We start from the raw sequence: 57671 nt of genomic DNA, 5'->3' as shown, positions 1-57671 counted from the left end.
ATCGATTCTATTTTTACTGGGTTTTGGATTGGCCCAACTTATAAATGGGGTGCCATATCTAACCGAAGTGCTTACCTATATAGGAGGGGGTTTCTTGTTATACCTGGCATACAAAGTTGCCATGCAAAACCCAATGAGCGTTGATGATAGTGGACTAGAAACCAGTGCTCCATCGTTTATACAAGGAATGCTGTGCCAATGGCTTAATCCGAAAGCATGGATTGTGTCTTTAGCAGGCATATCCGTATTCTTTAGTAGTCGCGATGCAGAGATGACTGCACTACTACTTTTTTGTGGGATTTTTTTTATTGTCTGTTATGCATCAATTTCAGTATGGGCTGTTTTGGGAATAACGATTAGAACAGTTTTGGATACACCTAAACATTATAAGCTCTTCAATCTCACTATGGGGCTATTGTTAGCAATTACGGTCGTATATACTTTTTTTATGTCAGGTTAAAATAGTACATACACCGATGACCAAGCAACAATTCTACCGTTCGGGCGCAGTACCCATTGAGCTGCGCTCTTCTAAAAACTCGAAAGCCTGTTACGGGAAACACACTCACACAGAGTTTTCCATTGGCGCTGTAGAGAGTGGTTATAGTGATTACTTCAATAGTAATATTGAACGTAGAATCCAAAAGGGTTCTCTTGTCATAGTTAACCCTCTAGAGGTTCATTCATGCAATCCAGTACCAGATACAAACTGGAGCTATAAAATGTTGTATGTGTGCCCTAAATGGTTAGGCTATGTGCAATCGATGGTTATCGGTGGAAGAATAACGAATTTTATCCCGTTCTCAATTAATCATACCGATGCCCCGGAACTTTATGTCCAGTTCCAAGAATTAGCCAATACAATCATCTTTGATAAAGATAAAATAAAAACGGAAGAAGAGAGCATCTCTTTTTTTTCCCGCCTATTTTCACTGTCCAACTCCATTCCTTTAGAGAAAGCTGTGCCAAAGAGTAATGTATCTAAGGCGTATGAATATATTTGTGAAAATTTTCGAAGCAATATATCGGTAAAGGATATCGCTGTTCACTCTCAATTGAGTGAATATCATATTATCCATGCATTTAGAAAGACCTATGGTATTACTCCACATGCTATGCAAATCGCCATGCGCATTAATGAAGCCAAAGTACTTTTGAAACAAGGAATGAAGATAGTGTCTGTAGCAACTGAGTTAGGTTTTAATGACCAAAGCCACTTTCATAGAAACTTCAAAAAATTGGTTGCGGCGACGCCTGCGGAGTATAAAAAATATCTGTAGTGTGTTAAAAATCGCGGACATCAAATTAGGTCGTTTTAAAATTTCTTTGTTCACGATTAGATTAAATAATCAGTTAATAGTTAACAAAAGCCCTTAATCCCCAGACACGCTATCTGGGCATTTTTTATTTGTGCTTGATTGATAGTGTGACTGACCCCGTATTATTGCGCTTTTTATTCCTTTCCATCGGTATGTTTAGTTGGCAGTGACTATTCTTTTATTCATAGCCTATCTCACCGAGGAAAATTTCATGCTGAAAACCTTACTGACTTCTGACGTTATCCAATGGGTTTCCAGTGCAAAAGACTGGCGCGAAGCCATCGCGATAGCATGTCAGCCACTCATTGATAACGGTTCGATTGAATCGGATTATGTTGATGCAATTTACCGTTCCCATGAAGAAATCGGCCCTTATTACATTATTGGGCCTGGTATTGCGATCCCACATGCAAGACCGGAACAAGGCGTCAATCGCCTTGCTTTGAGTTTAACGGTATTCCACCAAGGCGTCGTATTTGGTTCCGAATATAATGATCCGGTTAAATTACTGATCGTATTCGCAACAACAGACAGCAATAGCCACATTGAAGTGCTTGCCGAACTCGCTTCACTTTTTGATGACCAAAAAGAAATAGATCAATTAATACACTCCAGTAGCCAAGACGAGATTTTTTCTATCATTCAAGGTTATTGACCAATATTTCATTACATAACGGAAAACATCATGAGAATTACAGTCGTTTGCGGTAATGGTTTAGGCACAAGCCTGATAATGGAAATAAGCGTCAAAAATATTTTGAAAGAGTTAGGGGTAGAAGCTAACGTTGAGCATATTGATTTGGGATCTGCCAAAGGCACTGTCAGCGATATTTTTATTGGTACAAAAGACATTGCTGAACAACTCATTATACAAAATGTGGATGGAAAAATTATTGCGCTGGAAAATATATTAGATAAATCAGCGATGAAAGCACGATTATCTGCGACGTTGATTGAAATGGGTAAATTGTAACTGGGGGTGAACATGGATTTTTTGCGCTTCCTGATGAACGATGTTCTGGCAGAGCCTGCTATCTTAGTCGGTTTGATCGCTTTACTTGGATTAATCCTCCAGAAAAAACCTGTGACTGAATGCATCACCGGAACAGTAAAAACTGTTCTGGGGTTTATTATTCTGGGGGCAGGAGCAGGGTTAATCATCAATTCGTTGGGGGGATTTTCTGCTATTTTCCAACACGCTTTTGGAATTCAGGGCGTTGTTCCAAACAATGAAGCGATTGTCTCCATCGCACAGAAAAGTTTTGGCAAAGAAATGGCGCTGATCATGTTCTTTGCGATGATTATTAATATCCTGATTGCCCGTTTTACGCCGTGGAAATTCATTTTCCTGACAGGACACCATACCTTATTCATGTCGATGCTGGTGGCAGTGATTCTGTCAGTGGCAGGTGTTGGTGGCATTATGCTGATCGCGATTGGTTCACTGGTTGTTGGTATCTCAATGGTATTCTTTCCTGCCATAGCCCATCCCTACATGAAAAAAGTAACAGGTTCAGATGATGTGGCGCTCGGACATTTTTCAACACTGTCTTACGTCTTGTCGGGATTTATCGGCAGTAAATTGGGTAATAAAGCTCATTCCACAGAAGAGATGAACGTACCGAAAAGTTTATTGTTTCTGCGTGATACGCCGGTTGCCATCTCTTTTACTATGGCGATTATTTTTATTATTACTTGCCTGTTTGCGGGGGATGATTTTGTCCGGCAAGTCAGCGGTGGGAAAAGTAGTTTTATATTTGCCGTGATGCAATCCATCACCTTTGCGGCGGGTGTTTACATCATTTTGCAAGGAGTCAGAATGGTGATTGCTGAGATCGTTCCTGCATTTAAAGGCATTTCCGATAAATTAGTCCCGAATGCCAAACCTGCACTGGATTGTCCGGTGGTTTTCCCTTATGCACCTAACGCTGTTTTGATTGGTTTTCTGAGTAGCTTTGCTGCTGGTGTTATCGGCATGTTCCTTCTTTATATACTCAACCTGACCGTCATTATTCCCGGTGTAGTGCCGCATTTCTTTGTCGGCGCAACTGCGGGGGTTTTTGGCAATGCAATGGGAGGAAGAAGAGGGGCAATATTGGGTGCGTTTGCACAGGGCGTGCTGATTACCTTTCTGCCTGCATTTCTGCTGCCTGTTCTGGGCGATATTGGTATTGCCAATACCACATTCAGTGATGCTGATTTTGGCGTAGTAGGAATTCTATTGGGGATTGTGGTTCGTGACTGATTTAAGGAACGAAGCTGTTTTGATGCTTACACGCAGAGATTCTCTGGCGTGTGATAGAGCTGACCCAACCGTTACTGCAACGCTTGCAGGCGCAGTCCGTTAAGGGGATTCCTGCCACCGGCATTATGCAGATTGAGAGTGGAAAAGACGCGGATTTTGCGTTTTCACTGCCGTTCGGAACAAAAATTCAGACGCCCGTCGATCAGACTTTTATTACCTCCCGACCCTGTGACGTTCAGCCATTCATGTTAGTCGGACGGGAAATAGCCCATCAGGATCAGGAAACCCAAATCACCCTGATCTTTGAATATACCGGCAAGGATAACCATTGGGATGTCCGGCCGATAGAGTTCTTTCTCAGTCGTGATGAGGCGGTCGCAGATAGCTTGTTGCTGGGGCTGTGCCGTGACTGTTATCGTGGTGAACTGCACCATAACGGGCAAACCTATGTGATGGAGACCCTGCGATTTGTTCCACGTTCGGGGACGGACAGGTTGGTCTTGTCACCGCCTGTTGCGGCGGGAAACTGGGCACCACAAATGTTGATGGAATCGTTCTACTTGCCCCATGTCCATCATTTCCTGACGCTGGATATGCCGTATCCCGTTAAATCCCGGCGCCTGCCGATGACGGATAACCGGACATTAACACTGACCCTGAAGCTGGACACATTGTTGTCACTGTCTGATGAGCAGATAGCCGATGCGTTTCTGCTGCATTGTGTGCCGGTGGTCAATCTTCAGCTAGAACGACTTACTCAGCCGTTCAAACCAGATACGGCCCGTTATCCGTTGCCCCTGTCACCGGAGCAGGGGCTGTTGCACGTCGTGGCTCTGACCCTGAAAGGCGAACCCCATGAAGAGGGGCGGAAGCGTGGAGAAACCGGTCAGTTTTATCCGGTCAGTCAGTTGACTGGTCTGTCCCGCCATCAGTCGGAATATGATGACGCGTGGTTTTATGCGCTGGAGGTGACCCACGATGCGTTGGGACGATTGGCATATGCGCTGGTTTTTTATGACAGTCAGGCAAAATTGATGGAACAGCCGCCCAGACGCCAGTTTACCTGCCATTTTGTGTCATTTAACCCGCAGCCGATAACGCTGCCTGTCGGCACAGAATGCCTCACTGAAAGCCTGCCGGATCGCTTTCAGATAAGCACGGTGACGCCGGTTTCAACCAGTTATCCGCCGGTGATTGACAGCCAGCGGCACTGGCGGTTGTTGTCACATTATTCCACCAGCGGTTATGTACTGCTGTCAGCCGACGCGTTCAGACAATTGTTGCGGGATTACGATTTTTATCCCGACAGTGATCGCCCGGTCAGCCGTCAGCTTCAGCGGATGATTGCGGGTATTCAGTCCATCAATTCTGAGGCGAAAGACCGGCTGGTCAGGGGGCAGCCGCACCGCTGCCTGTATATCGAACTGATACTGGATGAAAGCGCTTATGCCAGCCGGGGAGAGTTGTTCCGCTTTGCCGATGCGCTCTACCAGTTCCTGCCGTTTTTCCTCAGCAACGACATGCTGATGCTGATGGACGTCACTTGTCAGCCTTCCGGCGAAAAATGGCGCCTGTCGCCGCTGCCCCTCCGGGGATATCGCCCCCTTATGTAAAGAGCAATAATGTAAGGATAAACAATGGATGGATTAGTCTTTACCTGTCAAATCGGCAAACTGCCCAAAACCACCTTTCAGGTGGTGGATTTCAGTTTGCGGGAAGCCCTGTCAGAGCTGTATCACCTAAGTCTGACCGTGGTCAGTTCCCTTGATAATATCGCTCTCGGTGAACAGCTGGGTATGGCGGCTTCCCTGACCGTGATGCGTGATGGCGTCGTGGAGCGCACTGTTAATGGCATCGTCGCCGGCGCAGAGCAGGGCAACAGTGACGGCCGACGCACCTATTACACTTTTGCCATCCGGCCGGCAATGTGGCGCATGACCCTCAATCAGGACAGCCGCATTTTTCATCGTCAGTCCGTACCGGAAATCCTCAGACAATTGCTGAAAGAGCACCAGATCAAATCAGACAACAAATTTTATGAAGAGGAAGGCCATCACCCCGTGCGGGAATACACCACCCAAAAACGTGAATCGGCTTATGATTTTTGGTGCCGGTTGGCGGCGGAAGAGGGGATCATTTTCTGGTTTGAGGAAGACAGGCTGTTTTACAGCAACTCCCACCTCGGTATGCTGGCGGGATTATCCCTGACCTATAACGCGCAGGCGGAAACGGATAACACGGACACGACCGTTTCCCAATGGCGTTACGGCGAATTTCTCTGCCCTGATGAATTTACCCACAAAGACAATAACTTCCTGCGCCCTTCTTATCCCTTGCAGCACCAGGCGATGCTGGAACAGGGGCGGGGTCATGGCATGTTTGAAAGTTACGGACGTTTTCAGTTGGATGCGGAGGGCAAGCCACTCTCCTTGTTGCGTCTGAACCAGCTCAACAGCGGAAGCAAAATGGGTTCTGCCACCACTAACTGCATTCAGCTTCGGCCGGGCAAAATCTTTACCCTCAACAGTCATCCGATTGCCGCCATGAACGATCGCTGGCAGGTGGTGAGCATTACGCATCATGGTGTTCAGCCACAAGCCGACGGTAATGCGGGAGAAGGCACAACATTAACCAACAACCTCACCTTTATTCCGGGCTGGGATGACTGGCGTCCGCCGTATTGCTACAAACCGATGGCGGATGGCGATGAAGTGGCAACAGTGGTCGGGCCGGAAGGCGAGGAAATTTTCGTCAACGAACACGGCGCGATTAAAGTGCATTTTCACTGGAACCGTTATGACGAACCCGGTGACGGCTCTTCCTGTTGGATACGGGTGGCACAGGGCTGGAATGGTCATGGCTTCGGATTTATGGCCATCCCCCGCATTGGTCAGGAAGTCATCATTTCTTATCTCAATGGTGATATCGACCGGCCGATAGTGACCGGCTGCACCTACAACGGGCGTAATCGCCCGCCACTGGACTTGCCTGCCGAGAAAACCCGCACCACCTTCAAAACCCATACCCACAAGGGAGAGGGGTTCAACGAACTGCGCTTTGAGGATGCGAAAGGCAGCGAAGAAGTCTATATCCACGGTCAGCGAGACTTCACGGCTCATATCGAAAATGATGTGCTCTGGCATATCAGGCACGACCAGAAACAGCGTATCGACAATAACCATTACATCGATATTCAGGCGGATGAACATTCGCAGGTGAAGGGCAGCCGTAAATACAGCACTGAGGGCGATGTTTCCCACCGCATCACCGGCTCACAACACATTCAGGCCGGTGATGCACTGGTCAGTGAAAGTGCACAGGAAACCCACGTCAAGAGCGGCGGTAAAATTGTGCTGGAAGCCGCGACGGAAATCAGCCTGAAAGTGGGCGGCGCATTTATCAAAGTCACACCGGGCAGCATTCAGTCTTCCATGATTGATGTGGGCGCAGGCTCCGGCAGCAGCGGCCGGGGTGTCTCACTGCAATTACCGGAAGGCGTTCCGCCATTGCCTGAGGTCAAATTTCCGGTCAAAAAATACTGTGCATTACAGGCACAGGAAAGTGCCGCGTGGGTGATCAAATCACCGGGAGGGAAATCATGACGATGGCTGTCAGTAAGCATACCCGTTGGACAACGTGGTTCAGTACGCCGGATAAGGCACCGGTTTTCCTTATCATCAATCAGCTTGCCGCTCCCAATCCGGTCGATATTTTTTATGCCAACGACTGGGTGGCTCAGGCCTTCCCGCTTTATAGCGGCACACCGTTGGCTCACCTGATGGATCAGGGGCCGTGGTTAATCCAGCCCAAAGCGGACAGTCTGGCTTCCCTTGGGCGCTTATTGGATCGCCGGGCGCTCAGCGACGAAAGCTGGGGCTGGGCGTACCGCAGCGAGACAACATGGCAGAGGCAGTTACCGCATTGGCAGCGGCATCAATTTGCGACCCTGCGCGATGAACAGGTGGTATTCCGCCTGATGGATACCCGCATTGTCCGGGTATTGATGCCCGCCATGCAGTCAACGGACTGGACATCCCTGCTGAATCCGGTCACTGAACTGATGATCGACATGCCCGCGCCGACGGTTTTCAGCCGCCCGGCAGGCTGCCCGCCGAGTCAGATTGAACGCCCCTTTGTGCTGGAGCCGCACCTTATTGCCGTGTGGGAACAGTCTGATTTGGCGCTGGAAGGTTACGCCCAGACACTGACCTATGAATTATGGGAAGAGCAAGGCGAACTGGCGATGAAGCTGGATACACCGAGTGGCGCTTTGTCCCAGCGCTTGGCGTCTTGGCTGAAACATCGGCGTCAGCAGGGTTCCCGCCTTCAGGCGCTGACGCTTCATGACTTTCTGGCAGAAAGCGGCATGAACGCTCTGCGCCTTAACTAAAAAAGGATTTCATTGATGAGTGATACAGGAAGATTAGACTGCGTATCCTGCCATCAGGTATTCAAGCATTGGTTGGAATTTCAACTGACCGACAATCAGGGCAAGCCGTTGGGCGGCATTCCTTATACCCTGAAAAGCTGGGATGGCATTGTGAATGCCAGTGGCGTTACCGATGGTCAGGGGGTATTGCGGGAAGAGGATTTACCGCCAAAGCCGATGATCCTGCATGTGGACGCGCAAAAATTGGCGGAACAGCTGATTGAAAAATCTCCGGCTGAGGCCACGGAAACGGCCAAAGGAGCAGGAGCTTATCATCAACTGATGCCGGGGGAAATCAGTAACACAACACCGGAAGTGGAAGGCTGGACACAAGAAGCGTTGTTAGATTCACGATACTACCCTGACCCCAGTTACCCGGGATTTATTGCGAGGCCAAGCCATAACCGCCGACATGTATTGGAAATCGCCCGCATCGCCAAACCGGTTTTTGCTAAATCCTGTTTGCAAACTGCGGGTTGTACCGATGCGGGAATGGAAATTGAACCACATACCAACTTCGGGCAGATGCAAATCTACCACACCGTACCAAAGCCGAACGGGATGGGAACGGCGAACCAGAGCATGAAGAATGACTCTGAACCGTTAATTTTACAGGCGATTGCCTGGGTGGGAAATCAGATATTTCCTCGCGCAGAAGCGAATCCAATCCTTATCGAAGCTTACCTGCAAGCGGTTCAACAGACACAGGCTGCTGTAACGGGGGCGGCTGTTGCAAACCATGGTAATGATGGGAATAAAAAGGAGTCAGGTCCTTTGTTATCCCGAAACGAGATACAGAAACTGGAGGGCATTCAGTTTAGTCTGTCCCGTGATTACCATCTCATGAGCATGTCTACAACCGTTGTGGGGATGATGTTACGGAAGTGGTGGGATGGCAGTGATAATGACTTATTGAGCCTTGAAAACTTAAAGAAAATTGCTGACAAAAAAGGTACGGCGGAAACACGGGTTCGCTACCGTTTTGTGGAGAATGCAGAAACAGGGCAGCTGACCGCCGTGGGATACCATACCAGTGAAGAGAGTAAGCTGGAGCCGGTAAAAGTCCGCCATGTGCAGTATAATAAATCCTTAAATCGGTATGAATTTTGGGAAGATGGTGCTTCATCGCCGACATTGGTCTGGTATCATAATGCGGCATCCGGTGGATTATCCCAGCAGGATATTGGTAAATCGGTTTCACAAGATTCTACCGTCAATGTCAAAGTAGCTGTGCTGGATCCCCAAGCTACAGGCCAGACACCGGGATTGCCGATCCCCGAGGAAAAGGACTGGCGGGATGGTGCTTACGTCAACCCGCAGCAAGATCCGAATGAAATTCGCGGAAATAGCACGTCTACGCCGATACCGGATGCGAGGGAGAATGGGCCTACGATATTGGGCACTCCAATACCGGAGGAAAAGGATTTTCGCGATTATATTTTGATTTTTCCTATTTCAGATGTTCCGGCGATTTATGTTTATTTGAGTGCATCACTCAAAGGTAAAGGAGCTACAGAAGCGGCTAAGGAGCTGGGGTATGATCAACGAATTCCTGCGCAAAAAGCCCCTTTTAACTCTCATGGACAGCCTGTATTTTTTAATAGAAAATCAAAAACGTATATTACACCAGATGTAGATGGACATAATATTTCTAATGGCTGGAAAATGATGGATAAAAAAGGAAAAAGAATGGGTACTTATGATAGTGATCTCAATAGGCTTAAGGATTAATTTATGTTTGATATTGTGACAAGAGATTTAGCTGTTAAACATTTTGGTGAGATAGCTCTCCCATCATCAATAATCATTGATGATTTTAAAGAGGAGTTTTTTTTGCCAATAACTTATTGGAATACAGATAACTATAAAAGAAGCTGGTATGATTCTCTTAAAGAAGGATTAAATAAGAAAAATCATGCTGCATTAGCTGTTTCTATGTATGAACCAAGTAGTGTTAATTTCATTTTTATATGGATAGTTTATTTTGAAGGTGAGAAGGTTTTTTTACAAAATCAAACTTTATTTGTAGAAGATCACCCTGAATTTTCTCCATATAAGCTTAATGATTTTATTGAGCCTCGTTATGTAGAAAATGAAAATGGAGATAAAATATCCGAATGGAGTACAGATTTAAATAGCATATTGGAATTTTATAATAAATTAGAAGAGTCAATTTAATTTTGAAAAATCATCTGTATTTATAGTGTTCTTATATAGGTGATTTTTTGATAAAAATACGCGAGTTTATAAATAAGGTTTCATAATAGTAGTGCACTTAGCTTATGAGGATTCCTTACTTCTCGCAACGCGAGAAGTAAGGAAGTGGACTAACATTTCGAATGCTTATTTAGTATTTGGATGAGTTCATAATTGAATTATCGCAGAATGATATAATAAGTATATTAAAGCACTGAATCCAAATGGTGTAATTATCTCTGATAAATTTAAATGTTTAAAATAATAGTAACTCCCCTTGGATTCACATATTAAGCGCAACACCGTTATGAGCCAATATAATCAACATATTATTCTGTATTCTTTCCATTAAAAGAGGTTATTTGGGTTGATGTTGTCAATAAACAAAGTGTACAATAAATGCGCTGAAAAATAAAAAGTCCGACTCAAATATTTGGAAGTTTAATTCAGAGATAACAAAATATCTCACTACAGATTGAATCTAACATAGGAGAAAGTAAAATGGCAAAAGGAAATTTCTTGACGGTTGGCGATAAAACAACGTGTGGTGGTGCTATTCTAACAGGAACCAGCAACATCAAATTTTACGGGAAACAGGCTGCAATTGAGGGTTCTACTGTGACTTGTGGCAGATATTCGGGTAATTATGCCATTGTGGGCGGAGTTGGCTCTTTCGTTGATAAAGGAACTAAATTAGCAGGGACGTTGGATAGTAAAACAACCTGTCCTTGTAGTGCTGGACTTATTCATTCAATCCCTGATTCTTATCAGAAATAAGTTGAAATTAAAGATAATTTAATTGTAAATTTTATTTTTAATCATTGAATTAATATGATGGATTCAAAATACAACTGTCCATGTTGCAATAATGCTTCTTTTTCGTTTTTTGGAGAATACGATATTTGTCCTATTTGTGGATGGGAAGATGATCCTATTCAATTTCAAGATCCTGATTATTCTGGAGGCGCTAATTCAATGAGCCTAAATGAGGCCAAAAATGCCTTTAAACCAAGTGGAAAGGTTAAGTGGTTTTATGTATTGTTAAATCAACTTTTTTAAAAAATCAAAGGTACATAGTATGGATAGCTATAAAAAGTACACTATGGATAAAGCTGATTTAATATTGCTTCCTATCATTGGTGGGGAGCTTATTTTACTTAATTACATTGGTTTTGCACAAGAAGGCAGGTTTGAATTTTTAAGTAAGATAAAAGATTGGAATCGAATGGATGATGTTGAAATATTAAAACTCATCAATTTCAAAAAATATCTTTCCGGTAAGGTTTTTATCATTAATGAAGATTCCTATACCAAAGATAACGTCTATTCGATGGATGCGAGCAATATTGATACTTTTGTTGAGGACTATTTTAAGTCGAATTCTAATTGTTTTTTTGATGGTGATACTTTTTTTATCTCTCCTTTAAATGAAACTTTGATTGAATTTCAACATGATGGCTATATATTTGTGCATAAGTTACCGATTTTATTGAATGAGCATAGTATACCCGATGGATTTCGAGTCACAGCGCGGCGGCAAGGGAACGAATCCCCGGGAGTATAGTGAACACCCGATAATTAATGTGCTCGAAGAGATTTACGATGAAACTTATCGTTTTATGTAGTTCGCCAACGCTATAAATCGCAAATTTGATTGATATTTTAAGTGTTGGCTTTTCTTAATCCGTTACAATTTCACAAAGAAGCTTTAATCACAACCACTTCTTCATAAATTCTTCCAATGGTACAGGGCGATCAAAGTAGTACCCCTGTAAATAGTCAACAGAATAGTTCTTCAATTGGTTGACTTGTTTTTGAGTTTCAATTCCTTCTGCCACAATTTCCAGATGTAATCGCAGAGCAAGGTCAATGATATTCTCTACAATATGTTTTGAAATCTTATCGGTATTCATTTTGCTGACAAAGTTATGTCCAATTTTCACTAAGTTAACATTAAATTTTTGTAAATAGTTGTGGTTCGAATAACCTGTACCAAAATCATCCAGTGCAATTAATACGCCTAATTCACCCAACTTATTGAATACACTAATTGTATGTTCATCTGGCTCCAATAATTCTCGTTCAGTAATTTCCAAAATCAACCTGATGGAATCTTCCGGAAATGCCTTAAGAAAATTCTGACAATCATCTACTAAACGTGAATCTTTATAATGTTTTGCACTTATATTGAAATTAAAGTGAAAATGTTTAGGTAATTGATGAGCAAGCGGTACGAAGTCATCTCGTACTTGACTGATTAAATGATGAGTTAAAGGAATTATGAGGTCGGATTTTTCAATTTGAGCGATAAACTTATTCGGTGCCAGTAAGCCGTGAACCGGGTGTTGCCAGCGGACAAGGATTTCACATCCAATGATCTCATTGTTTTTACTACTAATAATTGGCTGTATGTAGGGAATGAATTGTTTATTTTTGATCGCTTTTTTCAGACGATATTCCGGAATAGTAATGGTTTTCGTGTAGTTATAGAAAAACACAGCAGATAAGAGTGTGAATATAAACAGAAAAATAAATACACTCTCTAATTCCACATCTGGATGGATATTATCTTGATAATTGGAAAATAATCTCCAGAATATAAATCCTGTACTGGCAGTGATGGCGATGAATAGCATCACAAATATTCGATACAGAGATCGGGATGATTTTAGATTCAGCCCCATCATTTCTCCTTTCTGATAAAGCTTATTACTCAATGGTAGACTGTTACTCAAATTCGTAAACTTCTATTAACTTATTGATTACAAGAAAAACAGTGTTTTTGATAAAGCAATGTCGGCTATGTTACAGGAAGATATTAGAGACGGGAAATAGCTATATAAGTATATGACAAGATCGGGATAAAAAATTTTTAGGGGGAAGGGAGGCAAAATAAACCAAATATTGCGGCCATCCTTGGCAAAGATGATAACTTATTATTTTGATTTATATAAATATATTGTTAAATCGTTCGTAATAAATAGTGTTGCACCAAATACATTTTGTCTACTTTAGGGCGAGTTATTATGGCTTAGTTATTGAGGTACTGTTATTACGGCGTAGTTATTACAATGGCAACCCGGCGATTTTCAGCACGGCCTTTTGAGCTTCGGTTATCAGCGATTGGTTGGCTTGGTCCCAATCCCCGGGTTGTCAGGTTATTACGTTGCATTCCTCCCCGGGTCAGGGCGTCCGCAACTGTGTTTGCTCGTTTAAGGGATAATTGGTCGTTGTAACTCACTTCTCCGTAGTTGTCTGTATGACCATCAAGACGAGCGTGTTGGATACCAACTTTGGATAAAACATTTGCTAAAGCTTGTAATTTTTCCTCACCTTCTGAGCGCAAATGAAATTGGTTATTACCGAACAGCACTTTTTCTGATATGCCAAATAACCAGCCTTCATCGGTTTGTTGAAATCCTTGCTGTTTTAGAGCAGCGATCTGTGCGGTACTCAGACTACCATTCTGGCAGGCGCTGAGGAAAAAGGTACTGATGAATGCGCAGAGAATAAATACAAAAGAACGATTTTTGTTCATGGTGAATTCCTTGATAGGTAGTTTAGTTTTGTTGTATTAGCGGAATACCAGCCACCACCTCGTTGTTTAATGTGGTACATGGCTGCGTCGGCTTCAGACAGCAGTTGTTCTGCTGTTAAATCACCGTTGGATAGGGCGATGCCAATACTGAGTGTGATGCGCAGGTGCTGACCGTTGGGAAGGAGAATGGGAGTGTCCATGGCATGAATAATATTTTTAGCGACCCGTTCTGCATCTTCCAGATTGGCGGAGGGCAATAAGATGGCGAATTCATCTCCCCCGAGCCGGGCTACCGTATCTGTTTTTCTTACCCTTCTTTTTAAGGTCGCGGCGATAGTGACAAGAACGTGATCGCCTGCCGCATGTCCATAGACGTCGTTGACATATTTTAGTCTGTTACCATCAATAAACAGTATCGCTGCACTTTCCCGCATGAACTTATCGCTCATGACAGTTGAAAGAACACGCTCAAATGTTGCCCGGTTGGGTAATCCAGTCAGTGAATCGTGTTGTGCCTGCCAGGTTAAAACCGCTTTTTCGGTTTGTAAGTGATGTTGCCACTCTTCCAGTTCTTCAAGCAGATGGTTGAAAACCTGACTTAATTCGTGCAGTTCTGCAATATGGGCAGAGGGAACGCGTCGTGAAAATGCACGGCGTTGTCGGACGTCATGAGCAACAACGGTTATATTCTGTAATGCCCTGACGATACCATCGTGCATGCGCAGGGAGAGATAAAGTGAAATCACGGCACTGAACAGCAGGCAGACAAACAAGACCAGCAAAGCCTGATAAATAAATTTGATGATGTGGTCACTGTTGCCAATTAACCAAACTGATCCGACTTTTTGTTGGTGGTGATAAATTGGCAGGATTAAAGGTTCGGGAAAAAGCCAGTGCTCGACCAATTTTTTAAAATTGCCGGTGCGGGGTTCTTGATTGGCTTGCCAGCTTGCCAAGACTTGCTGTTTAGCATCAAAAATTTTGGCTTCTGTAAAACCATCATGGACGGCGATCATTTCCAATACTTCTGTGGCGGCAGTTTTATCCTGAAAGACCACGGCAGCTTGTGCTGTATGGGCTATGGTCGTGGAGATCAGTTTCAGGTTATTTTCAGCGTATTGTTGCATGGCAAGTAATGCCAGCAGAGACAGAAACAATCCCACTACAGATAATATGATAAATGTAATAATCAGGTGGATACGATGAAAAGCCTGACGTAGTGTCGGGCGTGATGGCATCAGTGAATAACGCTTTTTCATACGATTATTCCACCTTGCGCGCCAATTGCAGTACATTCGGATGCACACGTATCCCGCTGCGTGTCAGGATATCGAGGTTTAAACTAAATGTTGCCTGAGTGTTGTCAATGTTGAGACAAAAGGCACTGCCTATTTCACAAAGCGGGTTACTTTCAGCAATGGTAAGCAGTGGCTTGTCATTTTTTTGGCTAATCACAAGCTGCTGGAGTTGTGGATCAACTTGACCATAGTAGATAACATCACACCTTTCTATTAATTGTTCGACGTTGAAATTCAGTGTTTCTATTTGCAATTCTGTGTGATCAGAAACCATATTAATGTGGGTTAAAACGCTAATGTAGTTGGATGGTGGAACCAGACATAAACGCAGGGCAGTACGTGTGGCAGGCCAGTGTGTATAGCTGATGATCCCCGAAACTACCCGTGTAACGTTTTCATCGATTTTTAGTTTTTCGTTGGTATCAGGCATTGCCATTACTGTTGAGTTACCTATCACGATGATTAAGCATAAGTTCGTCAGTACCCGTAAAAGTAATCTGGAAATACAACGTCTAAAAACATTACGTCTAAAAACAATACGTCTAAAAACATTACGTTTACAAACATGATGAGTCCGTTCAATCAATTGCATAACGAGTCCCGGTATTTGCCTTTCATATAGTGTAGATAATCGTGTTGAAGTTATTGATAAAGTATGTTCTCAGTTAGAACCTATCTCATCATGGTGTTAATGATACAGGTTGAGATAGGTTGTATAATTCATTACTAACATTCATTACTAACAAAATGGTATTATTTTAAATTAAATAGTAACTTTGAAATATAGTTCTATCAGTAATAAATAGATTATTATCTCGGTGTTGATGAATTTTCATTGATATCTATTATATGTCCATGATTGTCATAAGTGATACTGGAAACTTTGTTTTGCCTTAAAGCATCTAATAATTTTTGTTTCAGAATAAAACTTTTTGCCACTTCCTCATGCGTTAAGGCAGGATGATGACGACGGCGTTCTATCCGGAATCTGTATTGATTATATTTTGCCCAGCCAATCAATAAGAGTGCATTAAGTACGGCAATTGCAATATAAAGTGTGATTGAACCCAGTTCTGAGGTGAATACTGAAGCAAAAAGTCTGGGACCCTGATGGGGCGAATTTAATAATCCCAGCGCGAATAAATAGATAAAACCGGCCCAAATCAGAATGGTCAGTAAGATATCAATCAGATGAGGCAAAGGTCTTTGCTCAGTAAAAATCAATGGATCTTTCATTATTCTATTCTCTCTATTCCCCGGTCAGGACTTTCCCAGCGAGCACGTTTTCTGTGTACTTTAAGCATCACTTTGGGGAAAGATACCAGTGTCGTAAACAGATTCAGCATCCAATAAATCATCGGATACCAAATCACCCAAAAAAGCGATGAAGCAACATGTTTTTCATAGCGACGTTCAATCACCAAACTAACGGTAAACTGAATCAGGCAGGTAGCTGCCAGCACCAGGCCCGTATATCCGGGCGGAAATAATGTATAGATACGAATGCTTTCCGGTAATGTGACGAATATACCGAGAAAAAACAAAATGATGGAAAGGGCAAATGTAAATGACCAGATAACTGAACAGCAGAACTCGGCAAATAATACCCACATGCGGCGATATTCCCATGACCATAGTTTACGCAGATTTTTCAGAAAAACTTCTGCTCCTCCCTGTGCCCAGCGTAACCGTTGTTTCCAGAGTCCCCGTAAGGTTTCAGGCATCAGTATCCAGCAAACTGCACGAGGCTCGAAGAAGATAGTCCAATGGTGTAATTGGAGTTTCCAGCTCACATCAATATCTTCTGTGATCATGTCGTTGCTCCAATAGCCGACATCCGCCAGTGCCCTGCGATTAAAGGCTGCAACAACGCCAGAAACGGTAAACACCTGACCGTAAACCCGTTGGGTACGTTTGATAAGGCCGATGATGGAGGAAAATTCTCCGACTTGAATGCGCCCAACTAAAGTAGAGCGTGTACGGATACGTGGATTGCCAGTAACCGCACCCACCCGGGGATGTTCAAGCATAGGTTTGACCAGCCAGACAGCCGCATCTTGATCAAGTAAGGCATCACCATCAATGCAGACCAGATAGTCACTGTTGGCGGCAGCAGCACCTGCCTGAAGGGCCATGGCTTTGCCCTGATTTTGTTTCAGGTGGATAACCCTCAGGGCCTGATGCTGTTTTGCCATTGCATTAAGTTCATCTGCTGTACTGTCTGTCGAACCATCATTGATGGCGATCACTTCAATGTGGGTATAGCGCTGGTTCAATGCTGCCAGTAATGTCTCGCGGACATTCGGTCCTTCGTTATAGCAAGGAATTAAAATGGAAATCAGCGGATTACCGTCCAGATGCCGGGATTCAGCATCATCAACTTTCCAGTGTCTTTCCCGATAAAACCAGAAATAAATGCCCCCTGAGATCCAAATCGCAGACATGAACAGAGGCCAGAAAAAGACAAAGTTCAGCATGACTTCACCGGTAAAAGCTACGGCGATACCCAAAGGGATGCTCAGTACAAGACTGAGCACGATAAAAGCAAGAATACGATCAATCATTAAGTGGATACCATTCTGGAGAAAGAACAGGGCGTACCTCATTCATTTCTGGTTGGTTATTGAGAAAATCATCAGGATAGTAACCAAAACTTTGAGCGCCATTGAGTTGCAATTGACGCATCCATTCGGTTATCTGATGTCCGGGTATCGCTCTTTTATGCATCGGATTACGCCAATCTACGGCCTGAAGTTCAAAGACCGTTTTATCCAGAGCTTGTGGACGTTGTGCAACGATTTTCACTAAACGAGATAGCCATTGATTGCTTTTTGATAAAGGCACATTTTCCATTAACGGCATTGCCATTGGCGCGACCCAATCGTAATGAGCGAGGAAATCATCCAGATTTTGGGCAAACCACTCTTCGCTGTCCGGTTCTAAAATCGGCATGGCAAAAATATTGCGCGCAGTTTTGATTTGATAACCGCGAATTGATTTGAGTTCTTGGGTCAGTTCATGGGTGAAGTCAATCAGGTGCTGACTTTTGAAACGTGTCCAGCGGGCGAATTGTTCAGGATCCTGACGAATGACTGCAATGGAAGAAGGTAAGCCAGCAGCTTGATAAGCTTTTATGGCATCAGGGCCGGCATCTTCAAAATCTGACATGACTGCGTCATCATGATACAAAATGCCCTGAAAAATGGCATAAGAGGCTAAATCCTGATAAATCTCTTTGATTCTGCGGCGATTTTCCAGATTGTAGGGAGACAGACGACGATATTGCGTTGGGTTCACAAACAGTTTGTCGCTATTTTTATCAAGGCTTGCATCATCTTTTTCATCATTTTTTTCATCATAGCTCAGCACACGCGGGAGTGAGGGTTCCAGCTCAAAAGCCAGAACGGGCATCCATGCATAAACATCAATATTTAATCGACTGTGTAATTGCCAAGAGACGCGGTTGAACAAATCAGCCCGCATCGGTAACCAGCGATTAGGGAAGTAAAGTTCACCGATATTCCCGTCTCCTTTCGGATCGGCAAAGGCCTGCAAAAAAACGGTATTGACGCGAAGGTCAGCAATGCGCTGTACGAGTTTGTCGAGATTGCTGGCCTGTTGCACGGGATTAGGATCATAAACATAGTCCAGATCAATGTGGGCAATCCGTAAGATGTGTTTATTCTGTACCTGAATGACCTGCTCGGCGAACTCTTTCAGTGAAGGGTTATTAGTAAGCAATATGCGTGGAACATTATTGAGGTTGCTGACATTAGCCAGTCCGTCATCCAGCGTCAGAGCCATCTTGTAGCCGTAACGTTTGGCTATCTCCAGTGTCACGCCGTTGTCTATTCCATAAGGCCAGACCCAGACGCGTGGCTGCTTGCCTGTGGCGGCAACGATCCTTTGGGTGATTGTGGAGATATCTTTTTCCATTCTTTGGCGGAATGCCTGTTCACTTTCATATTTCCCTGTTTTCGGATCGTAAATGCGAATCGCCGCAGCGGGCTCTGTATTTCCTTGTGGATTACCAAGAGCACCATAATGATGCTGATAGGTGTGGGAGCCAATTTCTACCAAGCCAGAGCGGGACATTTCTGCGACTTGTTCCCAGGTGGTAAAGCGTTCCCGTGGCACCATCAATCCGCCAAAATCGACGGGCTTTCCGATTGGGGCATCGACCCAAAGCCCGACGGGAGCCAGAATAGCAGGCCAATTGTAAGCTTTGAGCAAAGGAAAGACGCGATGGTAAAAGCTGCTATAGCCATCATCGAAAGTCAGTAATACAGCTTTAGGAGGCAAAGGTGTACCGCCTTGACTGGCGGTGAGGATCTGATCGACCGTCACAGGTTGATAGCCATTTTCCCGCAGCCATGCAAACTGATCGTTCAACGCGCTGGTACGAACTGACATAAAACGTTGGTCTGCGCCATCATCTTCTACATCATGATAAGCCAGAACTACGTAACCATTGTGCGGCCAGGGGCGCTCATTCATGGAAAGAGGACGCTGCGCTGGCGGAGCGAAGTCGGGTTTTTCCGCATATGCCATCATGCCTAGCTGTGGAGTGAACAGAGGGGCGAATAGCTGGATAGTGAACAGGCCAATCAGCAGTGCTGATATTATCAACCAATGGCGAAAAGCATTGTGTGTCATAAAAAATCCTTTAGAACCGATAGATTAAATCAAAAGCAGCTTGTAGATTACTTTCTCGTTTACCGTCATAAGGACGCTTATCCAGCGTGACCTGTATTCCTGCATCAATGACATCATTCCACTTAATGCGTTGGCCATATCCGACCATTGTGATCAGGCCACTGCCATAATCCTGTTGCCAATATTGCCCCGCACCCACCACAAATTGCTGACTCCAGACGGTTTGATAATGCCGGTACATGATGTGATCAGCTTCCAGTTTAGGCAGGAGCGTAAAGTCTCTTTTGGGATTGAAATAAGGGGTATTTGGGTCGTTGCTGCTTTTTTTGTGATCATTGCGGGTCGTGCTCAGTTCCAACGCTGCATCAAGATTAAGGTAAGGCATGGTATACAGGCGCTGAAGTCCATCTATGCCATATTCAAACCGATGATTGCCGTCAGAGAAGAATGAAGGGGCAAAACGTGCTGTCCATTGACTGCGTTCACTGTATCTCCAGCGGGTATAAATCTGACCACCATTGGCGTGAATATTATTACTCAATGCCTGTAAAGGAGTATTGCGGGCCAGACGTTCTGCTGAGCCACCGACACGCCATTGATCATTGAAATCATGCCATCCGGCAATGCGCAGACCTACTTTTCCACCATGACGATAATCACGGGCTGAAACTTCTCCTTCTAGCCAATAATCGCGTGAACGCCACTCTATGCCGCCACGTAAATCACGATTCAAGCCTTGACCTTCTGAGAATTGTCCCCGGTTGTAAGCACTGCCGGCAAATAGACGCCAGTTCTCATTAATAGGCGGGCTGTAAAGTACGACGTCAATATCTGAGCTGTGTTTGCCACTTTTCGGACTATCTGAATCAATGCCCTGATTGATGTTGATGCGCAGTTCTGACATATGATGGACATTACGTAGACGGTTAAAGCGTTTAGCAAGCATATTCTCTGGAGCACGAGTAATGACATCATCGGCCAGCAAATCCATTTGATGCCATTCTTGCAGAGCAAGGGCGGTATAACCTTGTTGGATTTCCAGCGAAAGATTACGTGGGTCCAATCCTTCAATCTGTTTCAGCTCACTTTCTGCCCGACGCGGCCAACCGCGATCCAGCCAGATGGCCGCTAAGTCAGTCCGTAATTTCTGATTACCGGGAGCTGTACGGGCTAAATGCATAAAACGTTTTTCGGCTTCAGGAAAATCTTCACGTAATTGTGCTGATTCCGCCAAAAATTGCTGCCCTTGTAACCAGCCATCATTGGGAACGCGAATGGGAGAGCCAAAGACATTGATCATATAAACGTTTCGCTGCTTGACATTGTTTGCAAGGCGTTGCGCTTCGTCCAGATGCTCATTTTCTACGTCGGCATAGAAAAGGACGATATCATCTTCGGGAGTGATATGAGTTAATGAAGCCCTCTTATCAGGATAACCATTGGGATAATTCAGGGAGCGCAGAATATTCCGTGCCTGGTCAGGTTGACGCAGATTCAGATAGGCAGACGCTGCCCATTTTTGTGCATATTCCGGTATTTTCATCCCCTCTTTTTGCTTGGACGCATTTTGCAGTAGCTGATACTCATCGATCACATCCTGCATCCGATGGCGGGCAAGCAGGGCACCAAGACGATCAATGCGGGCTCGCTGATAATCTTGTCGGGCATCAGGTAATGAACGCCATTGATTGAACATGCTTTCGTAGCGTTCAAGTGCTCTGTCAGCAATAGCAAATCGTTCTTTTTCGCTGCGATTGGGGATCATCGACAGACGAATTAATTCTGCGGTAGCGTCGGTTTCCAGCCTACGAAGTTGTTCGTTGGTTAATTGAACGCCACCCGACGGTGTAATTTGTTGTGCAAAACGCCATGCCGGGCCATTAACACGATTGTTTTTCAGGCTAAACAGATAATCCTGAGTGATTTCTTTATCGTCGGGAAATCGTTCGTGGGCGATAGTGAGCGTTTGCATTGCATCCCATGTACGGCCCGCTGCCTGATCAACATAGGCCATCAGACGGTAATGAGTGGGACTGGGGTGCTGAGATAACAAATACTTTGCCAGACGTCGGGCTTCTTTGTCCTGTTTGGCATCAGCGAGTGTCATGATGAGGCCGGCTTGTATATCACTGTTTTGCTTTTCGAGCATCAGGGCTGTGCGCCACAGTTGAATCGCCTGCGTCCATTGATGCTGGTTGCGATAAGCCCGTGCAACAGCCGTAATTCCCCTGACGGGTAAGGCCATTGACGGGTAACGCTGCCAGAGGGAAATAACCTCGTCGTCATGTCCAGCCCAGCTTGCAACTTGCAACCAATCGGCAATTTGTGAAGAAGAAAGATGCTGCTGCTTTTCTTCCTGACGAATATATTCAAGCATGGGGATGGTATTACCATTTCTTGCCTGTTGAATTAATCCATCGTAATCCGCTTGTGCGGCTTTGGTTGTTATTAAGCACCCTAGTGATATAAATAACGATAACAGTTTATACCGATATCTATGAGAGACCATCGGCCGGAAATAAAGATATGACACGGCATCCCCTTTTTATACTGCGTATTCTTTTATAAGCAGTGGAACTAGATGGAATGATCTTAAATTTTAATTAAGGAAAATTTTTAATTTCTGTATTTTTGAAGAGGCAGAATAATACGTACTGTATGAACTTATATCAATGGGTAATTTTCTCAAAATATGCCCGTTATTTGATTTTTAAATGACATTATAATTATTATCAATAATAACAATTGCTTATCTTTTTAGTGAGTTATTTTATTTTATTAATTTAAATCAAAGTGTTGTTTTTTGTTTGTGTGTTTTTTTAAATAAATAAAAATAAATTCCATCAACCTTACTATTTTCAATAAAAAATATTTAGGCTGAGTATGAATGTTTTTCATTACCGATGTAGTAGTGCACTTAATAAGTTTTTTAGCTAACCTATTTTTATATGTCTTGAACGGCTATTGATTATCATCTTGTGAATAATATTGATTATTTATGCTTTTGCTTAAAATCAATTGGCATAACTAAATTAATATATTTAATTTAGTATTTAAATGAGGTTTATTCATCGTGGCATGGTTATAACTTGAAGTTAAATGCTATTTTTATGGTTACTGGAAGATAAAAAGAACCAACATGAAAATTTGATTGTCGTTGATGATATTTGTCAGCGTTTACAGGGGGGCGTAGCTTCTGTGGATGTCGCTGCACCTGATGTCATCCGCTTGAGGAAAGTCCAGCATCTGCGCCGGAACATTTGCGGAGTACTGAATCAGGTGTGTGACAGTGATAGTTTTTTGACTGAACTGCAACTCAACATTTATTAAATATCTTCAGATCATAGATATTTATTTCCCCCTTTTTTCCAATTTTGTCTGAAAATCTGCATCGGTAATGACAGAAATACTCTTCTTACGTACAAAAATAGAAAAAAATTAATTTTATTTGTTCATTATCACTCTGTGTTTAATAAAAGTAGGAGATGAAAAAATGAACAATTCATCATCACAAAAATACTTTCCTGACAAATCCTCTCCAAAATAATTGATTAATTCTTATCTGTTTTACTCTTTATGTTTTTTTGTATTTAGTTGAATCTAAAAAGATAAACATATTGAATTGTCATTTGGTTTCGTTTGATAAAATAACCTGATTAACTATATCCAAGCGTAAAAGAAAACCATAGTAAAAAGCGATAAGATAACAATGAATATTAGCTTGCTAATTATATATTATTTTTTTATTTATAAATTTTTAGCATGATATCTATTGATTTCAGCCATATATAATATCAATTAGTAAATATTTAGGAGAATTATAGTATAAAGCTCTGAATATGAATCTTATGTGGGTCATTGTGTTGATCTATGTGAGATTAACGCTATTATGATCTCGTCTTATCTTAAATGTGCGAACGAACCTCTAACTGACCACGTAGGAGGATGTAAGCCAGCTTTTTTGGGATGACAAGACAATTGCTGTAGATACGTGATATCTCGCGTTGAAATGGTCTATCAATATTAAGTGAACTAATTTCCATATCGTCTGTAATCAGTCGAAGGAATGTTTTTGTATATTACTAATGGGGTTTAATTTAAATGAAATCTAAGCTGCTTATTTCTTCTCTTTTTGTATCGTCTTTATTTGCTACAACGGCTGATGCGGCGGATGGGACAGTGAGGTTTGAGGGAGAAGTAATACAGAATGCTTGTAAGGTTCATGGAGACTCTGCTGATCAAACCGTTAATATGGGCGTTGTGAGTGCAGATGCCTTTAAAAAGGTAAATGATACGGCTGCACCGACAAGATTCCAAATCAAACTGGTTGATTGCCCAGCAGACATGAAAGAAAAGAATGTCACTATTAAGTTTGATGGTCCTAGTGATAACGATAACAGCGATCTGTTATCTCTTACCAAAGCGGATAATGCTGCTACTGGTGTCGCCATCGGTATTTATGAAGCGGATACTCATACTCGTGTTCCTTTAGCTGGCGCGTCAGAAAATAATTTACTGCATAAAGGTGCAGAACAAGAATTAAGATTTATTGCCAAGTATGTTGCTACAAAGGATAAAGTAGGTCCTGGATCTGCTAATGCGGTAACTCATTTTACTGTGGTTTATAATTAATAATTCGAGATTCTGTGCACTAAAACCTGGCAAGGATGCTTGGGTTCTTGAATTAAGTATGACCAATCATGATTGGCGGAGAATTAATCGTGTCCTGTTACCGTATATTATTGACTGTTTTTTTATATTTTTTATGTTGTGGTTTTGCTATTGCCGGAGTTGTTATTGGTGGAACACGGGTTATTTATTTGAGTAACAAAAAAGAAGTGTCTATTTCTATTAATAATCCAGAAAAAGAATCTGTTTATCTCATTCAAAATTGGTTCCAGGATGAAAATGACAAAACAAAAACGCCATTTATTGTAACACCGCCTTTATTTAAATTACCGTCGGACAATGAAAATATTGTACGTATTGTTAAAGTTGGCAATGACTTGCCAATGGATAGAGAATCTGTGTTTTGGCTTAATATTAAATCGATCCCTGAGACGACCAATCCAGAACCAAATACAAATCAGTTACAAATTGTCGTGAATTCACGATTAAAGCTATTTTATCGCCCTGTACAGTTGAAAGAAAAAGCGGCGATAGCCCATAAGGCAATAAAATTTAAACAAGAAAATGGATTGTTGGTGGCTGAAAATCCTACACCTTATTTTATCTCTTTTTCATCGCTTAATATTGATAAGCATGAGATCAAACACGCCGGAATGATTAAGCCCTTTGGTCAATTGAGCTGGCCTTCACCGCAGAAAAATGCCAAAAAAGTGAGTTGGAAAGTTATCAATGATTATGGCGGTTCTACTCAGACCGAATTTGCTGATCTGTAATATCCCCGTCGTCTTTCAAGTTGCAGCTTTGTTGACCACGTTCTGACCGGGTGGTTTTTATTAACTCACTTCATCCTATTTTTAGAAAGTTAAATATGTTAAAGCATACCAAGCATAATTTTGCCGAGCGAATATTCTTTGGCAGGAGTCATCGTTTTTTACTTGCCATAGCAATTATGGCAGGGAATTTTTTTTATCATTTAACCGCGTATGCGGAAAGTCATTTTAATATTCATGCCCTGAAAATTGGTGGTGGCTTGCCTGAAGATATTGACTTATCCATTTTTCAGAATGGATCTCAACTACCCGGAACATACTGGGTGGATATTTATTTAAACAAAAGAGAGGTCAGTAAGGAGAGTATTAACTTTATTTTAAATCATGGGATATTACAGCCTCAAATCACAATTAAACAATGGCGGGATATGGGATTGAAAATTGACTCATTTCCCTCATTGAAAAATTTATCTCCAGAGGGAGTGATCACGGATATTGGAAAATATATTCCTTCTGCCAGTACCGATTTTAACTTTAATCAGCAGAGGTTGAATATCAGTATTCCCCAGGCTGCTTTGAATTATCGTTCCAAAGATTATGTTTCTCCTGCATTGTGGGATCAAGGATTAACCGCATTGCTGGTTAATTACAGCTATAGCGGGGCGACAAACTGGCAAGATAATAAAGGTTCAACACAGAGTAATTACTTAAATTTAAGGTCAGGAGCGAACTGGCATGCCTGGCGTTTACGCAATAATTCTACTTATTCTGGTCAAGGCCAACACTGGAAAAACATCAGCACCTATTTACAGCGTGATATCCATTCCCTTAAGGGGCAATTGACTTTAGGTGATAGTTTTTCATCCGGTGCTTTGTTCGATGGGATTGAATTACGGGGAATTCAACTTGCATCCGATGAAAATATGCTGCCGGATAGCCAGAGAGGTTTTGCCCCGATTGTGCGTGGTATTGCCCAGAGTAGTGCGCAAGTGACAATCAAGCAAAATGGTTATGTTATTTACCAGACTTATGTCGCTCCCGGCGCATTTGAAATTAACGATCTTTATCCAACGATATCCAGTGGTGATTTAGACGTTATCATCAAAGAAGCCGATGGCCGGGAACGTAAATTTACGCAAGCATTTTCTATCGCGCCCACGATGTTACGTGAAGGAAATCTCAGATATTCACTGGCGCTGGGGCGTTATCGCTCCGCTGGCAGTAACAGCCGCAAACCCTATTTTTCTCAGGGAACGCTGACTTACGGCCTTCACAATAGGCTGACTGCCTATGGCGGCACCATTTTATCCCGCGATTATCACTCTATTTTGTTAGGTTCTGGTGTGGATTTGGGGAGTTTCGGTTCTCTCTCTTTTGATGCTACCCATGCCAATACGGAATTATCATCACACCAGAAATCGACGGGGCAGGCTTATCGGGTGCGCTACGCGAAAGATTTTTCACTGACGGGAACATCTTTGTCGCTGACGAGTTACCGCTATTCAACGGAAGGATTTTATGATTTCGGTGAAGCTAATCGTGTTGGATACGCCAATCAGTTATTTGATCGCTTCAATAAGAAAAGTAAATTGCAACTGCAAGTTAATCAGATTCTGGGGGATTTTGGCCGGGTTTATGTTACAGCATTACAGCAGAATGCGTGGAATCAACGCGGTCATGAGCGTTCAATCAACGCGGCTTATAACGTCAGCCATCAAGGAATCAACTACGGATTGAATTATGCTTATAACTTGCGTTCCCGTTCTGATGCGGACGAACAAATGTTCTCATTCAGTATCCATGTTCCGCTCGATCGCTGGCTGAAAAAAAGTTGGGCGAATTATAGTGTTAACCTCAATAAAAACGAGCGGGTTTCACAGCAAATCAGCCTGACGGGAACTGCGCTTGAAGACAATAACCTGTTTTATCATTTACAGCAGAATTACGGTAATAAAGGCGAAGGCGGCAGTGGAAATATTCGTGGAGAATATAGAGGGGCTTATGGACGGGTTAATGCCGGTTATAACTATCAGTTTCACAGCAAGCAACGTCAGGGCAGGCAATTAAATTATGGGATTGACGGTGGTCTTGTCATTCATCCCTACGGTCTGACTTTATCTCAAGAATTGGGCGAAACGGCCGTATTGGTTCGGGCAGAAGGCGCAAAAGGCATCAAAATTGCCAACAATACGGCTGTTGCTACTGACTGGAATGGTTATGCGGTTATTCCGTACATCAGTCATTACCGTAAAAACCGGGTCGCACTGGAACCACATTCGTTTTCGGATGATGTCGATATTGATGTGAATACGCAATCCGTTGTGCCAACAAAAGGCGCTCTTGTTCTGGCTGATTTTCAGACACGAATGGGGAATCGGGTGCTGATGTATCTGGTTCATCGTGGCAAACCCGTTCCTTTTGGCGCCAGGGTCACATTGGAACAATCGGATAATCTGGATAAAACGCCTGATGCGATTGTCAGCAGTGAAGGGCAGGTCTATCTCACGGCGCTGCCGGATAGTGGTCGGTTACGGGTTAAATGGGGTTCGTTGGAGACTAAAACCTGTGGAGTCAATTACATTCTGCCGAAAGAAAAACCTCAGTCCGGTATATATACCTTGGATATGAATTGCGAATAGGATCAGTCTGATATGTTTATCATTCATAAAAAATACCCATTGTTATTGGCAGCGATTAGCATACTGACTGGATTATCTGCCAGTATGCTAAGTACTGGCAGTTATGCAAAGTCCTGCCATTTTGAACCCGGATTTACTGAGCAAAAAATTTCCATTGCGTCCGGCATATTTTTTGTAAATAAGAAAATAAATATCGGGGAAGTATTCGGTTCTTATCCAGTAAATACCATTGGTGCCAAGAATTACACCTGTGATGGCCCGGAGAAGATCGAATGGGAATTCATGGGTTATCCTCTTACTGGAAACAGCAGAAGTGATGATGTTCATGATTCAGGCATTTCTGGTGTCGGAATACGGATGAATGCCCCGTCGGGAGAGACGAAAGTCGAATTTGTGAAAACAAAATCCAATACAGGCTCAGGTGTGATGACGTCAGGAGTCATCACGGCCCGTTTGGCGGGAACAGCCGTATATTCCTTTTATCTCAATGAAATTCAATTCATTACGCCCAGTTGTTCCCTGCAAGAAGAAAATATTCTTGTGCCGATGGGGAAGATAGGCAGCACTCATTTTTCGGGGATTAATAGTACTGCGGGAGAACAACATTTTGATATCGATTTGGCATGTAATACCAGTACACCACTTGAACTGGTATTGAATTCAATGGCTCCGGATCGTGCGGATAATGTATTGGGACTTGATCAGGACAATAATTCTGCCGATGGAATCGGTTTTCAGGTTCTGTATCAGGGGAAACCCATCATATTTAACTCGCCAGTCAAACTTGGCGCTAGTACAGACGGAATTTATTCTATTCCTTTCACCGCACGTTATATCCAGACAGAAAATCGTATTACTGCCGGAAAAGCGACTGCAACCGCCACGCTGAATATTATTTATCCTTAAAATCCTTTTCTCAACCGATGACCCGCCATGAATTATTTTTGTGGCTGGTTTTATTTTTCTGTCATCTCAGGAAATACTAGCCAGACAGAACAGAGTTTATGGAGAAAATCGCCTCAATTAAATGACAATTCTTTGAACTAAGATAAGGAAATCGTTTTTACAGGCATTAAGATGAAAGAATGCCTTATATAATATCTCTTATTCTTTGAACATTATTTTTTGAAAAAAGCTCCTGAATATCATATGTCAAACAGCGCACTAAACCGCCGTTGGGCGGAACTCTTATTGGAAGCATTGACCCGACATGGATTGCGCCATGTCTGTATTGCCCCCGGTTCTCGTTCTACACCATTGACATTGGCTGCCGCTGAAAACCATAAATTGATCTGCCATACACATTTCGATGAGCGTGGATTAGGGCATCTGGCGTTGGGATTGGCAAAAGCGGGTAAAGAACCCGTGGCGGTTATTGTGACATCGGGAACTGCGGTCGCCAATTTGTATCCTTCTTTGATTGAAGCCGGATTGACCGGGGAACGATTGGTTTTTCTCACGGCTGATCGGCCGCCGGAATTGATCGATTGCGGTGCGAATCAGGCTATTCGTCAGATCGGCATTTTTGCTTCTCATCCGGCACAAACATTGGCGTTACCACGTCCAACGATTGAAATTTCTGCCAGTTGGTTGGTTTCTGTCATTGATAATGGAATGTCAAATCTGAAACAAGGCACCCTGCATATTAATTGTCCGTTCACTGAACCCTTATATGGTAATGAGATGATGCTGCATCAGGATTGGCAGCAAACGTTGGGAAAATGGTGGCAGGGTGATGAACCGTGGCTGGCACAACCAGAAAATCATACTGTCATCAAAGTAGCCGATTGGGATTTCTGGCGACAAAAACAGGGCATTATACTGGCAGGCAGGATCAGCGCCGAGGAAGGTCGTCTCGTTGCTCAGTGGGCAACCGAAATGGGCTGGCCGCTGATTGGCGATGTGTTATCTCAGACAGGGCAACCTTTATCAAATGCTGATTTATGGCTGAATCATCCCCGTGCTCAGGAGATTTTGGCTCAGGGACAATTGGTGATTCAGTTTGGTGCCAGCCTGACAGGAAAACGATTATTGCAGTGGCAGGCTAAGAGCCAACCCGAACAGTATTGGGTTGTTGATCCGATTGCCGGCAGACTTGATCCTGCTAATCATCAAGGACGCAAATTTACTTGCTGTGTATCTGATTGGCTACGGGCGCATCCCGCACAGGCATATTCCCAATTATCTTGGGCAGATGAATTGAGCATCTGGTCAGACAGAGCATTTAAATGTGTTGCAACAAAATTAGCGGGAGAATTTAGTGAGGCGGCAGTTGCACATCAACTGCATCAATTATTGCCAGAGCAGGGACAATTGTTTGTCGGCAATAGCTTGATTGTGCGTTTAATTGATGCTTTGGGACAACTTCCTGCGGGCTATCCGGTTTACAGTAATCGGGGTGCCAGTGGCATTGATGGGTTGATCGCGACAGCCGCAGGCGTACAACGGGCAACCCATAAACCGACACTGGCTATTATCGGCGATATCTCCGCCCTGTATGATCTGAATAGTCTGGCCTTATTACGCAACCTTTCTACTTCTATGGTGCTGATTGTGATTAACAATAATGGCGGGCAAATTTTCTCTTTGTTACCGACACCACATGAAGAACGCCAGCGTTTCTATTGTATGCCACAAGATATCAATTTTGATCACGCTGCTGCCATGTTTGGTCTGAACTATGTTGCGCCACAAACGTGGTCGGAATTAACGCACTGCGCTACACAAGCATGGATGCGTAAAGAGACAACAGTGATTGAAGTAAACGTCGCGGGAAGTGAAGGGGCAGTATGCCTGCAAGAGCTACTTGAACAGGTCGCGATGCTGTGAAACTGAATTGTCAGACATTTCATGCCCATAATCAGGGAACATGGCTGGTTTGGCTGCACGGCTTATTGGGGAAAGGTGACGACTGGCTTCCTTTAGTGAATGCTTGTGATCAGTATGCGTCACTGGTTATTGATTTACCCGGTCACGGCCATTCCGCCGATATAACCGTGGCTGGTGGTTTTGCCGGGATGAGTGAGTTGCTGGGTGCAACTTTGTCTGAATATCAGATTAATGATTATTGGCTGATAGGCTATTCATTAGGAGCGCGGATCGCGATGTATCATGCAATTCACGGTAAACATGATGGATTGCGGGGATTGCTGGTGGAAGGAGGGAATCCCGGACTGTTTTCCCAAACCGAGCGTGATGTGAGATTACAGAATGATCAGCATTGGGCACAGCGTTTTCGGCACGAAGAGATGGTGTCTGTCCTGAGCGATTGGTATCAGCAACCCGTATTTGCCGATTTAACTGTGATGCAGCGTGAGCAACTTATTCACCTCCGCAGTCAAAGCAGGGGAAGTTGCATTGCCGACATGTTGGAAAATACCTCGTTAGGCCACCAACCTTGGTTAGTTCCTGATTTACAGCAGCTAACCACACCTTTCGCCTACCTGTGTGGGGAAAATGATTGTAAATTCCAGAGCATAGCGAAGCAGTATACACTGCCACTAAAAACCATCCCTCAGGTTGGACATAATGCTCATTATGGTAACCCTGTGGCTTTTGCAGTCGCAGTGAACCATTTTTTATCACTTTTTGGTTAAGGAAATTGAGTCATGCGTTACCCAAGTGAAGAAAAATTGTACGCTTCCATTGAATGGCAAGATTGTTCTCAAGGGTTTGAAGACATTCTCTATCATAAATCCACAGATGGCATCGCCAAGATTACGATTAATCGCCCGCAGGTACGCAATGCGTTTCGTCCTCTGACTGTCAAAGAGATGATGCAGGCGCTGGCTGATGCCCGTTATGATGATGCAATCGGGACTATTATTCTGACAGGAATGGGCGAAAAAGCTTTTTGTGCTGGCGGAGATCAGAAAATCCGGGGTGATTACGGTGGCTATAAAGATGACGGCGGAGTACACCATCTGAATGTACTGGATTTTCAGCGCCAGATCCGCACCTGTCCAAAACCTGTCGTGGCGATGGTGGCGGGGTATGCCATTGGTGGCGGACACGTCTTGCATTTGATGTGTGACCTGACGATTGCGGCGGATAATGCCATTTTTGGTCAGACAGGCCCGAAAGTCGGCTCCTTTGATGGCGGCTGGGGCGCTTCTTATATGGCGCGGATCGTAGGGCAAAAGAAAGCCCGTGAAATTTGGTTCCTGTGCCGTCAATACAATGCGAAAGAGGCATTGGATATGGGATTGATCAATACGGTTGTGCCTTATGCCGAACTGGAAAAAGAAACGGTACGTTGGTGTCGTGAAATGCTGGAAAACAGTCCGATGGCGTTACGTTGCCTGAAAGCTGCATTGAACGCTGATTGTGATGGTCAGGCGGGTTTGCAGGAGCTGGCGGGAAATGCCACCATGTTGTTCTATATGACGGAAGAAGGACAGGAAGGACGCAATGCGTTCAATGAAAAACGCCACCCTGATTTCAGTAAATTCAAGCGTAATCCGTAATGCGTAAAGCGACTTTATATCAATTCAGCCTGCCAATGGAGGCAGGCATTATTCTGCGTTATCAACGTCTGAAAACCCGTGACGGTTTTTTGGTTCATTTACAGGAAAATGGACGAGATGGTTGGGGAGAGATTTCACCTTTGCCGGAATTTAGTCATGAAACACGCGAACAGGCCCAGCAAGCCGCCGTGGAGTGGCTCCAGCAATGGTGTTCCAATATCAGAGTTCAGCCCAAAGAAAGCACATTTCCTTCCGTCGCTTTCGGTCTTAGTTGTGCGCTGGCTGAGTTGACAGGTGAACTGCCTGAAAATGCGGATTATCGTAAAGCACCATTGTGTACAGGTGATCCTGATGATGTGATCCTGCGTTTGGGAAACCTGGCAGATCAGAAGATTGCGAAAATAAAGGTCGGGTTATATGAAGCTGTACGCGATGGTATGGTCGTCAATGTTATGCTGGAGGCGCTTCCTGATCTTAAACTGCGATTAGATGCTAACCGTAGTTGGACACGCACGAAAGCCGACGGCTTCGCCAAATATGTCAATCCGGATTATCGTCAGCGAATTGCTTTTCTCGAAGAGCCTTGTAAAACCCGTGAAGAGTCGTTGGCGTTTGCCCGTGAGACAGGGATTGCCATTGCATGGGATGAAAGTGTGCGTGAAACAGATTTTACAGTGGAAGCCCAAGAGGGCGTTTCTGCCATCATCATTAAGCCGACATTAGTAGGAAGTATCGACCGTTGCCGTCAATTGATTACTGAAGCACACCAGTCAGGGCTGGAAGCTGTAATCAGTTCTAGCATTGAAACCAGCTTTGGTTTGACCCAATTGGCCCGCCTTGCCCATTGGTTAACACCAGATTCTATCCCGGGTCTGGATACACTGGATCTTATCCAGTCACAGCTCATCCGTTGCTGGCCAGATAGTGACATTCCGTGTACTACGTTGGATAAACTGGCAACGGTGTGGAGCCATGAATGCCAGTAACAAAGAAGGCAGCAACAGAGAAGATAGTGACAGAGAAGACAATAACAGAGTGGACGCAATGGCCGTGGCAGCATTGGGCTACAGTTTGTCCCAAAAAACAGGCCATCCAGTTATATGATGAGAAATTAGACTGGCAGCAATTAACGCAAAAAATCAATGCGATTGCCGCCATCTTTCATCAACAGGGGCTTTCTGAAGGTCATGGCGTCGTTCTCAGAGGCAAAAATAGCTCTGAACTTTTGCTGTGTTATCTGGCAGCCCTGCGATGTGGGGCAAGGGTATTGCCTCTTAATCCTCAATTACCAGAACCCTTGCTGGCGGCGTTGTTGCCTCATCTCAATCTGACTTATGGGGTGGATTTTACTGATTCATCTTCATCTGCGATTCAAGTCAGGAAACTGAATTGGCAGCAAAGATTACCCGATCTACCTGAATCACAACTATTTGAACAACAGCTATCTGGACAACAACTATCTGGACAACATGCAGTATCATGGGAAAGTCAGCGTCCTGCCAGTATGATCTTAACCTCTGGTTCGTCTGGGTTGCCTAAAGCCGCTGTACATTCTGTCAACGCTCATCTTGCCAATGCACAAGGTATTCTGTCTTGCATGAATTTTCAGCCAGATGATAGCTGGCTTCTTTCATTACCGCTGTTTCATGTTTCGGGTCAGGGAATTCTCTGGCGCTGGTTGCAAACAGGGGCAAAATTGGTGCTACGGGATTTACGCCTGTTGGGTCAGGCGTTATCTGGTTGTACCCATGCATCACTCGTTCCTACCCAACTCTGGCGTTTGTTGAATCAACCGAATAAACATCAATTGACATTAAAAGAAGTGCTATTGGGGGGGGCGATGATACCAACGGAATTGACCCAACGGGCAGAGCAGTTGGGAATTCGCTGTTGGTGTGGCTATGGATTGACAGAAATGGCATCAACTGTTTGCGTAAAAAGAGCTGATGGATTGCCTGGTGTGGGGAATCCTCTTCCCGGAAAAGCTATTCGTTTAGTGGATGAAGATATTCAGATCCGCGCAGACAGTATTGCTAATGGCTATTGGTTTGATGGAGAATTGAAGCCACTGGCAGATAAAGAAGGGTGGTTTTCGACACGTGACCGGGGAGTGTTCGAACAGGGGGAATTACGGATTTTAGGCCGCCTCGATAACCAATTTTTCAGCGGAGGTGAAGGTATTCAGCCGGAAGATATTGAACGAATCATTAACCTGCATCCCCAAATTGAACAAAGTTTTGTTATTCCCATTCCTGATATTGAATTCGGCCATCGGCCAGTGGCAGTGATTGACACACAAAATCCGGTACTGACAGAAACATTGCTTGATTGGCTTACGGGTAAACTGGCGTCTTTCCAACGCCCGATAGCCTGCTATCTGTTACCTCACCAATTGAAAAATGGCGGAATAAAAATCTCACGCCAGCAGGTTAAGCAATGGATTGTAGAAACAATTAGTAAAAATAAATAGTTAAATCAATGAATAGTCACTATACTTTTCATCTTTCAAGTTGCAGCTTGATTGGCTGCGATTACTCATACTCACCTTAGTCACCGTTTTTATAAACAGACTATTTACGTATCTTGATAAATCTAGATATTTCATTGCACCCGCCACCTATGTCATCACACAGATTTCAGTACAATATTTTAATGTATAACTTTAATACAAGATTTCAGTACCAGATCTCAGTCCATAGTGGCATTAACAACTCATTTAAAGGGATAAGAGTATGAAAGGTTTGATTGCTATCAGTGTAGCCAGTTTGTTCTTTGTAGCAGGTACAGCAAATGCGATTTCCATAGATGCACAAGTGAGCAAACACAACACAAGTACATCGGTGGGGATTGGTGATAAAAATTCGGGACTATCCTTTAGTGGCAATTGGACCCGCAGTGACCATAACGGTCAAGTCGGCAGTTTAGGTACAGCTTTTGCTCTTCCCATTGGGCCATTAACAGCAAGCGTTGGCGGCAAGGCACTTTACCTGTCTCCCAAAGTGGGGAAAGAGGGTGCAGCATTAGCTGCCGGTGTTGGCCTCAGTTGGGCGGTGATGCCTTCCCTGTCTCTGTATGGTGAAGCTTATGGCGCACCATCAGGTTTAACGTCAGGAGTGGATTCTTATACTGAGGCCACCGGAGGGGTTCGTTATACGCTCTTCAAACCGCTGACGATAGATGCGGGTTATCGTGTTATTGATATAAAAGGGAAGAATAATAACCGCAGTAATAAAGTTTCTGATGGTTTTTACGTCGGTGCAGGTTTGAGTTTCTAATGAATTTATCAAGATTATCCGCATCCATGTTGATGCGGATAATCTTAGACAAGATGTCAATTATCCCACTTCTGGCAGTATGCCTGTGACAATGCTTACTTGAATGGCAATAACCGCGATTCCACACAAGAAGATAAAGACTAAGGCGGGTTTACCTCCTTTGACACGGTATCCACCTTGGTTTTCTTCACGGCTGCGCCAAACCAGCAGGCAAGGTAACAATAGTGCCAGAATGGAGAGGGCAACAGCAGCGAACGTTAACGCCATAACAAAATTAGGGTAATAAAGGGCACAAATCAATGGCGGAACAAAAGTCATGAATCCTGTCTGTAAACGTCCTTTGGCGTTGTTTCGGCGTTTCAGAAGGTCAGAAATATAATCAAACAGCCCCAGAGAAACACCAAGGAATGAAGTAGCCAGCGCGAGATCAGCAAACAGATGGACGGCAAGCTCTACTTTTGCTGAAGCGACCACTTCTCTGACAGCTTGCAACAATCCATTCAGACCCGATTGTTGGGCGAGAATACCAACAAAAGTATTTGAAGAAATAGCACCGAGAGTCACCACTTGCCACAGAATATAGGCAATTAAAGGAATAGAACTGCCGATGACGAAGATCTTCCGAAGCTTGTTTGTATCGCCTCCCATATAGGAAACAATACTCGGTACACTGCCGTGAAATCCGAATGAAGTAAAAATCACTGGAATGGCAGACAATACCAGCCCTTGTTCTATGGGCATTGATATTAAGTTGATTTTATCAACATGAGGCATCATCACACCGAGTACGATCACCAAAAAAACGATTTTGGCGGTAAACAGCAGACGATTAATTAAATCAACGGATTGGGTTCCGATACAGACAACCCCGCCAGCAATAAGGGTAAAAGTGATGATCCCGGCAGAGACAGAAATGGATTTATCTAACCAAGAAGAAAGGGTCGCTGCCAGTAATTCTCCTGCACCACTAATATAAGCTGTTGTTAAAGCATACATCAGGAAAAGCATACTGAAGCCTGCCAACACTTGCCCACCGAATCCGAGATAGCGTTTTGCGATAGTGCCCAATCCAGTATTAAACGGGTTATGTTGATAAACTTCTACGAGCAAGAGGGCTGTATAACTCATCAATGCCCACAGGGCGACTAACATAACAAATGTAGTTCCAAAACCTACACCTGCCGCTGCCAATGGCATTGCAAGCATCCCCGCACCAATCGTCGTTCCAGCGACAATAAAAATACTGCCAACAGTGCGATTTTTCACGCGATCCTCGTTTCTGAATTTGTTGAAAAATAGTTATAAGATTAGCAGGTTAAATGATTGATTTATGGCTGTCAAATCTGTGGTACATCGAGTGTAAATAAATTATTACATATGTTTATAATTACGTAGCTGTCGAGTAGATACAAGCGATAAAGCTGGATCTTGAAATCTATTGGATATAAATAATGAGCAATTGGATAATGCGATTAAGGAGAAAGACGTTCAGTAACGCTATGATTTGAGAGATGAAAAAATGAAAGGAACAGGTATGAACGTGTGTCTTTCCACAAAGTAAAAGCCCGCCATCTCATAGAGATGGCGGGCTTTTGTATGGTGCCGGCTACCGGAGTCGAACTGGTGACCTACTGATTACAAGTCAGTTGCTCTACCAACTGAGCTAAGCCGGCGAAATATGGCGGAAGGATAGAGATTCGAACTCTAGGATGGTTTCCCATCGGCGGTTTTCAAGACCGCTGCCTTCGACCGCTCGGCCATCCTTCCATGGCGCGAGATTATGCCTATATCGTTTTGATGTGTCTAGCCCCTAAAGTAAAAAAATCGCGTTTTTTTTACTGTTTGCTCAATCTTCGATCTGCAATGGCCTTTTCATTCTCTAACCTGCTAGTATTAAGTGCAGTACACTGGCTTATTTATCTACGGGTTGATGTCGCATTAACCAAAATATATTCATACTAAAGGCTATTATCCAAAGAATGTATAAACAACCATCTATCAAGCCATCCGCTATTCCTCGTTTTTACACGTTATTTGTTACTTTGCTTTTTACGTCTCTATTTTTATTCGGGTATAACTATTTTGATATTTGGCTGATGGAGAAAAAATATGCTATCAGTAGCATAACGGCTAAGATGAGATTGCAGATTGAAGATTATCGTTATCACGCAAATCATATCTTTGAGCAATCTAATACTCTGTCAATCTCCTCTCAAGAGACAACATCATTGTTAAAATTGCGTCCCGATGTCTATTGGCTAGAAAATCGTTATCAGGCTGTTGATGCCATTATTTTTGGTCAGGACAACAACTCGAGTGTTCAACTAGCCCAACGACTTTCCAACTACCTGGAAATTCTTTGGGGGCCTAGCAATGAATTTTTGTCGATGTATTATCTCAACGGTCAGGACAATAATTTACTACTGATAACGACCCACCCAATCTTAAAACCAGAAATCAGGCTCAAGGAAAGTTATTTGACCACGACTCCAGAGGTCAGACGTTCGGATATGCTGGAGCAATCTATTACGTTAGAGGAAAAAGAAAGCATTTCACGCATCAATGTATTACGTGGCGAGAATATTTATTTCTATACCTATAAAGCTGCATTTAATGCAACTGGCCAATTAACCACCATTATTGCCTTTGATCTGCCTATCAATAATCTTTTGCCGGTTGATATGCCTCCAGCAAATTTTAGTCTGAATCCGACCAACTTATACTATATTGATGACACGAATAAAGTGGATGTTTCACTGAATGGCTTCTGGCTGGAGTTCTCTCAACCCCTTAATATCGTACCGTATAAATTGGTTTATCAAGTGCCATTGAAGGCATTGGTTGTGGATTTATTGTTCAGAAATGTTTGGCTCCTGCTTTCAATATTGCTTTTTTTTCTGTTCTCGTTGAGTGGATTATTTTATATCCGGCGGCGATATATTGCGCCGAATGAATCCATGGATCATGAGCTGAAAATTAAGGATTCTCTGAGTAATGATATTATCTCCAATATTCCTATCGGATTACTGATCTATGATTTTGAATCAAATCAGATAATAATTAGCAATAAAATTGCAGAACAGTTGATACCTCACCTAGATTTGAATAAAGTGAGGGCGATGGCACAACAACATCATGGTGTAATTCAGACATCCATTGATGAGGCAGTGTATGAAGTGAAAATGTATAACAACAGCTTATTACCAGAAGCCTATCTATTTTTACTGCAAGACAAAGATCAGGAAGTTATGGTTAATAAGCGATTGCAACTTGCTCATCGGGAATATGATAAAAATATTCAGGCAAGACGTTCAATGTTTTCGCATATTAATAATGAAATAAAAAATCCAATTAAGGATTTGAATGATATCGTTATCCAATTGAAGCAGGTATCACAAGATGAGAATGAGCATAGATTATTGGATAAATTATTGTCCAAATCAGAATATGTTATAGAATGGATTGGAAACATTTCATTACTCAATGAGTTGGAAACCGGTGTCTGGCAACCCGTTAATGAAACTTTTTCTCTATCTTCACGACTGGAAGATATTCTGAAAGCTTCATTACCGACGTTAAATGCTAAAGGATTGAGGGTTTATTATCATTTTAATATTCCTCAGGAGTCGTTATTTATTGGGGATGGTGTAACATTAAGTAAAATCATTACATCGTTATTTAATTATGCAATAACAACGACCAGTTATGGAAAAATATCGTTGACGATTAATAGCTCTGGTAAATATGACAACCATATTCAGATTGAGCTGGTGGATAGCGGTTCTGGTTTGAGCGAAAAAGATTTGACCAGTTTGAATTATCCGTTTCTGAACAAACCAGCAGAAGATAAGTATTCTATCTATTCTGACATGACTTTTTATTTATGTAACCAGTTATGCAAAAGAATGGGTGGAAGCCTTGAGATTAAAAGTAAACTGGGGTTAGGAACACACTATGTTATTAATCTGCCTTTGTCACAATATGATGATGAAAATGGTGAAACGCCTCAGCTTTTGGAAGGGATCACTGTCCTGACGGATATCAATAACCCTGAGATTAGCAAGATTATCCATACTTATCTCAATAATTATGGTGCGGCATATTTCGATAAAAGCAAAGAGAACGTCACAGAAGAATACGATATTATATTCACGGATAAGCAGTACAAAGAGGAAAAACCAACTATATTATTAGTAGATAGTTTGACTGGATTCAAGCAGGTGAAACCAGGTCTGGTTCAATGTAATTATAATTTTGTTAATGCTGTTATCAATGCAATATCGTTTCTGATTGAAGAAGATTTAAGTTTAGATGAGTCCGAAGAAATTCTCGAAATCTCTAAACCAGCATGTGACTCCGGTGAGAATGTTGATTTCTTTGATGGTACAGATAGTAATATCTGCGATATTCTCAATAGTTATCAAACTCAGTTGGTGAACAGTGACTATAGGAAATTATTTATAGAGACAGTACCTATGGATATTACTAAACTGTATACTGATATGGAACGACATGATTTGGTATCACTTTCGCAAACGGTACACCGCCTGAAAGGTGCGTTTGCTATGTTAGATTTAAAATTTCTCAGGTCATCATGTGAGGCGTTGGAAAAACACATAGCAGACAATAATGAAATAGAAATCAAAAATAGCATCAGCCTCATTGATTCCTTTGTCACAAAGCTGTTGCAGCAAGGTAACCAATAATATGAATAACCTTAATGTCATTATTGCCGATGACCATCCCATCGTTTTGTTTGGCATCCGCAAGTCACTTGAACAAATTGAGTGGATTAATGTGGTTGGTGAATTTGAAAATTCAACGACGCTCATTAATAGTTTGCCACATATAGAAGCAGATGTTCTTATAACAGATTTGTCAATGCCAGGGGACAAATACGGTGATGGAATCACTCTGATAAAATATATTAAGCGTCATTACCCTGCATTGGCAGTTATTGTTCTTACGATGAACAACAATCCGGCTATTTTAAGCGCTATACTTGAGCTTGATATTGAGGGAATAGTGTTAAAACAAGGGGCACCAACTGATTTGCCTAAAGCACTTTCTGCTTTGCAGAAGGGTAAACAATTTACGCCTGAAAGTGTTTCTAAACTGCTGGAAAAAGTGAATGCCAATGGTTATGGGGATAAAAGATTATCTCCGAAAGAGAGTGAAGTCTTGCGTTTATTTGCAGAAGGGCTTCTTGTTACTGATATTGCCAAGAAGCTTAATCGCAGTATTAAGACCATCAGTAGTCAGAAGAAATCAGCGATGTTAAAATTGGGTGTTGATAACGACATTGCTTTGCTTAATTATTTATCTTCTGTCAGCATCTCCAAAGATATTGGAAAATAATCAATGGGGATCTTCCTTAATAGAAAATCGGTAGAAGATGTTACCGATTTTCTATTATTTGTCATATCAATGAGTTTGCTTTTTGGCATCATAATATTTTATCAATACGTCTTTTAATATTGCCAACGATACTGGTTTTGATAAACAGTTATCCATTCCTACAATAGTGCAACGTTGCTTTTCTTCCGCCAGTGCATTAGCAGTAATACCGATAATGGGTTTGGTATAACCTTTATTTCTCAGGTATTGAGTCAGTTCGTACCCATCCATATTAGGCATATTAACATCTGTCAGAATAATATCAGTTGGATTATTTTTCAGATGTTCTATGGCATCAAAGCCATCATTCACCATAGATGTCCTGAATCCTATAGAATTTAATTGATCAACCAACAAATGGCGATTAATGGGGTGATCATCAACGACGAGTACTTTTACTGTACTCAGGCGATCATCAGTTTTTGCGGCTTTAGTTGCAACAGGCACGGAGGGGATGAGATTATGCCCTGATAGCAGGTTATCCAATAGACTACCCAGTTCATTCAGCTCATAGGTATTATATAACCAATAGTTTTCTTGAATTTCTTCTGGCGGGCCAATATGCTTTTCTGATATTTCGATGGAATAACGTACCGGAATATTTAGTTGATCAGATTGGTCTTTGATGACTATTTCTGTACCGTCTATTTCTTCTTCATTATATAGGACGACTTGAAAATGTTTATGTGAAAGGAAATTATGTAAATATTCTTCCAGAAAATTATTACAAATAACCAAAAAAATCTTTTGTTGAGAACGATATGTTGGGGAATGTTCAGTATGAAATTTTACGCCATACAAAGGAAGACGAATGGAAAATATACTGCCAACATATTTCTGTGAGACGAATTCAATATCACCATCCATCAAGTTGATGAGTTTTTCACAGATAGCCAATCCTAACCCTGTACCTTGTGAAGAGCTCTTTTTATTAGCGCTGATTTGGAAGAACGGTTCGAATAATTGAAATTGCAATTTATCTTCGATCCCAAGCCCCGTATCTTTAATGCTAATATACAGGTAGCCATGTCTTGTTGTAATTTCAATGATAACGCAGCCAGAGGCTGTGAATTTGATTGCGTTATTCAGTAGATTAGAGATGATTTGTTGTAATCTAACGGGATCATTGCGAATGATATCGGGAACATCTGACCCAATATAGCAGTATAAATACAATCCTTTTTTTGCAATGAGCGGAAGGTAGTTTGAAATCACATGCGATATTATTTCGCTGCAATTGAAATCTTTGGATTCTACTTTCAGCTGATTGGATTCTATTTTAGAAAAGTCGAGAATATCGCTAATGATTTTCAGCAACAGTGCTGATGAATTATTCATTGTTGTCAGTAATCGCACAGATTCTGACGGCAATGAATGAGATTGCATGAGCTCCAGATTACCAATAATGCCATATAATGGTGTTCTTAATTCATGACTGACGGTAGCAAGGAACATAGACTTTGCCTGGTTAGCCTGTTCTGCGGCTGAAGCCATTTCCTGCAGTGATTTTTCCATTTTTACACGGGTACTGACATCGATGAGTACACAGATCGCGACTTCTTCATTACGATAGCGTGAGTGTACGAAGCTGATTTGCAGATGATTATTATTGCTGGTCACAACATCAATGTAGCTGCTGGTCTTATCACAAATGATATCAATGATGCGTTTTTGATCTTCATACGTCAGCATACGAATATAATTATGGGCCAGCTCATTACTTAGGATATTAACACCGTCACTGACTCTTAAGATACTGATCCCCACGGGAGCAGAAGCAACAATTTTATGATTGAACTGTTCATGTTCTTCTAGTTGGATGGCGTTATCTTCAGCTGGAGAAAACATTTTACGTTCAAATAACCAGACAAAAAAGATAATAAAAACCGCAGAAATAATATTCAATATAGCACTGTTAATTGCTTTGATTTGAAGTTCATCGTAAATATACTTCAGTGGTAATGAATAGACAATATACAATGTAGAAGGTGCTAAACGCCGTACTAATGACAGGGAGGTAAAATCCTCATCGTAACCAAAGTAACTTGATTGTGTGTTGAGATTTATAGAGGGGTACTTGCCATTAATTTTTGCCGGGTATTGCAATTCCAGTTGATTTAATTCGTTTAGCAACATGACTGTAACAGGCATATTTTTTTTTTGCAGAAAGGTATCTAATCGGAGAGATTGTTCTATTCCGATTACCCCGGTCATTTGCCCATTAGTATAAATTGGTGCAATGGCATAAATATTACCTCCATCAGCTTTCGAGTTAGGTAAGACCCAAAAGATAATCCGTCCTCTTCCCTGATCTTTTATGTTAAGCAGTTTGCGGGTATTTTCATAGAACGTTTTCTTTTGCGCGTTAGATTCTACTATGTTGTTACGTGAAGAAAAATTTGCCATACACATGCTCTGTGTTCCAATGAAAAAGATCTGATTTACTTCACCTATTGCTGCAATATTATTTTGCCAAAATGAAATCAATTGATTCAGTGAATCTAAATTACTATGTGTACTTTGACGTAAAAGATCACACTCGGAACTTGCATTCAGGGGCATGTATGAGAAAACGGAGTTATTATATGGCTGGGTAATTGTTAGATCTTTTTCATTCTTTTGTGATAAATTTTTCTCGGCTATATATTGAATATCCCGAAGGGTAGTAGTCATATGCCGCATATAAGAAAATGTTGAATCATAGTTAGTATTATATTCTTGACGAATATCTGATTTGACTTCATTAAAAAGATTAGACAGATAAAAAATGGTTAATAAGGCGCCGAGTGCCCATAGCATAAAACCAAGCACCCGAAAAAGGTAACGGGATATCTTTAATGACGTTCGGAAAGAGGATAGATATCTCAAGAGATCGCCTGATGAAAAACATGATTAATAATAACTGTTCACAGCATATACTAGTGTAGCAGGGAATACAAAGTAGCATTTGTTTATTGCCAATTTGTTGTCAAAAATCTGTGCAAAAAAAACAGGCACCGGAGTGCCTGTTTTATTGATGGATATACAGTAGAATTAGAATTAAGGTAAATGAATTACACTTGATTTTCTGATTCGTTATGACCTTCATCAGAAGGTACTACTGTATTGTCATCTTCTTCATCATCATCATCAGGTTCAGCTACTCGCTGCAAGCCAACAACTTTTTCATCTTCCGCTGTACGTATCAGAGTGACACCTTGCGTATTACGACCGACAACACTGACCTCAGAAACACGGGTTCTTACCAATGTTCCTGCATCAGTAATCATCATGATCTGATCAGTTGTTTCTACTTGAATCGCACCGATAACTTTACCGTTACGTTCGCTGACTTTGATGGAAATAACACCTTGGGTTGCACGGGATTTTCTCGGGTATTCACTCTCGGCAGTACGTTTACCATAACCATTTTCGGTAACTGTCAGGATTTCTCCTTCGCCACGAGGAATGATCAGGGAAACAACTTTATCGCCTTCGCCGAGTTTGATACCACGAACACCTGTTGCGGTACGTCCCATGGCACGGACACCTTTCACGCGAACAGTGCCATCTTCCAGTGTTTCTTCCTCTTCTTCAAGGAAGCGGACGACTTTACCCTGTGCGGAAAATAGCATGACTTCATTGCTGCCATCGGTCAGGTGAACACCGATCAGTTCATCTCCATCATTCAGGTTGACTGCGATGATACCGGCACTGCGCGGGCGGCTGAACTCACTGAGTTTGGTTTTCTTGACGATACCACTTGCTGTTGCCATGAAGATATTCAATCCATCTTCATATTCACGCACAGGTAAAATGGCTGTAATGCGTTCGTTCTGATCCAATGGCAACAGGTTGACAATCGGACGACCACGGGCACCACGGCTCGCTTCCGGCAATTGATATACTTTCATCCAGTACATCTTGCCCTTATTTGAGAAGCAGAGAATGGTATCGTGGGTATTGGCCACCAGCAGGCGCTCAATGAAGTCTTCTTCCTTGGTACGCGCAGCTGACTTGCCTTTGCCGCCACGACGCTGAGCCTCGTAGTCGGACAGTGGCTGATATTTAACATATCCCTGATGGGATAGTGTCACCACAACATCTTCCTGAGTAATCAGGTCTTCAATATTGATGTCTGCAGAATTTTCAGTCAGTTCAGTCCGACGAGCATCATTATATTGCTCTTTGATAGCCTGTAACTCTTCACGAATGACTTCCATCAAGCGTTCTGGGTTTTCCAGGATGAACATCAGCTCAGCAATGACTTTCAGCAGCCCACGATATTCCTCGAGCAGTTTTTCATGCTCCAGACCGGTCAGTTTTTGCAGACGCAGATCCAAAATCGCCTGTGCCTGCTGTTCAGTCAGGTAATATTTACCATCATGGATACCGTACTCTGGTTCCAGCCACTCAGGACGAGCTGCATTGTCACCTGCTTGTTCCAACATGGTGGCGACATTACCCAGTTCCCACGGTTGGGCAATCAGGCTGGCTTTAGCTTCAGCGGGGGTGGAAGCGCGGCGGATCAATTCTATGACAGGATCAATATTAGCCAGCGCAATGGCCAGTGCTTCAAGGAGATGGGCGCGTTCGCGAGCTTTACGCAGTTCAAAGATTGTCCGGCGTGTAACAACTTCGCGGCGATGGCACACAAATGCAGAAAGAATATCTTTCAGGTTAAGTAACTTTGGTTGTCCCTGATGCAGGGCAACCATGTTGAAACCGAATGAAACCTGTAGCTGGGTCAGTGAATACAGGTTATTCAGGACAATTTCACCGACAGCATCGCGTTTTACTTCGATAACAATGCGCATCCCGTCTTTATCAGATTCATCCCGCAGAGCACTAATTCCTTCAATGCGCTTTTCTTTGACCAATTCAGCCATTTTTTCGATCAGTCTGGCTTTGTTGACCTGATAGGGGATTTCACTGACGATAATGGTTTCACGACCAGTTTTTCCGTCAGTTTCAACTTCTGCGCGGGCACGAATATAAATTTTACCGCGGCCAGTACGGTAGGCTTCCTGAATGCCACGACGCCCATTGATGATGGCAGCCGTAGGAAAATCAGGACCGGGAATATATTCCATCAGGCCTTCAATACTGATGTTCTCATCATCAATATAAGCCAGACAGCCGTCAATTACCTCAGATAAGTTGTGAGGAGGAATGTTGGTTGCCATACCCACCGCGATCCCTGATGAACCATTCACCAGCAGATTGGGGATACGGGTTGGCATTACCTCAGGGATTTGCTCTGTGCCATCATAGTTAGGCACAAAGTCGACAGTTTCCTTTTCCAAGTCTGCCAGCAATTCATGGGCAATTTTCGCCATGCGTACTTCGGTATAACGCATCGCTGCCGCAGAATCGCCATCTACTGACCCAAAGTTCCCTTGACCGTCAACCAACATGTAACGCATGGAGAATGGTTGTGCCAGACGAACAATCGTGTCATAAACAGCGCTGTCACCGTGTGGATGATATTTACCGATCACATCCCCAACAACGCGGGCAGATTTCTTATAGGATTTATTCCAATCATTTCCCAATACATTCATTGCGAAAAGTACGCGGCGGTGTACTGGCTTCAGTCCATCCCGAACATCTGGCAGTGCGCGTCCAACAATAACGGACATCGCATAATCCAGATACGAGCTTTTCAGCTCTTCTTCGATATTGACCGGTGTGATTTCTCTGGCAATGTCGCTCATGGAGCCACTGTCCCTCATACTCCGAATTCAAAGGCTTAGAATTATACCACAAATTGACAGTTTTATAAAAACCTGATGCGGGTATTTCAAGATTAAGGCATGTATAATAGTTTTCTATCACACATCCCCATAATACTGTTACATTTTCTGTGAACCAGTTTTCTGTGAACCAGTTTTCTGTGAAGCAGTTCCTAGGAGCGATATTACTGATGAACGTCAAAACTCCCGATTCACACATTCCTTCCTATGCCAATGTGGATCAACAAGAAATCGAAAAATTTGAAGCCGTTGCTTCCCGCTGGTGGGATCTTGACGGAGAATTCAAGCCACTGCACCGCATTAACCCATTGCGTCTGAATTATATCCTGCAACATGCTGATGGTCTTTTTGGCAAAAAAGTGCTGGATGTCGGGTGCGGAGGTGGCATTCTGTCAGAAAGCATGGCGCGTGAAGGTGCGGAAGTGACAGGACTGGATATGGGTTTTGAACCCCTGCAAGTTGCTCGTTTGCATGCACTTGAATCCGGTATCTCTGTGTCTTATGTGCAGGAAACGGTAGAAAGTCACGCCGATCAGCATCAACATGCTTATGATGTTGTGACATGCATGGAAATGCTCGAACATGTTCCGGATCCTGAATCTGTGGTCCGTGCCTGTGCCAGATTGGTAAAACCCGGCGGCCATGTTTTCTTTTCAACGATTAATCGTAACCGTAAAGCTTGGTTGATGGCGGTTGTTGGTGCTGAATACATCTTGAATATGGTACCTAAAGGAACGCATGACGCGAAAAAATTTATCCGACCTTCTGAATTGATCGATTGGATTGATAGGACTTCTCTGAAAGATCAACATATCATTGGTTTACATTACAACCCGCTGACCGATAAATTCCGACTTGGACACAATGTAGACGTGAACTATATGCTGCATACTAAATCGGTCTGAAAGTCGTATCTAAGGGATTAATAAAGCGGCAACTAGATATTATTTTTAATATTTTATTTCTCCCATTTCGCCGATAGCCTCATGAAAGTAACATCAAGTAACTACGCAGGTTATCGGCTCTTTGGCAAAATTAATCCTCAAGTTATCCACAAAACTTCTCGATTTTGTACACTTGATAAAACGTGAATTTAACATTATCTTGTTATTACCGTTTTAATTACCCCCTATATGTTGTGTTTCTTGTCATTCTGTAGTAACGACGCAGTAGCGAAAATATCGTAGCGAAAGTAGCGAATATTAACGAAGTTCCCAATTGGTTCTTAGCCATTTTGGTGTGTCGTGCTGTCAAAAGGTCAAGCAAGGTCATATAGGTGAGATACGAAAAAAGAGAAGGTGTATTTCCCCATGAACCAGAGTCTGCTAGTTACCAAACGTGATGGACATAAAGAACAAATTGATCTTGATAAAATTCACCGGGTTGTCACCTGGGCTGCCGAAGGTCTGAAAAATGTCTCAGTGTCACAAGTAGAGCTGCGTTCCCAGATTCAATTTTATGATGGCATCAAAACATCCGATATCCATGAAACCATGATCAAAGCTGCGGCTGATTTGATCTCCGGCGATGCGCCTGATTATCAGTATCTTGCAGCACGTCTGGCTATCTTTAATCTGCGTAAAAAAGCTTACGGTCAGTTTGAGCCACCTGCGTTATATGACCATATTGTTCGCATGGTTGATTTGGGTAAATATGACAAACATTTGCTGGAAGACTATACCAAAGAAGAATTCGAGCAAATGGACAGTTTTATTAGCCATCTGCGTGATATGGATTTCTCCTATGCAGCGGTTAAACAGCTGGAAGGGAAATATCTGGTACAAAACCGTGTTACTGGTGAAATCTATGAAAGTGCCCAGTTTCTCTACATTCTGGTTGCTGCGTGCCTGTTTTCTTCTTATCCAAAAGAGACGCGCTTGGGTTACATCCGTCGTTTCTATGATGCGGTTTCCACCTTTAAAATTTCGCTGCCAACGCCAATCATGGCGGGGGTTCGCACACCAACTCGCCAATTCAGTTCTTGCGTTCTGATTGAATGCGGCGATAGCTTGGATTCTATCAATGCAACATCCAGTGCGATTGTAAAATATGTTTCCCAGCGTGCCGGTATTGGCGTCAACGCGGGTCGAATTCGTGCATTGGGTAGCCCAATCCGTGGTGGTGAAGCGTTCCACACGGGCTGTATCCCATTCTACAAACACTTTCAGACAGCGGTTAAATCCTGTTCTCAGGGTGGCGTTCGTGGTGGGGCAGCAACATTGTTCTATCCGCTGTGGCATTTGGAAGTAGAAAGCCTGCTGGTACTGAAAAACAACCGTGGCGTTGAAGGCAACCGCGTTCGTCACATGGACTATGGTGTACAAGTCAACAAATTGATGTATGAGCGCTTGATCAAAGGGGAAGATATTTCTTTGTTCAGCCCATCAGATGTTCCGGGACTGTATGATGCATTCTTTGCGGATCAGAATGAATTTGAGCGTCTGTATACTCAGTATGAAAATGACAGCAATATCCGTAAAGAACGTATTAAAGCGGTTGAATTGTTCTCACTGATGATGCAGGAACGTGCTTCAACGGGTCGTATTTACCTCCAGAACGTTGACCACTGTAACACTCATAGCCCGTTTGATCCGGCTATTGCTCCTGTTCGCCAATCGAATCTGTGTTTAGAAATTGCCCTGCCAACTAAACCAATGAACAATATTAACGATGAAAACGGCGAAATTGCATTGTGTACGCTGTCTGCTTTCAACTTGGGAGCCATCGAAAATCTGTCTGAATTGGAAGGGCTGGCAGAATTGGCGGTTCGCGCTCTGGATGCTTTGTTAGATTATCAAGATTATCCAATTATCGCCGCGAAACAAGGCTCAATGGGACGTCGTACTCTGGGCATTGGTGTCATTAACTTCGCTTATTATCTGGCGAAAAACGGCGTGCGTTATTCTGATAGTAGCGCTAATAATCTGACTCACAAAACATTTGAAGCTATCCAGTATTACCTGCTGAAAGCGTCAAATGCACTGGCGAAAGAGAAAGGTGCTTGTCCGTGGTTTAGTGAAACCACTTATTCACAAGGCATCCTGCCGATTGATACTTACAAAAAGACACTGGATACACTGACCAGTGAACCACTGCATATGGATTGGGAAGCGCTGCGCCGTGACATTCAAGAACATGGCCTGCGTAACTCAACATTGTCTGCATTGATGCCATCAGAGACTTCCTCGCAGATCTCCAATGCGACCAATGGCATTGAACCACCACGTGGTTATATCAGTGTTAAGGCATCAAAAGACGGTATTCTGCGTCAAGTTGTACCGGATTACGATCTTCTGAAAGGGGCTTATGAACTGCTGTGGCAAATGCCGGGCAACGATGGTTACCTACAGTTGGTGGGGATCATGCAGAAATTCATCGATCAGTCGATTTCTGCCAATACCAACTATGATCCGGCACGTTTCCCTAATGGCAAAGTTCCGATGAACCAGTTGCTGAAAGATTTACTGCTCGCTTACAAATATGGTGTGAAAACATTGTATTACCATAACACCCGTGATGGAGCAGACGATGTGCAGGGTGATCTGGAAGAAGTCGTTGAATCTGCTGATTCCGATTGTGAAGGCGGCGCGTGTAAGATTTAATTTGAGGAAGCTATGTTCTATACCACTTTTTCGCAAGTAAAAAATGACCAGCTACAGGAGCCGATGTTTTTCGGCCAGTCTGTTAACGTAGCGCGTTTCGATCAGCAGAAATATCCTATTTTTGAGAAGCTGATTGAAAAACAACTCTCCTTCTTCTGGCGTCCAGAAGAAGTGGATGTTTCCCGTGATCGCATCAATTACAATGCGTTGCCGGATCATGAAAAACACATTTTCATCAGCAACCTGAAATATCAGACGCTGCTGGATTCCATACAGGGCCGTAGCCCGAATGTGGCTTTCCTGCCGCTGATATCCATTCCAGAACTGGAAACATGGGTTGAAACGTGGTCGTTCTCAGAGACGATTCACTCGCGTTCTTACACGCACATTATCCGTAATATCGTCAATGATCCTTCCATTGTATTTGACGATATTGTGGAAAACGAACAGATTTTAAAACGCGCGAAAGATATTTCCGCGTATTACGACGATCTGATCGAAATGACTAACTACTATCATCTGCTGGGTGAAGGAACCCATGATGTTGCAGGCAAAACAGTCATTGTTGACCTGCGAGCATTGAAAAAACAACTTTACCTGTGCTTGATGAGCGTTAACGCTTTGGAAGCGATTCGTTTTTACGTCAGCTTTGCATGCTCATTTGCCTTTGCTGAACGTGAATTGATGGAAGGTAACGCAAAAATCATCAAACTGATTGCTCGTGATGAAGCCCTGCATCTGACGGGAACTCAACATATGCTGAACCTGCTGCGCTCGGGTCAGGATGATCCTGAAATGGCAGAAATTGCCAAAGAGTGTGAACAGCAGTGTTACGATCTGTTTGTTCAGGCAGCAGAGCAGGAAAAAGAGTGGGCTGACTATCTATTTAAAGATGGCTCCATGATTGGTCTGAATAAAGATATTCTGTGCCAATATATTGAATATATTACCAATATTCGCATGCAGGCAGTTGGCTTGAAGTTACCGTTTGAAACTCGCTCTAATCCAATCCCATGGATCAACGCGTGGCTGGTTTCTGATAATGTTCAGGTGGCTCCACAGGAAGTCGAAGTCAGTTCTTACTTGGTTGGTCAGATTGATTCGGAAGTCAATACTGAGGATCTCAGCGGTTTCGAACTCTGATATGGCTGATTATAAAGTTACCCTGCCGTCAAGGCAGGGTTTATATATTCATTACTCTTCTGGTTTCCACGACAATCTGCTGGAAGCTCTGGAACACGCTAAAATACAGCTTGAATACCAATGTCGGCAGGGATATTGCGGTTCTTGTCGTGTCCGTTTGGTAAAAGGGAAGGTGGGTTATACTTGTAAGCCATTGGCATTTGTTAATGAAGGGGAAATTTTACCTTGTAGCTGCCATCCCCTTACGGATATTGAGATCGAGACTTAAGCTCTCCCTGAGTTAACGTTGTTTATCGATAATCAGGGTGGGCAAATTGTTAATCTTATTCCCACCGCTGAATGATGATTATGCTTGCTCCCAGAGGGATTCGCCTCCTTGCCGTTGCGCTGTAATTCGAAATCCATAGGATATATAGCCTTTTTCTTCTCTGTTGCTTTTTTATTTTGCTAAAAGCTAGCCTCCATTTGTTACCACTTCTGATTTGATTTCTATCGTATTAAGCTAAATGAGCTATATTTAAATTGTTCATCTCAATCATAATCTCAAACAAAGAGGTAGTAATAAATGAACAAATCCCTTATTGCTATGTCTGTTTCTTTAATACTGCTGACAACACAAGTTTATGCTGTTGGAGGACAAACAGCAGCAATGGGATATGTTTATAGTCAAGTCGATGAAGCAAATTTAAGCGGTGTAAATTTTAATCATCGCTATGAGATTAGTCCTGACTGGGGAATTATTGGATCATTTTCTTGGTTAAAAGGAGAAAAAATAAGGGGTTATAATAATGAGAACAATAGTTACCAACCGTTTATGGATACAGCTAAAACGCCCGCTCAATACGACTCACTATTAGCAGGCCCAAGCTATCAAGTTAATCATTATTTCAGCCTGTATGGCGTTATAGGTATTGCTCGTCTTAAGTGGGATCATGAGTTTAAAAAAGATTTTTATCTTGATAAATCTACTTATAAAGATAAAAACATGGCCTTAACATGGGGAACAGGAGCTTTAATTAGTCCGTTTGAAAACCTTGCTTTTTATATAGGTTATGAAGAAACTCAGATTAAACCTGAAAATGAAAATTATCATATCAACAGTTTTAATGTTGGTGCAGGTTATCATTTTTGAATGGTCATAAATAATTCTATTCGTATTCTACTCCCAATTTCACCTATTCTTTCGTATCAATCTATCCCATAAGATGAAAAACGCAGGAAATTAGAGTCTATTTGCAGTAATTTGATATTAACCTCGTTACACAGCAAGACCGATTAAGGAGAATAATGATGTATAAGGTTGATTATAATTCATATCGCTCAATCAAGAGTTTTAACAGGCGTTCACGCTTTTTAGTCATGCACTATACTGCATTGAATTTTGAAAAATCTATTCAGGCTCTGACTGGTGATTTTGTCAGTGCTCATTATTTAGTCCCAAATCCAGATGATCCGACTTATCAAGCTGCGGGATTTGATGAAATTCACATAATTAGCTTAGTGGATGAGCTGGAAAGAGCCTGGCATGCCGGAGCCAGTAGTTGGGCAGGACGAAAGGGATTAAATGATACATCTATCGGTATTGAGATTGTGAATGAGGCGAGTGACGACGATGGTGTCCTCACTTTTCCTCCTTATCATCCTGATCAAATTGCCGCAGTCAAAGAATTAGCCGTTAGTATTTTACAACGTTATCCAGATATTACGCCGACCCATATCGTGGGACATTCAGATATTGCTTGGCAAAGAAAAACAGATCCAGGCCCGGCTTTTCCGTGGAAAGAGTTATATGATGCAGGCGTTGGAGCATGGTATGAAGAAGAAACGAAGAAAAAATATACCGAACGATTTGAGCATGGTCTACCTGCCCGCATTGAGATTTTAGAAAAATTCAAACATTACGGGTATGACGTTTCAGGTGCAGAGGAAGATGAAAACTTTCGATTATTAATCAAGGCCTTTCAAATGCACTTCCGTCAAACATACTATGATGGGATACCAGATATAGAAACGATTGCTATTTTATACGCCTTAGTTGAAAAATATTTTGATAGTAAATAATTATTTTTATTTTTAATCAAAGAGATATTTAATTTATCGGATTGTGGTATAGGAAATAAAACCACAATCCGGGAAGTATAATATATTACAAAATATTAAATTTTTCTTATGACTATCGGGTATAGTTTCACTGTTAAAGGAGGATCTTGTGATCACTGTGTGGGGAAGAAAAACTTCATCCAATGTTCAGGCATTGATGTGGTGTATTGGTGAATTAGGGCTACCTTTCACTCGTTATGATATTGGACATAAATATGGTGGTAATGATACAGCAGAATTTTTGTCCATGAACCCGAATGGAACTGTTCCGGTTATCAAGGATGGTGATGGTACTCCAATTTGGGAAACAGGGGCTATCCTACGTTATCTTGCTAATCGATATGCAAAATCACCTTTTTGGCCAGAGGATCTTGAAGCACGTACAAATATCGATAAATGGGCAGAATGGTCTAAAATAAACATTGCGCTTAATTTTACTGCTCCGATATTTTGGCGGGTAGTTCGTACTGCTCCACAATTTCAAAATCAGGATGATATAGCGAAGGCAATCCACAAATTAAGTAATATGTTAGATATTGCTGAAATACAACTCAAACAACATGATTTTATTGCGGGTGATTGTTTTACTCTGGCTGATATACAGTTTGGACATATACTTTATCGGTATTTTGATATGAAAATAAATCGTACAAAGCATCCTGAAATCATTAAGTATTATGATAGATTAACTGAAAGACCCGCATTTAAAGAGCACGTCATGATTTCTTATGATGAATTGAAAGTTATTCAAGAATAGCGGGTTATACTTTCTTGATACAGTATATCCATCTAATCATTAAGTGTATGGGGAGTAATGATTCCCCATAAATATATTGTTTTTTATATCCGATATTATTAACTAATAATTAAATAGCTCCTTATTTTAAAAATAAAAAACCTAATATCAGATTAGCCTATATATTGGTTTTTGAATGTTGTGTCAAGCAATGTTGAAAACTATGCTATTAGAACTTGACCATCAAGACGGTAGCTTATTATGTGAATACAACAATGATTAATCAATTCATTTATTTTTTTGTATTATGATACTTACTTTATTCATGGAGATTGTTTATTGGAGTCTAAATGTCATCTAATTATATATTTAACTATTTTTGTTTTAGGATGTATCTTAAAATAAAGAATGACGCTTAGTGTTTATTAACATATTGATAAATATATATTATTTCCATTTTTTTGTGTGATGTGTAATGTTAGACTATATTTGAAGTTTATATAATCATTTGTAATTATTGTGTTTTTTTAAAATCAAATCATCATGTGATATGGTTTTATTTTTTCTCTGTGGTTGAGTTATTAATATGACTTTTGTATATTTCGTGAGTTTTCCTGACGGTTCAAATAAATAAAGTGTAATTAAAGAGAATATTTTTATGAAAAAAACATTATTGACGACCGCTATTGCAGCGGGATTATCTATATTAACTTTTAGTGCTAACGCCAGCAATAGTGGTAAAAGTACGATTTCTTTGGGATATGCTCAGAGCAATGCTTCAGCAAAGGGTGGAATTGAAATCTATCATAATGATATGAAGATAGATGCAAAGCAGTATGGATTAAATCTGAAGTATCGCTATGAGTTTAATGAACGATTTGGTGTTATCGGCTCATTAACTTATACTCAATATGTACATGAATATGACTTCTTTGGTTCAACCTCAAAATTCAGATGGAAAAATACATCTCTGATGGCTGGTCCAACATACCGTTTTAATGATTATATCAGTGCATATGGGATGATTGGTGCGATTCATAGTAAGGCGGGTTTTTCTTTTGCAGAAGATCAGAGTTTGAAAAAAACATCGCTATCTTATGGCGCAGGTTTACAATTTAATCCCACCCCAAATTGGGCTATTGATGCCTCATATTCATATGCGAAACTAAAATCAGTCAAACTTGGTACTTGGGTTCTGGGTATCGGCTATCGTTTCTAATTTTCCATTAATTATGCTCGTTATTTTCTTTATTTAACGACTCATTTTTTAACTGGTTTAATTATTGACGATCATTTTGAAATCACAGGCATAAAATTATGCCTGTGATTATAGATTAAATCTGGTTTTATGCAGAGATTACATGCGTATGGTTAATGCAATGGGCGGTAATTTTGTAAAGGAAAACAAAATATAATAGTCCGAATGTAATAAAAGAGAGAATAGCCCAAAGGATAACGTAACCAATTATTTGGGAAAAACTAATCTCACAATATAGTTTGCCGATAGTTTTCCCACTATCCCTGTCAATGACATGTGTTTTACTAATGATAAAACGAGTCATATAGTAAGGAAACACAAAGGCGCCCAGCCCTAGAGTAAGAAATATAATCAGAAACCAGATAATAAGATGTAAGATAATCTCAAGTATTCCTAATTCTGATTTTAACTTTAGACCACGAAAGTCCACTGAATTCATATGATATCTCCAGATATTCAGATAATTGCTGAAAGCTTGTAGCTATACCCAATGGATTTCAAGATGCAGTGCGACAACAAGAGGACGAATTCCTAAGAGTATCGCCAACAAAGTTGCAATTTGAAAGACGATGGGTATATGTCACTAAGGTGAGTGAACGCAGATAACAGAGTCAGAATTTAACATCACGGGAGTAATAGAAAAAATAATCACATCACTTGGCACTGCTGATAAAAAAGCCAGTTCGTTTTGAACTGACTCATCTCTGTGCTGGCATCATGCTTACATAAAGCGAGTTGCTGACAACCGGATAACAACGCAATGTACGTTTGAGAGGAAAGATTTTACAGATTTCATGATTGTTTCCTTTAGGGTTGTAAATTGTGACTTACTTCACGGAAATCTAAATTCTAAGGGGAATTTTATGCTCAAAACAAAAAGAGTCAAGGTATTTGCTAAAATAAATTTTTAAAAATTAAAAAAAATCTGCAATTTTATGTAATTATTTGATTTTTTAATAAAATATTGCTTTGTATTTTTAGTTGGGATTACATCACTCAGGGGTTAAAGTGACTTCACTGATTTTTTATTTGGCTATACTTTATTCTTAGACTGTTTTTTCGGCAAATTTTAACCTGATACTCATGTGTCGTTGCGGAGAGAATGAATGGTAATCAGTGAAAATGGTATCAATAAGATTAAGAGTTATGAGGGGCTGAGATTGAAAGCTTACCCTGATCCTGCCACAGGAGCGGAACCGTGGACAATCGGATATGGTCATACCAGAGGCGTGAAATCTGGACAAGTTATTACCGCACAACAAGCAGAGGCATTTTTACACCAAGATCTTATTCCTATTTATGATGCTATCCAAAGATTAGTGAAAGTCCCGTTAACACAAGGACAGTTTGATGCCTTATGCTCGTTTATTTTTAATTTAGGGATTGGTAATTTTATGCACTCAACTTTGTTGAAAAAATTGAATTTAAGAAATTATAAAGGTGCAGCAGGAGAGTTTTTGAAATGGGATCGTGCTGATGGTCGTGAGTTACCAGATTTGCGTCTTCGAAGAGAGTCTGAGCAGCAAACGTTCTTATTATAGAATACACGGTTCTATTGATAATAATGTATTTTGGTATAGACAATTTACTAAATTTATGAATTATTTTATTTAGACTATAAGTGATATTAAATAACCACTTGGTTTACATTGATTTCACCAATAGCCTAATTAAATTAATATACTATGGAAAAAATTATTTATTGGGTCAACTTTAACTATAAATAATTAAATTTCCGATTTTGTTTGCTGTAATACAACACGATAGCCATCAATATCTTCGAATGTTTTTCCGTTCTTATCCCAATAGGGATTATAAGATGGAACGAGAGTAAACTCTGCTTCTTGCATTGATTTTATCTGTTGTTTCCACTCAGATTCATCTTCAATATAAAATGCTAATAAATTGTCTTTTGTTGGTGCTTTACCAACATGCGTATTTTGATGATGAGTGAACTCCAGATGCCACGAATGATCAGGATGCCCTAACATAATACCATCAAAATTATCATGATCTTTAAAGTCACCAAGAATGATAAAATTTAATCCTTTACAATACATTTCTGCAATTTTAGTCAGGTTATCTGTAGGTCTGGCAATTCTAAGAATAGTTGATTTTTTCATATTTTTTTAATTTATGTGGATGGATTGGAGAGTTAATGCTATCTATAATTTTTTTATTTTATTTAGGAAAAAGTGCTGGGTGTTTACCAGCACTTTATTATTTATGGCTTTAGCCAG

47 protein-coding genes, 2 tRNA genes and 1 pseudogene (1 of these 50 running past the window's edge) are annotated in these 57671 nt (G+C 42.0%); 35 read left to right on the top strand and 15 right to left on the bottom strand.

Translation table 11 applies throughout. The features are described 5' to 3' along the window. The 13 genes from FE394_RS02620 to FE394_RS02560 form a co-directional block, all read left to right on the top strand. Nucleotides 1–460, top strand: partial view of a LysE family translocator gene (locus FE394_RS02620; protein WP_319924851.1) — the 3' portion only. 146 nt of this gene lie to the left of the window's left edge; only the last 460 of its 606 coding nucleotides appear in the window; its start codon lies off the left edge, out of view; the stop codon is at nucleotides 458–460. Between the two features lie 16 nt (nucleotides 461–476). After that, entirely contained in the window at nucleotides 477–1280 is an 804-nt protein-coding gene (locus FE394_RS02615; protein WP_319924850.1) for an AraC family transcriptional regulator, read from the top strand. Nucleotides 1281–1530: 250 nt separating this feature from the next. Further along, nucleotides 1531–1974: a PTS sugar transporter subunit IIA gene (locus FE394_RS02610; protein ID WP_319924849.1), complete on the top strand. Its 444-nt coding sequence runs from the start codon at nucleotides 1531–1533 to the stop codon at nucleotides 1972–1974. A gap of 30 nt (nucleotides 1975–2004) precedes the next feature. Continuing rightward, complete coding sequence (locus FE394_RS02605) at nucleotides 2005–2292, top strand: PTS sugar transporter subunit IIB (RefSeq protein ID WP_319924848.1); 288 nt, start codon at nucleotides 2005–2007, stop codon at nucleotides 2290–2292. 12 nt (nucleotides 2293–2304) lie between these two features. Next, nucleotides 2305–3564 carry a PTS ascorbate transporter subunit IIC gene (locus FE394_RS02600; protein ID WP_319924847.1) on the top strand — a complete coding sequence of 420 codons (1260 nt, stop codon included), beginning with the start codon at nucleotides 2305–2307 and terminating at the stop codon, nucleotides 3562–3564. Between the two features lie 50 nt (nucleotides 3565–3614). Further along, the gene (locus FE394_RS02595; RefSeq protein WP_319924846.1) at nucleotides 3615–5177 is read left to right on the top strand and encodes a type VI secretion system baseplate subunit TssF; all 1563 of its coding nucleotides are present in this window, start codon (nucleotides 3615–3617) and stop codon (nucleotides 5175–5177) included. Between the two features lie 24 nt (nucleotides 5178–5201). After that, a complete protein-coding gene (gene tssI, locus FE394_RS02590) occupies nucleotides 5202–7166 on the top strand; it encodes a type VI secretion system tip protein TssI/VgrG (protein WP_319924845.1) in 1965 nt (654 codons plus the stop codon). After that, complete coding sequence (locus FE394_RS02585; protein WP_319924844.1) at nucleotides 7133–7954, top strand: DUF4123 domain-containing protein; 822 nt, start codon at nucleotides 7133–7135, stop codon at nucleotides 7952–7954. Before tssI ends, FE394_RS02585 begins: the two co-directional genes overlap by 34 nt. A gap of 15 nt (nucleotides 7955–7969) precedes the next feature. Continuing rightward, nucleotides 7970–9724, top strand: a complete 1755-nt coding sequence (locus FE394_RS02580) for an S-type pyocin domain-containing protein (RefSeq protein WP_319924843.1) — start codon at nucleotides 7970–7972, stop codon at nucleotides 9722–9724. Nucleotides 9725–9727: 3 nt separating this feature from the next. Further along, nucleotides 9728–10171, top strand: a complete 444-nt coding sequence (locus FE394_RS02575; RefSeq protein ID WP_319924842.1) for a hypothetical protein — start codon at nucleotides 9728–9730, stop codon at nucleotides 10169–10171. Between the two features lie 519 nt (nucleotides 10172–10690). Further along, complete coding sequence (locus FE394_RS02570) at nucleotides 10691–10966, top strand: PAAR domain-containing protein (protein WP_319924841.1); 276 nt, start codon at nucleotides 10691–10693, stop codon at nucleotides 10964–10966. A gap of 54 nt (nucleotides 10967–11020) precedes the next feature. Then, nucleotides 11021–11248: a CPCC family cysteine-rich protein gene (locus FE394_RS02565; protein ID WP_419836292.1), complete on the top strand. Its 228-nt coding sequence runs from the start codon at nucleotides 11021–11023 to the stop codon at nucleotides 11246–11248. Nucleotides 11249–11267: 19 nt separating this feature from the next. After that, nucleotides 11268–11753: a hypothetical protein gene (locus tag FE394_RS02560; protein WP_319924840.1), complete on the top strand. Its 486-nt coding sequence runs from the start codon at nucleotides 11268–11270 to the stop codon at nucleotides 11751–11753. Nucleotides 11754–11901: 148 nt separating this feature from the next. On the opposite strand, the gene FE394_RS02555 is transcribed toward FE394_RS02560, so the two are convergent. The 8 genes from FE394_RS02555 to pgaA form a co-directional block, all read right to left on the bottom strand. Continuing rightward, nucleotides 11902–12876 carry an EAL domain-containing protein gene (locus FE394_RS02555; RefSeq protein ID WP_319924839.1) on the bottom strand — a complete coding sequence of 325 codons (975 nt, stop codon included), beginning with the start codon at nucleotides 12874–12876 and terminating at the stop codon, nucleotides 11902–11904. Nucleotides 12877–13241: 365 nt separating this feature from the next. Continuing rightward, nucleotides 13242–13727: an outer membrane lipoprotein YfiB gene (gene yfiB / locus FE394_RS02550; protein WP_319924838.1), complete on the bottom strand. Its 486-nt coding sequence runs from the start codon at nucleotides 13725–13727 to the stop codon at nucleotides 13242–13244. Beyond that, nucleotides 13724–14986, bottom strand: coding sequence for a diguanylate cyclase DgcN/YfiN (gene dgcN / locus FE394_RS02545; protein WP_319924837.1), 1263 nt, complete (start codon nucleotides 14984–14986; stop codon nucleotides 13724–13726). The genes yfiB and dgcN overlap by 4 nt, the downstream gene beginning before the upstream one ends. Nucleotides 14987–14990: 4 nt before the next feature. Further along, the gene (yfiR, locus tag FE394_RS02540; protein WP_319924836.1) at nucleotides 14991–15455 is read right to left on the bottom strand and encodes a regulatory sequestration protein YfiR; all 465 of its coding nucleotides are present in this window, start codon (nucleotides 15453–15455) and stop codon (nucleotides 14991–14993) included. A gap of 380 nt (nucleotides 15456–15835) precedes the next feature. Then, the gene (gene pgaD / locus FE394_RS02535) at nucleotides 15836–16261 is read right to left on the bottom strand and encodes a poly-beta-1,6-N-acetyl-D-glucosamine biosynthesis protein PgaD (protein WP_319924835.1); all 426 of its coding nucleotides are present in this window, start codon (nucleotides 16259–16261) and stop codon (nucleotides 15836–15838) included. Beyond that, the gene (gene pgaC, locus FE394_RS02530; RefSeq protein ID WP_319924834.1) at nucleotides 16261–17589 is read right to left on the bottom strand and encodes a poly-beta-1,6-N-acetyl-D-glucosamine synthase; all 1329 of its coding nucleotides are present in this window, start codon (nucleotides 17587–17589) and stop codon (nucleotides 16261–16263) included. Before pgaC ends, pgaD begins: the two co-directional genes overlap by 1 nt. Further along, the gene (gene pgaB / locus FE394_RS02525) at nucleotides 17582–19681 is read right to left on the bottom strand and encodes a poly-beta-1,6-N-acetyl-D-glucosamine N-deacetylase PgaB (protein ID WP_319924833.1); all 2100 of its coding nucleotides are present in this window, start codon (nucleotides 19679–19681) and stop codon (nucleotides 17582–17584) included. The genes pgaC and pgaB overlap by 8 nt, the downstream gene beginning before the upstream one ends. A gap of 10 nt (nucleotides 19682–19691) precedes the next feature. Then, nucleotides 19692–22214 carry a poly-beta-1,6 N-acetyl-D-glucosamine export porin PgaA gene (gene pgaA, locus FE394_RS02520; RefSeq protein ID WP_319924832.1) on the bottom strand — a complete coding sequence of 841 codons (2523 nt, stop codon included), beginning with the start codon at nucleotides 22212–22214 and terminating at the stop codon, nucleotides 19692–19694. A 578-nt stretch (nucleotides 22215–22792) separates the two neighbouring features. Between pgaA and FE394_RS02515 the strand changes: the two are divergent. The 11 genes and pseudogenes from FE394_RS02515 to FE394_RS02465 form a co-directional block, all read left to right on the top strand. Then, nucleotides 22793–22975: pseudogene (locus FE394_RS02515) on the top strand (chorismate-binding protein); the annotation flags it as partial. Nucleotides 22976–23782: 807 nt separating this feature from the next. Continuing rightward, on the top strand, nucleotides 23783–24313 hold the full coding sequence (locus FE394_RS02510) for a fimbrial protein (protein WP_319924831.1): 531 nt from the start codon (nucleotides 23783–23785) through the stop codon (nucleotides 24311–24313). A 68-nt stretch (nucleotides 24314–24381) separates the two neighbouring features. Next, nucleotides 24382–25083, top strand: a complete 702-nt coding sequence (locus FE394_RS02505; protein WP_319924830.1) for a fimbrial biogenesis chaperone — start codon at nucleotides 24382–24384, stop codon at nucleotides 25081–25083. A 95-nt stretch (nucleotides 25084–25178) separates the two neighbouring features. After that, the gene (locus tag FE394_RS02500) at nucleotides 25179–27719 is read left to right on the top strand and encodes a fimbria/pilus outer membrane usher protein (protein ID WP_319924829.1); all 2541 of its coding nucleotides are present in this window, start codon (nucleotides 25179–25181) and stop codon (nucleotides 27717–27719) included. Nucleotides 27720–27731: 12 nt separating this feature from the next. Continuing rightward, nucleotides 27732–28625: a fimbrial protein gene (locus FE394_RS02495; RefSeq protein WP_319924828.1), complete on the top strand. Its 894-nt coding sequence runs from the start codon at nucleotides 27732–27734 to the stop codon at nucleotides 28623–28625. 243 nt (nucleotides 28626–28868) lie between these two features. Beyond that, on the top strand, nucleotides 28869–30548 hold the full coding sequence (gene menD, locus FE394_RS02490; protein ID WP_319924827.1) for a 2-succinyl-5-enolpyruvyl-6-hydroxy-3-cyclohexene-1-carboxylic-acid synthase: 1680 nt from the start codon (nucleotides 28869–28871) through the stop codon (nucleotides 30546–30548). Continuing rightward, complete coding sequence (gene menH, locus FE394_RS02485) at nucleotides 30545–31315, top strand: 2-succinyl-6-hydroxy-2,4-cyclohexadiene-1-carboxylate synthase (RefSeq protein ID WP_319924826.1); 771 nt, start codon at nucleotides 30545–30547, stop codon at nucleotides 31313–31315. Before menD ends, menH begins: the two co-directional genes overlap by 4 nt. Before the next feature lie 12 nt (nucleotides 31316–31327). After that, a complete protein-coding gene (menB, locus tag FE394_RS02480) occupies nucleotides 31328–32185 on the top strand; it encodes a 1,4-dihydroxy-2-naphthoyl-CoA synthase (protein WP_319924825.1) in 858 nt (285 codons plus the stop codon). Next, the gene (gene menC / locus FE394_RS02475) at nucleotides 32185–33171 is read left to right on the top strand and encodes an o-succinylbenzoate synthase (RefSeq protein ID WP_319924824.1); all 987 of its coding nucleotides are present in this window, start codon (nucleotides 32185–32187) and stop codon (nucleotides 33169–33171) included. Before menB ends, menC begins: the two co-directional genes overlap by 1 nt. Then, a complete protein-coding gene (menE, locus tag FE394_RS02470) occupies nucleotides 33162–34655 on the top strand; it encodes an o-succinylbenzoate--CoA ligase (protein WP_319924823.1) in 1494 nt (497 codons plus the stop codon). Before menC ends, menE begins: the two co-directional genes overlap by 10 nt. A gap of 262 nt (nucleotides 34656–34917) precedes the next feature. Next, nucleotides 34918–35460: a YfaZ family outer membrane protein gene (locus tag FE394_RS02465; RefSeq protein ID WP_319924822.1), complete on the top strand. Its 543-nt coding sequence runs from the start codon at nucleotides 34918–34920 to the stop codon at nucleotides 35458–35460. Nucleotides 35461–35520: 60 nt separating this feature from the next. Here the strand turns inward: FE394_RS02465 and tyrP are convergent, their stop codons facing one another. The 3 genes from tyrP to FE394_RS02450 all read right to left on the bottom strand — a co-directional run bounded on the left by tyrP (nucleotide 35521) and on the right by FE394_RS02450 (nucleotide 37227). After that, nucleotides 35521–36726, bottom strand: a complete 1206-nt coding sequence (tyrP, locus tag FE394_RS02460; RefSeq protein WP_319924821.1) for a tyrosine transporter TyrP — start codon at nucleotides 36724–36726, stop codon at nucleotides 35521–35523. Nucleotides 36727–37057: 331 nt separating this feature from the next. Then, nucleotides 37058–37133: transfer RNA gene (locus FE394_RS02455), tRNA-Thr, on the bottom strand. A gap of 6 nt (nucleotides 37134–37139) precedes the next feature. Further along, nucleotides 37140–37227: transfer RNA gene (locus FE394_RS02450), tRNA-Ser, on the bottom strand. Between the two features lie 212 nt (nucleotides 37228–37439). On the opposite strand from FE394_RS02450, the gene rcsD reads away from it, so the two are divergent. Both rcsD and rcsB read left to right on the top strand, forming a co-directional pair. After that, on the top strand, nucleotides 37440–40166 hold the full coding sequence (gene rcsD / locus FE394_RS02445; RefSeq protein WP_319924820.1) for a phosphotransferase RcsD: 2727 nt from the start codon (nucleotides 37440–37442) through the stop codon (nucleotides 40164–40166). A 1-nt stretch (nucleotide 40167) separates the two neighbouring features. Beyond that, the gene (gene rcsB, locus FE394_RS02440; protein WP_319924819.1) at nucleotides 40168–40818 is read left to right on the top strand and encodes a response regulator transcription factor RcsB; all 651 of its coding nucleotides are present in this window, start codon (nucleotides 40168–40170) and stop codon (nucleotides 40816–40818) included. Between the two features lie 66 nt (nucleotides 40819–40884). Here rcsB and rcsC read toward each other — a convergent pair whose 3' ends face one another. After that, on the bottom strand, nucleotides 40885–43725 hold the full coding sequence (gene rcsC / locus FE394_RS02435) for a two-component system sensor histidine kinase RcsC (protein ID WP_319924818.1): 2841 nt from the start codon (nucleotides 43723–43725) through the stop codon (nucleotides 40885–40887). A 185-nt stretch (nucleotides 43726–43910) separates the two neighbouring features. Then, a complete protein-coding gene (gene gyrA, locus FE394_RS02430) occupies nucleotides 43911–46553 on the bottom strand; it encodes a DNA topoisomerase (ATP-hydrolyzing) subunit A (protein WP_319924888.1) in 2643 nt (880 codons plus the stop codon). 209 nt (nucleotides 46554–46762) lie between these two features. On the opposite strand from gyrA, the gene ubiG reads away from it, so the two are divergent. From ubiG to FE394_RS02390, 8 genes are all read left to right on the top strand, one after another. Next, entirely contained in the window at nucleotides 46763–47497 is a 735-nt protein-coding gene (ubiG, locus tag FE394_RS02425) for a bifunctional 2-polyprenyl-6-hydroxyphenol methylase/3-demethylubiquinol 3-O-methyltransferase UbiG (protein ID WP_319924817.1), read from the top strand. Nucleotides 47498–47902: 405 nt separating this feature from the next. Further along, nucleotides 47903–50194: a class 1a ribonucleoside-diphosphate reductase subunit alpha gene (gene nrdA / locus FE394_RS02420; RefSeq protein WP_319924816.1), complete on the top strand. Its 2292-nt coding sequence runs from the start codon at nucleotides 47903–47905 to the stop codon at nucleotides 50192–50194. 12 nt (nucleotides 50195–50206) lie between these two features. Then, the gene (gene nrdB, locus FE394_RS02415) at nucleotides 50207–51337 is read left to right on the top strand and encodes a class Ia ribonucleoside-diphosphate reductase subunit beta (protein WP_319924815.1); all 1131 of its coding nucleotides are present in this window, start codon (nucleotides 50207–50209) and stop codon (nucleotides 51335–51337) included. A gap of 1 nt (nucleotide 51338) precedes the next feature. Then, a complete protein-coding gene (gene yfaE, locus FE394_RS02410) occupies nucleotides 51339–51605 on the top strand; it encodes a class I ribonucleotide reductase maintenance protein YfaE (protein ID WP_319924814.1) in 267 nt (88 codons plus the stop codon). Between the two features lie 297 nt (nucleotides 51606–51902). Then, on the top strand, nucleotides 51903–52469 hold the full coding sequence (locus FE394_RS02405; protein ID WP_319924813.1) for an Ail/Lom family outer membrane beta-barrel protein: 567 nt from the start codon (nucleotides 51903–51905) through the stop codon (nucleotides 52467–52469). Between the two features lie 158 nt (nucleotides 52470–52627). Further along, nucleotides 52628–53398: an N-acetylmuramoyl-L-alanine amidase gene (locus FE394_RS02400; RefSeq protein WP_319924887.1), complete on the top strand. Its 771-nt coding sequence runs from the start codon at nucleotides 52628–52630 to the stop codon at nucleotides 53396–53398. Between the two features lie 148 nt (nucleotides 53399–53546). Beyond that, nucleotides 53547–54194: a glutathione S-transferase family protein gene (locus tag FE394_RS02395; RefSeq protein WP_319924812.1), complete on the top strand. Its 648-nt coding sequence runs from the start codon at nucleotides 53547–53549 to the stop codon at nucleotides 54192–54194. Nucleotides 54195–54831: 637 nt separating this feature from the next. Continuing rightward, nucleotides 54832–55392: an Ail/Lom family outer membrane beta-barrel protein gene (locus FE394_RS02390; protein WP_319924811.1), complete on the top strand. Its 561-nt coding sequence runs from the start codon at nucleotides 54832–54834 to the stop codon at nucleotides 55390–55392. A 127-nt stretch (nucleotides 55393–55519) separates the two neighbouring features. On the opposite strand, the gene FE394_RS19835 is transcribed toward FE394_RS02390, so the two are convergent. Then, nucleotides 55520–55870: a DUF6693 family protein gene (locus FE394_RS19835; RefSeq protein WP_419836291.1), complete on the bottom strand. Its 351-nt coding sequence runs from the start codon at nucleotides 55868–55870 to the stop codon at nucleotides 55520–55522. A 667-nt stretch (nucleotides 55871–56537) separates the two neighbouring features. Here FE394_RS19835 and FE394_RS02385 point away from each other — a divergent pair. Continuing rightward, nucleotides 56538–56972: a lysozyme gene (locus FE394_RS02385; protein WP_319924810.1), complete on the top strand. Its 435-nt coding sequence runs from the start codon at nucleotides 56538–56540 to the stop codon at nucleotides 56970–56972. A gap of 186 nt (nucleotides 56973–57158) precedes the next feature. On the opposite strand, the gene FE394_RS02380 is transcribed toward FE394_RS02385, so the two are convergent. Beyond that, nucleotides 57159–57554: a VOC family protein gene (locus tag FE394_RS02380; protein WP_319924809.1), complete on the bottom strand. Its 396-nt coding sequence runs from the start codon at nucleotides 57552–57554 to the stop codon at nucleotides 57159–57161. Between the last annotated feature and the right edge of the window lie 117 nt (nucleotides 57555–57671).

The organism is Xenorhabdus littoralis (assembly GCF_033949345.1).
GTDB classification, from domain to species: domain Bacteria; phylum Pseudomonadota; class Gammaproteobacteria; order Enterobacterales; family Enterobacteriaceae; genus Xenorhabdus; species Xenorhabdus littoralis.
This window is presented reverse-complemented; position numbering and strand designations above follow the sequence as displayed.

What these genes read in the sequence shown, in the direction of transcription:
- FE394_RS02615 (WP_319924850.1), top strand. Translation starts at nt 477, where the DNA reads ATGACCAAGCAACAATTCTACCGTTCGGGCGCAGTACCCATTGAGCTG.
- FE394_RS02610 (WP_319924849.1), top strand. Translation starts at nt 1,531, where the DNA reads ATGCTGAAAACCTTACTGACTTCTGACGTTATCCAATGGGTTTCCAGT.
- FE394_RS02605 (WP_319924848.1), top strand. Translation starts at nt 2,005, where the DNA reads ATGAGAATTACAGTCGTTTGCGGTAATGGTTTAGGCACAAGCCTGATA.
- FE394_RS02600 (WP_319924847.1), top strand. Translation starts at nt 2,305, where the DNA reads ATGGATTTTTTGCGCTTCCTGATGAACGATGTTCTGGCAGAGCCTGCT.
- tssI (WP_319924845.1), top strand. Translation starts at nt 5,202, where the DNA reads ATGGATGGATTAGTCTTTACCTGTCAAATCGGCAAACTGCCCAAAACC.
- FE394_RS02580 (WP_319924843.1), top strand. Translation starts at nt 7,970, where the DNA reads ATGAGTGATACAGGAAGATTAGACTGCGTATCCTGCCATCAGGTATTC.
- FE394_RS02575 (WP_319924842.1), top strand. Translation starts at nt 9,728, where the DNA reads ATGTTTGATATTGTGACAAGAGATTTAGCTGTTAAACATTTTGGTGAG.
- FE394_RS02570 (WP_319924841.1), top strand. Translation starts at nt 10,691, where the DNA reads ATGGCAAAAGGAAATTTCTTGACGGTTGGCGATAAAACAACGTGTGGT.
- FE394_RS02565 (WP_419836292.1), top strand. Translation starts at nt 11,021, where the DNA reads ATGATGGATTCAAAATACAACTGTCCATGTTGCAATAATGCTTCTTTT.
- FE394_RS02560 (WP_319924840.1), top strand. Translation starts at nt 11,268, where the DNA reads ATGGATAGCTATAAAAAGTACACTATGGATAAAGCTGATTTAATATTG.
- FE394_RS02555 (WP_319924839.1), bottom strand. Translation starts at nt 12,876, where the DNA reads ATGATGGGGCTGAATCTAAAATCATCCCGATCTCTGTATCGAATATTT.
- yfiB (WP_319924838.1), bottom strand. Translation starts at nt 13,727, where the DNA reads ATGAACAAAAATCGTTCTTTTGTATTTATTCTCTGCGCATTCATCAGT.
- dgcN (WP_319924837.1), bottom strand. Translation starts at nt 14,986, where the DNA reads ATGAAAAAGCGTTATTCACTGATGCCATCACGCCCGACACTACGTCAG.
- yfiR (WP_319924836.1), bottom strand. Translation starts at nt 15,455, where the DNA reads ATGCCTGATACCAACGAAAAACTAAAAATCGATGAAAACGTTACACGG.
- pgaD (WP_319924835.1), bottom strand. Translation starts at nt 16,261, where the DNA reads ATGAAAGATCCATTGATTTTTACTGAGCAAAGACCTTTGCCTCATCTG.
- pgaC (WP_319924834.1), bottom strand. Translation starts at nt 17,589, where the DNA reads ATGATTGATCGTATTCTTGCTTTTATCGTGCTCAGTCTTGTACTGAGC.
- pgaB (WP_319924833.1), bottom strand. Translation starts at nt 19,681, where the DNA reads ATGACACACAATGCTTTTCGCCATTGGTTGATAATATCAGCACTGCTG.
- FE394_RS02510 (WP_319924831.1), top strand. Translation starts at nt 23,783, where the DNA reads ATGAAATCTAAGCTGCTTATTTCTTCTCTTTTTGTATCGTCTTTATTT.
- FE394_RS02505 (WP_319924830.1), top strand. Translation starts at nt 24,382, where the DNA reads ATGATTGGCGGAGAATTAATCGTGTCCTGTTACCGTATATTATTGACT.
- FE394_RS02500 (WP_319924829.1), top strand. Translation starts at nt 25,179, where the DNA reads ATGTTAAAGCATACCAAGCATAATTTTGCCGAGCGAATATTCTTTGGC.
- FE394_RS02495 (WP_319924828.1), top strand. Translation starts at nt 27,732, where the DNA reads ATGTTTATCATTCATAAAAAATACCCATTGTTATTGGCAGCGATTAGC.
- menD (WP_319924827.1), top strand. Translation starts at nt 28,869, where the DNA reads ATGTCAAACAGCGCACTAAACCGCCGTTGGGCGGAACTCTTATTGGAA.
- menB (WP_319924825.1), top strand. Translation starts at nt 31,328, where the DNA reads ATGCGTTACCCAAGTGAAGAAAAATTGTACGCTTCCATTGAATGGCAA.
- menC (WP_319924824.1), top strand. Translation starts at nt 32,185, where the DNA reads ATGCGTAAAGCGACTTTATATCAATTCAGCCTGCCAATGGAGGCAGGC.
- menE (WP_319924823.1), top strand. Translation starts at nt 33,162, where the DNA reads ATGCCAGTAACAAAGAAGGCAGCAACAGAGAAGATAGTGACAGAGAAG.
- FE394_RS02465 (WP_319924822.1), top strand. Translation starts at nt 34,918, where the DNA reads ATGAAAGGTTTGATTGCTATCAGTGTAGCCAGTTTGTTCTTTGTAGCA.
- rcsD (WP_319924820.1), top strand. Translation starts at nt 37,440, where the DNA reads ATGTATAAACAACCATCTATCAAGCCATCCGCTATTCCTCGTTTTTAC.
- rcsB (WP_319924819.1), top strand. Translation starts at nt 40,168, where the DNA reads ATGAATAACCTTAATGTCATTATTGCCGATGACCATCCCATCGTTTTG.
- gyrA (WP_319924888.1), bottom strand. Translation starts at nt 46,553, where the DNA reads ATGAGCGACATTGCCAGAGAAATCACACCGGTCAATATCGAAGAAGAG.
- ubiG (WP_319924817.1), top strand. Translation starts at nt 46,763, where the DNA reads ATGAACGTCAAAACTCCCGATTCACACATTCCTTCCTATGCCAATGTG.
- nrdA (WP_319924816.1), top strand. Translation starts at nt 47,903, where the DNA reads ATGAACCAGAGTCTGCTAGTTACCAAACGTGATGGACATAAAGAACAA.
- nrdB (WP_319924815.1), top strand. Translation starts at nt 50,207, where the DNA reads ATGTTCTATACCACTTTTTCGCAAGTAAAAAATGACCAGCTACAGGAG.
- yfaE (WP_319924814.1), top strand. Translation starts at nt 51,339, where the DNA reads ATGGCTGATTATAAAGTTACCCTGCCGTCAAGGCAGGGTTTATATATT.
- FE394_RS02405 (WP_319924813.1), top strand. Translation starts at nt 51,903, where the DNA reads ATGAACAAATCCCTTATTGCTATGTCTGTTTCTTTAATACTGCTGACA.
- FE394_RS02400 (WP_319924887.1), top strand. Translation starts at nt 52,628, where the DNA reads ATGTATAAGGTTGATTATAATTCATATCGCTCAATCAAGAGTTTTAAC.
- FE394_RS02390 (WP_319924811.1), top strand. Translation starts at nt 54,832, where the DNA reads ATGAAAAAAACATTATTGACGACCGCTATTGCAGCGGGATTATCTATA.
- FE394_RS19835 (WP_419836291.1), bottom strand. Translation starts at nt 55,870, where the DNA reads ATGAATTCAGTGGACTTTCGTGGTCTAAAGTTAAAATCAGAATTAGGA.
- FE394_RS02385 (WP_319924810.1), top strand. Translation starts at nt 56,538, where the DNA reads ATGGTAATCAGTGAAAATGGTATCAATAAGATTAAGAGTTATGAGGGG.
- FE394_RS02380 (WP_319924809.1), bottom strand. Translation starts at nt 57,554, where the DNA reads ATGAAAAAATCAACTATTCTTAGAATTGCCAGACCTACAGATAACCTG.